This is a genomic window from Chryseobacterium sp. KMC2 (assembly GCF_016756935.1).
In the GTDB taxonomy this organism is placed as follows: domain Bacteria; phylum Bacteroidota; class Bacteroidia; order Flavobacteriales; family Weeksellaceae; genus Chryseobacterium; species Chryseobacterium rhizosphaerae.
The window spans coordinates 115,344-173,014 of the sequence record NZ_JAESIT010000006.1 but is presented as its reverse complement, the minus strand read 5'-3'; the positions used below and the strand labels follow the sequence as shown (position 1 = coordinate 173,014).

The 57,671-nt window shown below is 37.5% G+C and carries 47 protein-coding genes (2 of these 47 cut by a window edge); 9 read left to right on the top strand and 38 right to left on the bottom strand.

What is annotated here, in order from left to right; genetic code table 11:
* A protein-coding gene (locus JML65_RS09155) for a multidrug efflux SMR transporter (RefSeq protein WP_309882140.1) crosses the window boundary here: on the top strand, positions 1–117 show its 3' end. It extends 234 nt beyond the left edge of the window; only the last 117 of its 351 coding nucleotides appear in the window; its start codon lies off the left edge, out of view; it ends in the stop codon at positions 115–117.
* Positions 118–223: 106 nt separating this feature from the next.
* On the opposite strand, the gene JML65_RS09150 is transcribed toward JML65_RS09155, so the two are convergent.
* The 11 genes from JML65_RS09150 to JML65_RS09100 form a co-directional block, all read right to left on the bottom strand.
* Positions 224–652, bottom strand: coding sequence for a hypothetical protein (locus JML65_RS09150; RefSeq protein WP_047496441.1), 429 nt, complete (start codon positions 650–652; stop codon positions 224–226).
* Positions 653–836: 184 nt separating this feature from the next.
* Entirely contained in the window at positions 837–2,276 is a 1,440-nt protein-coding gene (locus JML65_RS09145) for a SusD/RagB family nutrient-binding outer membrane lipoprotein (RefSeq protein ID WP_202270608.1), read from the bottom strand.
* An 11-nt stretch (positions 2,277–2,287) separates the two neighbouring features.
* Entirely contained in the window at positions 2,288–5,311 is a 3,024-nt protein-coding gene (locus JML65_RS09140) for a SusC/RagA family TonB-linked outer membrane protein (protein WP_115917810.1), read from the bottom strand.
* 200 nt (positions 5,312–5,511) lie between these two features.
* Positions 5,512–6,213 carry a LytR/AlgR family response regulator transcription factor gene (locus JML65_RS09135; RefSeq protein ID WP_179140020.1) on the bottom strand — a complete coding sequence of 234 codons (702 nt, stop codon included), beginning with the start codon at positions 6,211–6,213 and terminating at the stop codon, positions 5,512–5,514.
* Positions 6,194–7,267, bottom strand: coding sequence for a sensor histidine kinase (locus JML65_RS09130; protein ID WP_047496454.1), 1,074 nt, complete (start codon positions 7,265–7,267; stop codon positions 6,194–6,196). The genes JML65_RS09135 and JML65_RS09130 overlap by 20 nt, the downstream gene beginning before the upstream one ends.
* Before the next feature lie 119 nt (positions 7,268–7,386).
* Complete coding sequence (locus JML65_RS09125; RefSeq protein WP_115917814.1) at positions 7,387–7,770, bottom strand: DoxX family protein; 384 nt, start codon at positions 7,768–7,770, stop codon at positions 7,387–7,389.
* 129 nt (positions 7,771–7,899) lie between these two features.
* Positions 7,900–8,403 carry a TlpA family protein disulfide reductase gene (locus tag JML65_RS09120; RefSeq protein ID WP_237390819.1) on the bottom strand — a complete coding sequence of 168 codons (504 nt, stop codon included), beginning with the start codon at positions 8,401–8,403 and terminating at the stop codon, positions 7,900–7,902.
* 1 nt (position 8,404) lies between these two features.
* On the bottom strand, positions 8,405–8,833 hold the full coding sequence (locus JML65_RS09115; RefSeq protein ID WP_202270606.1) for a rhodanese-like domain-containing protein: 429 nt from the start codon (positions 8,831–8,833) through the stop codon (positions 8,405–8,407).
* Positions 8,834–8,927: 94 nt separating this feature from the next.
* Positions 8,928–9,191 (bottom strand): hypothetical protein, encoded by a 264-nt coding sequence (locus tag JML65_RS09110; protein WP_202270605.1) that lies wholly within the window; start codon positions 9,189–9,191, stop codon positions 8,928–8,930.
* Positions 9,192–9,270: 79 nt separating this feature from the next.
* Entirely contained in the window at positions 9,271–10,644 is a 1,374-nt protein-coding gene (locus JML65_RS09105) for an aldehyde dehydrogenase family protein (RefSeq protein WP_202270604.1), read from the bottom strand.
* Positions 10,645–10,674: 30 nt separating this feature from the next.
* A complete protein-coding gene (locus JML65_RS09100; RefSeq protein WP_115917821.1) occupies positions 10,675–11,430 on the bottom strand; it encodes a type 1 glutamine amidotransferase domain-containing protein in 756 nt (251 codons plus the stop codon).
* Positions 11,431–11,696: 266 nt separating this feature from the next.
* Here JML65_RS09100 and JML65_RS09095 point away from each other — a divergent pair, with 266 nt between their 5' ends.
* Both JML65_RS09095 and JML65_RS09090 read left to right on the top strand, forming a co-directional pair.
* Positions 11,697–13,358, top strand: a complete 1,662-nt coding sequence (locus JML65_RS09095) for an FAD-binding dehydrogenase (protein ID WP_202270603.1) — start codon at positions 11,697–11,699, stop codon at positions 13,356–13,358.
* A gap of 23 nt (positions 13,359–13,381) precedes the next feature.
* On the top strand, positions 13,382–14,185 hold the full coding sequence (locus JML65_RS09090; protein ID WP_047496587.1) for an SDR family oxidoreductase: 804 nt from the start codon (positions 13,382–13,384) through the stop codon (positions 14,183–14,185).
* Between the two features lie 78 nt (positions 14,186–14,263).
* On the opposite strand, the gene JML65_RS09085 is transcribed toward JML65_RS09090, so the two are convergent.
* Positions 14,264–15,865 carry a T9SS type A sorting domain-containing protein gene (locus tag JML65_RS09085; protein ID WP_202270602.1) on the bottom strand — a complete coding sequence of 534 codons (1,602 nt, stop codon included), beginning with the start codon at positions 15,863–15,865 and terminating at the stop codon, positions 14,264–14,266.
* A gap of 289 nt (positions 15,866–16,154) precedes the next feature.
* Between JML65_RS09085 and JML65_RS09080 the strand changes: the two genes are divergently transcribed.
* On the top strand, positions 16,155–17,078 hold the full coding sequence (locus JML65_RS09080; RefSeq protein WP_202270601.1) for an alpha/beta hydrolase: 924 nt from the start codon (positions 16,155–16,157) through the stop codon (positions 17,076–17,078).
* Positions 17,079–17,168: 90 nt separating this feature from the next.
* Here JML65_RS09080 and JML65_RS09075 read toward each other — a convergent pair whose 3' ends face one another.
* The 5 genes from JML65_RS09075 to JML65_RS09055 all read right to left on the bottom strand — a co-directional run bounded on the left by JML65_RS09075 (position 17,169) and on the right by JML65_RS09055 (position 23,737).
* Positions 17,169–17,978 carry a phosphatase PAP2 family protein gene (locus JML65_RS09075; protein ID WP_202270600.1) on the bottom strand — a complete coding sequence of 270 codons (810 nt, stop codon included), beginning with the start codon at positions 17,976–17,978 and terminating at the stop codon, positions 17,169–17,171.
* A gap of 32 nt (positions 17,979–18,010) precedes the next feature.
* Positions 18,011–20,431, bottom strand: coding sequence for a TonB-dependent receptor domain-containing protein (locus JML65_RS09070; RefSeq protein WP_317194048.1), 2,421 nt, complete (start codon positions 20,429–20,431; stop codon positions 18,011–18,013).
* Positions 20,432–20,482: 51 nt separating this feature from the next.
* Positions 20,483–21,235, bottom strand: a complete 753-nt coding sequence (locus JML65_RS09065) for a hypothetical protein (RefSeq protein ID WP_202270599.1) — start codon at positions 21,233–21,235, stop codon at positions 20,483–20,485.
* A 334-nt stretch (positions 21,236–21,569) separates the two neighbouring features.
* On the bottom strand, positions 21,570–22,856 hold the full coding sequence (locus tag JML65_RS09060) for a sensor histidine kinase (RefSeq protein WP_115917833.1): 1,287 nt from the start codon (positions 22,854–22,856) through the stop codon (positions 21,570–21,572).
* A gap of 206 nt (positions 22,857–23,062) precedes the next feature.
* Positions 23,063–23,737: a response regulator transcription factor gene (locus JML65_RS09055; protein ID WP_047496485.1), complete on the bottom strand. Its 675-nt coding sequence runs from the start codon at positions 23,735–23,737 to the stop codon at positions 23,063–23,065.
* Between the two features lie 179 nt (positions 23,738–23,916).
* On the opposite strand from JML65_RS09055, the gene JML65_RS09050 reads away from it, so the two are divergent.
* Positions 23,917–25,764, top strand: a complete 1,848-nt coding sequence (locus JML65_RS09050; protein ID WP_084084228.1) for a chloride channel protein — start codon at positions 23,917–23,919, stop codon at positions 25,762–25,764.
* A 209-nt stretch (positions 25,765–25,973) separates the two neighbouring features.
* On the opposite strand, the gene JML65_RS09045 is transcribed toward JML65_RS09050, so the two are convergent.
* From JML65_RS09045 to JML65_RS08990, 12 genes are all read right to left on the bottom strand, one after another.
* Entirely contained in the window at positions 25,974–26,918 is a 945-nt protein-coding gene (locus JML65_RS09045; RefSeq protein WP_047496490.1) for an aldo/keto reductase, read from the bottom strand.
* A gap of 209 nt (positions 26,919–27,127) precedes the next feature.
* Entirely contained in the window at positions 27,128–28,936 is a 1,809-nt protein-coding gene (locus tag JML65_RS09040; RefSeq protein ID WP_202270598.1) for a hypothetical protein, read from the bottom strand.
* Between the two features lie 306 nt (positions 28,937–29,242).
* Positions 29,243–30,394 (bottom strand): efflux RND transporter periplasmic adaptor subunit, encoded by a 1,152-nt coding sequence (locus JML65_RS09035; RefSeq protein WP_084084231.1) that lies wholly within the window; start codon positions 30,392–30,394, stop codon positions 29,243–29,245.
* A gap of 7 nt (positions 30,395–30,401) precedes the next feature.
* Positions 30,402–34,739, bottom strand: coding sequence for a CusA/CzcA family heavy metal efflux RND transporter (locus JML65_RS09030; protein WP_202270597.1), 4,338 nt, complete (start codon positions 34,737–34,739; stop codon positions 30,402–30,404).
* 218 nt (positions 34,740–34,957) lie between these two features.
* Positions 34,958–35,320 (bottom strand): hypothetical protein, encoded by a 363-nt coding sequence (locus tag JML65_RS09025; RefSeq protein WP_052188815.1) that lies wholly within the window; start codon positions 35,318–35,320, stop codon positions 34,958–34,960.
* 63 nt (positions 35,321–35,383) lie between these two features.
* Complete coding sequence (locus JML65_RS09020) at positions 35,384–36,070, bottom strand: hypothetical protein (RefSeq protein WP_202270596.1); 687 nt, start codon at positions 36,068–36,070, stop codon at positions 35,384–35,386.
* Between the two features lie 77 nt (positions 36,071–36,147).
* Positions 36,148–36,717: a Crp/Fnr family transcriptional regulator gene (locus JML65_RS09015; protein ID WP_047496502.1), complete on the bottom strand. Its 570-nt coding sequence runs from the start codon at positions 36,715–36,717 to the stop codon at positions 36,148–36,150.
* 66 nt (positions 36,718–36,783) lie between these two features.
* Complete coding sequence (locus JML65_RS09010; protein WP_202270595.1) at positions 36,784–37,542, bottom strand: siderophore-interacting protein; 759 nt, start codon at positions 37,540–37,542, stop codon at positions 36,784–36,786.
* 11 nt (positions 37,543–37,553) lie between these two features.
* Positions 37,554–38,729 carry an MFS transporter gene (locus JML65_RS09005; protein ID WP_202270594.1) on the bottom strand — a complete coding sequence of 392 codons (1,176 nt, stop codon included), beginning with the start codon at positions 38,727–38,729 and terminating at the stop codon, positions 37,554–37,556.
* A gap of 91 nt (positions 38,730–38,820) precedes the next feature.
* Positions 38,821–40,425 carry a Na+/H+ antiporter gene (locus tag JML65_RS09000; RefSeq protein ID WP_202270593.1) on the bottom strand — a complete coding sequence of 535 codons (1,605 nt, stop codon included), beginning with the start codon at positions 40,423–40,425 and terminating at the stop codon, positions 38,821–38,823.
* A gap of 77 nt (positions 40,426–40,502) precedes the next feature.
* Positions 40,503–41,111 carry a hypothetical protein gene (locus JML65_RS08995; protein ID WP_202270592.1) on the bottom strand — a complete coding sequence of 203 codons (609 nt, stop codon included), beginning with the start codon at positions 41,109–41,111 and terminating at the stop codon, positions 40,503–40,505.
* Between the two features lie 600 nt (positions 41,112–41,711).
* Positions 41,712–42,494 carry a helix-turn-helix domain-containing protein gene (locus JML65_RS08990; protein ID WP_047496510.1) on the bottom strand — a complete coding sequence of 261 codons (783 nt, stop codon included), beginning with the start codon at positions 42,492–42,494 and terminating at the stop codon, positions 41,712–41,714.
* Positions 42,495–42,565: 71 nt separating this feature from the next.
* On the opposite strand from JML65_RS08990, the gene JML65_RS08985 reads away from it, so the two are divergent.
* Positions 42,566–43,771: a CynX/NimT family MFS transporter gene (locus tag JML65_RS08985; RefSeq protein WP_237390818.1), complete on the top strand. Its 1,206-nt coding sequence runs from the start codon at positions 42,566–42,568 to the stop codon at positions 43,769–43,771.
* 21 nt (positions 43,772–43,792) lie between these two features.
* Here the strand turns inward: JML65_RS08985 and JML65_RS08980 are convergent, their stop codons facing one another.
* Positions 43,793–44,500: a DUF421 domain-containing protein gene (locus JML65_RS08980; RefSeq protein ID WP_202270591.1), complete on the bottom strand. Its 708-nt coding sequence runs from the start codon at positions 44,498–44,500 to the stop codon at positions 43,793–43,795.
* Positions 44,501–44,553: 53 nt separating this feature from the next.
* Positions 44,554–45,327, bottom strand: a complete 774-nt coding sequence (locus JML65_RS08975; RefSeq protein WP_202270590.1) for an MBL fold metallo-hydrolase — start codon at positions 45,325–45,327, stop codon at positions 44,554–44,556.
* A gap of 93 nt (positions 45,328–45,420) precedes the next feature.
* Here JML65_RS08975 and JML65_RS08970 point away from each other — a divergent pair, with 93 nt between their 5' ends.
* Together JML65_RS08970 and JML65_RS08965 are read left to right on the top strand one after the other, a co-directional pair.
* Positions 45,421–45,738 (top strand): winged helix-turn-helix transcriptional regulator, encoded by a 318-nt coding sequence (locus JML65_RS08970; RefSeq protein WP_115917853.1) that lies wholly within the window; start codon positions 45,421–45,423, stop codon positions 45,736–45,738.
* A 216-nt stretch (positions 45,739–45,954) separates the two neighbouring features.
* A complete protein-coding gene (locus tag JML65_RS08965; RefSeq protein WP_202270589.1) occupies positions 45,955–47,406 on the top strand; it encodes a T9SS type A sorting domain-containing protein in 1,452 nt (483 codons plus the stop codon).
* Positions 47,407–47,525: 119 nt separating this feature from the next.
* Here the strand turns inward: JML65_RS08965 and bioA are convergent, their stop codons facing one another.
* The 5 genes from bioA to JML65_RS08940 form a co-directional block, all read right to left on the bottom strand.
* Positions 47,526–48,815: an adenosylmethionine--8-amino-7-oxononanoate transaminase gene (bioA, locus tag JML65_RS08960; protein WP_202270588.1), complete on the bottom strand. Its 1,290-nt coding sequence runs from the start codon at positions 48,813–48,815 to the stop codon at positions 47,526–47,528.
* A 275-nt stretch (positions 48,816–49,090) separates the two neighbouring features.
* A complete protein-coding gene (gene bioB, locus JML65_RS08955; RefSeq protein WP_047496526.1) occupies positions 49,091–50,080 on the bottom strand; it encodes a biotin synthase BioB in 990 nt (329 codons plus the stop codon).
* A 2-nt stretch (positions 50,081–50,082) separates the two neighbouring features.
* Positions 50,083–50,694, bottom strand: a complete 612-nt coding sequence (gene bioD, locus JML65_RS08950; RefSeq protein ID WP_202270587.1) for a dethiobiotin synthase — start codon at positions 50,692–50,694, stop codon at positions 50,083–50,085.
* A gap of 118 nt (positions 50,695–50,812) precedes the next feature.
* The gene (locus JML65_RS08945) at positions 50,813–51,922 is read right to left on the bottom strand and encodes an aminotransferase class I/II-fold pyridoxal phosphate-dependent enzyme (protein WP_202270586.1); all 1,110 of its coding nucleotides are present in this window, start codon (positions 51,920–51,922) and stop codon (positions 50,813–50,815) included.
* Entirely contained in the window at positions 51,915–52,538 is a 624-nt protein-coding gene (locus JML65_RS08940) for a hypothetical protein (protein WP_202270585.1), read from the bottom strand. Before JML65_RS08940 ends, JML65_RS08945 begins: the two co-directional genes overlap by 8 nt.
* A gap of 66 nt (positions 52,539–52,604) precedes the next feature.
* Between JML65_RS08940 and JML65_RS08935 the strand changes: the two genes are divergently transcribed.
* Positions 52,605–54,092 carry a PLP-dependent aminotransferase family protein gene (locus tag JML65_RS08935; RefSeq protein ID WP_202270584.1) on the top strand — a complete coding sequence of 496 codons (1,488 nt, stop codon included), beginning with the start codon at positions 52,605–52,607 and terminating at the stop codon, positions 54,090–54,092.
* A gap of 680 nt (positions 54,093–54,772) precedes the next feature.
* On the opposite strand, the gene JML65_RS08930 is transcribed toward JML65_RS08935, so the two are convergent.
* Both JML65_RS08930 and JML65_RS08925 read right to left on the bottom strand, forming a co-directional pair.
* Positions 54,773–55,960 carry a PepSY-associated TM helix domain-containing protein gene (locus tag JML65_RS08930; RefSeq protein ID WP_202270583.1) on the bottom strand — a complete coding sequence of 396 codons (1,188 nt, stop codon included), beginning with the start codon at positions 55,958–55,960 and terminating at the stop codon, positions 54,773–54,775.
* A gap of 2 nt (positions 55,961–55,962) precedes the next feature.
* Positions 55,963–57,671: the 3' portion of a TonB-dependent receptor gene (locus JML65_RS08925; protein ID WP_202270582.1), read on the bottom strand. Its footprint extends 736 nt past the window's final position; the window shows 1,709 of its 2,445 coding nt (coding positions 737–2,445); the start codon falls outside the window, past its right edge; it ends in the stop codon at positions 55,963–55,965.

Genomic DNA, 57,671 nt, shown 5'->3' with positions numbered 1-57,671 from the left:
GGTGCAGTAGGAACCTTATTAGTGGGCGTTCTGTTTTTTCAGGATTCTGCCAATATTTTCAGATTATTGTCTGCCCTACTAATTGTAGTCGGAATCGTTGGTCTCAAGCTATTTTAATAAAAAAATAAGGCTGAACATAAAAATTGGCTTAAGATTATTGCTAATCATTAAGCCAAAACATTATTCAATACTTGAATAATAAACCAACCACATTATATTTTTATTATTGCTTAGTGCCTTCGAAATAAAATATTTTATCATTTTCAGAAGTCTTTTTGGTACTTATCTGCATTGCTTTTGTTGAAATAAGATAATTTATAGTTCCTTCGTTATCCACACCGCCAACACCTACTCCTACAGGATTTTGCACACTGATTACCTTTGGGGTAATAAATGAATAGTTCTCTCCTGCTTTAGCCTGTACTTTAATATGGGAATCATCTATTTTTGAGGCATTAATAATCACATTATAATAATCCTGACCACCACTGCTCATGGTACCCTTAAATGTTCCTGTTGCCGGATCTATGCTATGACCGGAGGAAGGAGTGGGATCGTCACCATCATTGCTCTTACAGCTCAGAAAAATGCTTCCTGCTAGCAGTATTAATAAAAATCTACCCATCATTTTTTGGGGTTTATTTACTTTCATAATTCAAATGTTTATTATTTACATGTCAAAATTGATTAAATTCAAAAGGAACATGAAAAAATATCTACAAATTGAAAATTCCTATCTATCAACATCTTTTGGGGCGAACTAAAAAGCCTGTATAAAACATACAGGCTTCAAAAGGTTTACAAAATAAATGATATGAAAAAATAAGAAACTCTATTTAATGAATATCCCAGAAAACTTTTGTGGTCAGTTTATCTCCACCTATGGCAGCAGCAGCTTTTGCATAATTGGTACCATTGGTAGTTGCTTCTAAAGTTGGGTACTGTAACCTTACCGGAACTTTTCCTTCTGCATTGGCAATAGCCGTTGGAGGAGCCTGTAAAGCAGGATAATCTAATCTCCTGTAAAAATTCCAGGAAACTACCGGATGATTATACATGGCAACCCATGCCTGTTCTCCAATAGATTTTTTCCAGTTGGACGCATTGTACGGATGGTCTGAGAGATAATTCTGTGCCTCCTGGGAAGAAAGCTTCCATTCCTGGAATGAAGCCTGAACGGCTGTATTATAAAGCGCCTCCGGGCTGCCGCCAATTCCAAATCGGGCAGCAGCTTCAGCCCTGTAAAAAGCAACTTCGGTATGAGTGATCAGATTTCCGGGTGTTACAGGAATATAGGCAAAAATCCCTGGAGCAGAAAAGTCTGAAAAAACTCCCGGCAAACCAATTTCCTGTCCAATGTAAACACCGTCTACATCCTGAAAATATTTTGATATTCTTGGATCAGAGGTTGTAATAAGGAAATCTACAAAAGGTTTTCCTCCGAAAAAATCATCTCTCCCACTGTTGGCCAGATTTTCAAATAAAGGATTAAAATTGGGGGTTTCAGCCTGATATCTGAAAATAGCATTTTGTGATTCATCCATGATCACTCCACCGGAGATTGCTGTATTAATGCTGGATTGGGCAAGTGTGGGGTTGATGTCAGAAACGGCAATTCCCAGTTTTAAAAGAAGGGAGTTGCCAAACTTTTTCCACTTTCCTATATCTCCTCCATAAAGGATATCCCCTGCCCCAAATGTTCCTTCTCCTTCCTCAAGGTTATTGATATCTGTTTTTAAACGAATGATAAGTTTTTCATAAATCTGTGTATCATCATCATAGGCAGGAAGCGGAAATTTATCATTATTAAGAGCCTGGCTGTAAGGAATATCCCCAAATATATCAGTCAGAGTCTGAAAGGTATAGACGGAAAGGATATCAATAATCGCTAATTGATTCTTCTTTTTTGCAGGCCACGAGTTCACTTCTGAAGCAGCCGGCTGATACTGTTCTAGAAGTTCTTTTGCTTTATTCAGGTTATTAAGGACATTTACATAATTATCACCCCAGATGTTATTAGAAACATTTCTTGCCGTAAAATTGTAGTTGCTTTCACTTACATATGTAGCCTCCTGCCAGTACTGCATGGTAAGCCTGAAGTTATTTTCATTGACACTGGGTGTATTCATATAATCGCTGAGCTCCTTTTCTGCATAAGTAATCAGAGGTTCAGGTGACATATTGTAAGCTACATTAGGATCATTATTAACATCCTCTGAGGTACAGCCTGTCAACAATACAGCCAGAAAAGATATAAGTATAATAGTATTTTTCATTGTAATAGTTTTTAAAAATTGACTTTCAGATTGAATGAGAAGTTCCTGGTGGAAGGCATTACCCCGGACTGATATCCTTGAATACTTCCTGAAGAAAGCCCAGCTTCCGGATCTGCATAAGGAAGGTTTTTATGGATGATCCAAAGGTTGCTTCCTGTAAACCCAAGTGTAAGGGCTTGAATTCCTGCGTTTTTTAAGAAGGTATTATTGAAGGTGTAAGAAATGGATACCTGACGAAGCTTTATAAAACTGGCATCATAAACAAAAGCTGCCACAGGTGGATCTGTTTCTAAATTCTGGCTGGAGATGGAACGGTCAAGGCGTATTGTATTGGGAATATAATGCCCCGGATTATTAGGATCCTGCATCACTCCCGGTAGAATAAGTCCCCCGCCGTTTGCTAAAGTATTTCTGACAGGATTTCCCAGGTCATTCAGGCCTACAGAATCAGGATAAAGCCCTGTTCCATATCCATAATACTGATCCAGAGAAAATATCTTACCCCCTTTTTTCCAGTCGATCTGGAAACTAAGATTGAAATTTTTATAAGTAAATGAGTTATTTAATCCTGCGATAAAATCCGACTGAAAGCTTCCTAAGTTGTGATTGCTGTCATCTGTATGGAGATAAGCTCCGTTGGTTCCTATAATTTTATTTCCATTGGGATCATACACGAAATCTGAGCCCCAGATGCTTCCATATTCTCCGTTAAGAGGTGCATTAATGCTAATTCCTCCCTGCAGCGTACCAATTGTGATGTTTTCAATACCTTCCCTTAAAGCAGTAACTTTGGTCTTAGGATTAGACCAGTTGATCATCATATCCCATGTGAAATTATTGATCTTCAGAGGGGTAATATTTAGCGAAACTTCGAGTCCTTTTGTCGTAAGTTCTCCTGTGTTCTGAATTTTAGCACCACTTCCTGTTGCCAGAGAAATAGGAAGCGGGAGTATCTGATCAAATGCTTTATTCCTGAACCACGCCAAATCAAATCCTATTCTGTTTTTAAAGAACTGCATATTGGTTCCTATCTCAATATTTTTCAGTTTTTGGGGAAGAAGATCTGCATTTCTTAACGTTGTATTGTAGGAATAAACGGGATTATTTCCAAAAGAAGCCTGAGCAATATATCTGTTTCTCAATTGATCGGCATTAGTATCCGAACCTACCTCTGCATAGGCTGCTCTTAGCTTTCCGAAACTTAACCAGTCTTGTTTCAGGAGGTTGGAGAAAACCAAACTTGCTGAGACCGAAGGATAATAGTAAGCTCCTTTTCCTTTAGGTAGAGCAGTCGATTGATCTCTTCTGAATGTTCCTTCCAGGTAATAGGTGTTTTTATATCCTAACGATGCCTGAACAAAAGCCCCGTAAATATATTTGGAATTATCTGTAATAATGGGCTTTGCAGGAGTAGCTGCTGAGTTGGAAATGGTGTAGAGATCCGGAATATATAATCCCCCTGAGGTAGTCTGTGCATTAGAATAATTGGTCTGAACATTGACGTTTCCTCCCACTAATGCCTGAATACTCAAATTTTCTGTAATATTCTTTTTATAAGTGGCTATCAGGTCATAATTGGTTTCTGTAAAACGAAGATTGGTCACGGCATACCCTGAAGGCTGTTCAATGGTATTAAAACTGAAAAATGCCGGAATAGAACCCACCGCTCGTCTTTCTTCAGTAATCATACTGTATCCGTCGATCCCTACTCTTCCCAGGATATTGATGCTTTTTGACAGGTCGTAACTCAGGCTGAAGTTTCCTGCAAAGCGTTCTCTTTTGTCATTCTGGTAGTTCTTATATCGGGTAAAATAGGGATTATCCCAATAAGCCGGCGACAGATTAACAGGAGATTTAATATTCCAGGTATAGTTTTTATCAAAAGTATCAAAAAGATATTTCTGGTACTGAATATCCACATTCGTGGGCCACCACTGTCGGAAATTACCCATAATATTATCGGTATATCCTGTAGAATTCCTTCCTTTTGTATTTTGTGTAATATAATTGGCAAAAATAGTAGCGGTAAGGTTATCTGTAATTTTATAAGAAGCATTTCCGCCAAAATTATTCTTCATTAAAGAAGAATTCGGCATGATATCCGTAGCGTTGGTATTGGAATAGCTTAACCTGAATGTAGCCCTGTCATTTCCGCCACTCAGGGCAATATTATTGGTTTGATTAATGGCTTTATCAAAAAAAGTAATAGGACCGTTTTTAGCCATAGTCCAGGGTGTTTTCTTTCCGAAATTTTGTGATTCGGGAATAAATGCGTCATATTGCCATACCATCAGATTAGGGTCATACGGTGCTCCATAGGAAGCGTCATGCCAGAAGATGGCCATGGGGCTATTTTGGTAGTTCGCAAAAACATTACCGAAATAGCCCTGTCCATATTGCGTCTGATATTCGGGAAAAGTAGATTTATCAACAGTGGAAACAGAAATACTTCCGCTATACTCCAGTCCAATTCCCTGAGTGTTTTTCTTTCCTTTTTTCGTAGTGATGATAATGGCTCCATTTTGAGCTCTAGACCCGTACAAAGCGGTTGCGGCAGCTCCTTTTAATACATTTATGGTTTCAATATCATTGGGATTGATGTCTGAAACAGGACTTCCATAATCATAACCTCCGCCTCCATTTTGCTGACCTGTAGAATTGATATTTCTGTTGATAATCGGAACACCGTCTACTACAAAAAGAGCCTGGTTATCTCCTAAAATAGATTTGTATCCCCTGGAAACAGCATCTATGGAACCTCCGAAATTGGTAGATTGCCTGATCTCAAGACCAGCGACTTTTCCGGAAAGATTATTCAGAAAATTGGTCGTTGGATTTCTGTTGATATCTTCACCTTTTACCTCTTGTGTAGAATATCCCAGGGATTTTTTTTCCCTTTTTATTCCCAATGCAGTAACAACAATCCCTTCTATATTCTGGGATTTTAGGCTATCCTGTTTTTCCTGGCTGAAGTATGTTCCACCTCCCATGAAAAAAACAACGCCGGCACTTAAAAGCTTTAACTGATATTTCATAACTATTGATTTTTATAACATGATTGTTAGTCAAAATTCAATAATTGGTGAAAATTATGATCAAGTTTATATATCAACAGCCTATTATCGTCTACTAAAAATAAATACGTATAAGATTGAGAATGTAATCCACGATAATCTTCTGCGATGCTAATGTATGATTATTACAGAATGATAAAATAATGGTTTGACGGGTATTTTTAAAATCCTGCCAGGGGTTTATAAGTCCTCCCCACCGGTAGTTTTTTTCCGTTAATCTGAATAACGTTTGCAGATTTTACTTCCACTTTTGAGAGGGATATAATATAAGATTTATGGATTCTGAGGAACATTTTCGGGTTCAGGCTTTCTTCAATCTTACTGATGGGCATTTTGAAAGTGAAGGTTTCTGCCTTTGTATGAATATTGATGTATTCCCTTAAACTTTCGATATAAAAAATATCCTGTAGTATAATTTTAATCTGCTTCTTTCCACTGCTGATAAAAATATAGTCGCGTTCAGCCAATTCCAGTAAAGCATCTTCTGCCTGCATCAGATGTTTGAATTTTTCAACGGCTGTAAGAAACCGGTCATAAGGGATAGGCTTCATCAGATAATCAGCAATGTCCAGTTCATAGCCTTCCACGGCATATTGATGGTAAGCAGTGGTAACAATGACAACAGGAGGGTTCTTTAATTTTCTTAAGAAATCAAAACCTTTTACTACGGGAAGGTGAAGGTCCAAAAACATCAGATCCACCTCATGAATACTCAAAAGATTACTCGCATAAACCGCATCGGCACATTTACCTACAAGGTTCAGCTCTTCATCCCGGGAAACAAAATTTTCCAGAATTTCTGCGGCTATAGGCTCGTCTTCTACAATAATGCAGTTGTATTTTTTAGAGGCTGGATGTATCATTGAAATTGATGGTTAATTGTACAATATATCGGTCAGTTTTATCTTCTACAGAAAGTATATGCTTAGGATAAAGCAACTCCAGCTGTCTGCGGATATTTTTCAGCCCCAGTTTGGTAGAATGTTCGTGAGATCTGTCTTCTTTCGAGTTTTCAATACAATACCTAAGAATTCCATCTTTCAATTGAATGTCAATATGAATAAAAGCTTCTCCCAAGCTTTCGGAAACCCCATGTTTAAAAGCATTTTCAACAAACTGGATCAATATTAGCGGAGATATTTCCTGTGACGGATTATCAATGTTCTCGTTAAAATTAATGGTAAGATGGCGGTGTCTGATTTTCTGGATCTGTATAAAATCCTGGATGTTTTCAATATCCTTTTTTATAGAAATATTTTTCTCTGCGGCTTCATAAATATTATACCTCATTATTTTAGAAAGCTGCAGGATAACATCCGGAGTTTCATCTGCTTTTTTAAGAGCCATTCCATAAATATTATTGAGGGTATTAAACAGAAAGTGCGGATTGATCTGAGCTTTCAGCATCGTAAGTTCCTGATCCAGTTTTTCGGATTTCAACTGGGAAAACTGGTCTTTCAATACATTTTTCTGTCTGGTGATTTCCACCCCAAAGACCAGCCCAACCATAAAAATGAGATCCATAAAAGAATTAAAGGCTACCAGTCCGTTGATGTACCCTGAAAGCTCTTTACCATCCTGTGTTTCTTCCACACCATAGATATAGGGGTACATTATATAATGGGTGAAAAACCGATGTCCCAACACCGCTATTACCACAATACCAATATAAAGAGCATATTTGAAAACAGTCTTGATATGTACCTTTTCATATACATATAACAAGGAATAGGCAAGCGGGATTTTGACCAAAAGATACCCCAGCTCCAGCATAAAAGTATTCTGAAGTCTTATTTGCCATTTGAAATCCGGGAACTGATATTTTGACCAATAAAAATCAAGATAAACTTCCAGGATATAATAGAGTATCCAAAAGAGCAAATGAATACGGAGCTTAGATTTTCCGATGGGTTTCAAAATTATTATAATTTAAATGTACAAAGTAATATTGTTCAGTCAAATATAAAAATATAAAGTCTACCAAAGTATGGTATTCATCTATAAACGACTTGTTTTTTTATGCTGATAAACAATAATTACGATGTCTTTTTAAAACGGATTTCTGGGAACATGAGATTGAGAAAGGAAAAAATCAACAGGAAATTAAACTCAACACCATTGGTGCCACCCCCCACAACAAACCAGCCGTTCTGCCAGTGAACATAATAAATTCCAAAGACAAAAATCAGGATATTACAGATGGCTACAGGCTTAATATACCGGTCAATCCAGATGAGTGGGACTGAAAACAAATGGATCAGTTTAACAGCCCAGGCAATATAAAGCCCTACAGGACTGAATCCTATGGCATCCAGATAATGGATTCCAAAATTATTGACATCGCCACTGAATATAGAAATCAGGCTATGCATTAACAAAATCACTGAGAGTGCAATACGGAGGAAGAAGCTTTTTTTCATAGAACTAAAGTAGGAAGCTCTAAGAAAATGTATTCTCAATTGTATATCAACAGCCTTTAAAAACAGATGAAAGTATTTTCCGGTTTATGCATACAAAAAAAGCAGTCATTGATTGACTGCTTTTTTATTTTAATGCTGACTTAGATTTTTCTTTAAAAAATCTTCCAGATCTTTTCCGTGAAGATTTTTAGCAATGATCATACCCTCTCCGTCTATGATGACATTGAAAGGAAGTTCATCTACTTCATACAATTTGGCAACCGGACTTTTCCAGAACTTTAAATCACTGATCTGAATCCAGTTAATACCAAACCGCTCTATTGCTTTTTGCCAGCTTTCTTTATTTTTATCTAAAGAAACGCCAAGAATTTCAAATTTGTTGTTATTCTCCTGCCCTGAATAGGTAGTATACAGAGCTTTCAGTTCCGGCTGTTCTTCTACACAGGGGGCACACCAGGTTGCCCAGAAATCAATTAACACCATTTTACCTTGTAAAGATGAAAGCATAAATGTACTTCCGTCTGCTTTAGTCATGGTGATTTCCGGAGCCTTCTTTCCTATTTCAATGTTGTGGTTTTGAGCCATCATCAATCCTGAGAAAACAGCACAAAATAATACAGTATAGATCTTCATCTTAATCATTTGTAGGATAATCTTTATCTAACCAATCTGTTTTAATATTTTTCGGAAGGTTCAGAAGCTTTGCATTTTTAAAGCCCATTTCCATCAGCAGGTTAAATGCCGGACGGATATTGGGACATTTTACAAAAGGACAGCATCCACAATAGATTACAATTTCTTTGTTTTTGGGAATATCCTTAAGGTAGTTTCTCAATTTTTCCAGATTCTCCGATTCGTGAGTTGGGCCTATGTCTACAGAACCTTTAATAATGGCTTCAGGTCCTACAGAAATAATGACAATGTCCTTAGTCTTATTCTTTACAATTCGGGAAGCCAACAATGCCGGGTCCATCAGCTGACTATCTTTCCATGGATCCTGTTTTTGCTGTGCCTGGCTCAGCATTGAGCAGACAAAACAAACCATGACAAACAAATACTTCATAGATTTCTATTTTTCACAAAGATAAATAAGAAGTTGACTATGGAAAGAGGAATATATCCGGAATACCGATTTATCTTTCAATTTTCTCTTAACATCAAAGTTTTTTGGGAGTGATATGAAGGACGTTTGCAGCTCCCGGTTCTATGATCAGCTGGGTTCCTGAACCTGTCTCATGCTCCCTTCCCTGAATAGCCGACCCTGTTGTCAACGTAAGCTTTCCCTGAAAAACGGGATGAGGAGGAGTAAGAGCTATTTCAATGTCCTCTTCTCCAAGTTGTATAAGGATTGTTTCTGCCTCGATCAGCTGCCGTGTACCATCTTTTGAGACCGCAAATGCCTGATATGAATTATTTTCCATTTATTAATATTTTCACAAAGATAGAAAAAGCCCCATCCTGCATTGGGATCGGGCTTGAAATAATTGAAAAATTTTATAATCAGCTGAATACACTTAAATTTTTAGCTATATCTTTTCCTGCATAAGGAGGAAATACATCAAGTTCCAGATCCGGATTTCCAATCAGCATAGCTTTAGTATTGCTTAAAGCATCAAATCCTGCTTTACCATAATATTTACCCATTCCGGCATATCCTACTCCACCGAAAGGTAAACTGTCTATCCAGCAGTGTAAATTCGTTTGGTTAATACAACCACCGCCAAAGGAAACCGAATGAAGAAAATAATCGATATGATCCTGGTTTTTACTGAAAATATAGGCAGCCAACGATTTAGGCTTACGTTTAATAATTTGGGTAATCTCTTTTAAATCTGAATAAACCATTACAGGTAAAACCGGTCCGAACACTTCCTGCTGCAATGCAGGGTCTTCCCAGGTACTCGGATAAAGAACAGTAGGTTCTACATACCGCTGAGCAACATTGAAGCGTCCTCCGATAACTACCTTTTCAGGAATGATATAGGAAGCCACCCGCTCTGCATCATGTTCACTGATCATTCTGGCGAGATCCGGGCTCTGCTGAGGATCATCACCATACATTTTCCGGATGGAAGCCTTTAGTTTGTCAATAAATTCTTCAGCAATACTTTCGTGTACATATACATACCCCGGGGCAATACACCACTGTCCTGAAATGGCATTATGTCCCCAGGCTATTCTGTCTACAGCAATATCAAGATTTGCCGTTTCATCAACAATAGTAGGGTTTTGTCCACCCAGTTCTAAAATGACCGGTGTCAGATTTTCTGCTGCAGCACGCATGACGACTTTTCCAACATTGGAACTTCCTGTAAAGAAAATAAAATCAAAAGGTAGTTGTAATAATTCTGTAATTTCTTCCCTGCCCCCTGTCACAGCCGTTACAGCTTCCGGTTCAAAATATTTAGGAATAAGCTCAGCAAATAACCGGGCCACGGTAGGAGTTGTGTTAGCCGGCTTTAGAATGACTGTATTTCCTGCTGCCAATGCTGCAATGGCAGGATCAAGTAATAACAATACCGGTGCATTGAATGGACCAATGACTAAAGTTACCCCATAAGGTTCTTTATAAATAATTCCACTGTTTCCGGTTGCCTCCAGACCTTTTGGAATATCAACCTTTTGAGGAGCCATAAGCTCTCTGAGATTTTCTTTATAATATTTTATTACCCCTAATGGTACTGTAATTTCAAATAACTGTTCAAAAGGAGGCTTACGGAAGTCCTGCTCGAGGGCTTTGCAAAAAACGTCTTGATTTTCTGTGAGGAATTTTTCCATCCTGTTGAGCTGATCCATACGCCATTCGTATGTTTTGGTAGCATCACTAAAGAAAAATTCTCTTTGTGTATCGAAAATATTCTGGTATTTGTTCATACGTATTGTGTGTTTTATATTATTAATAGGCTATTCTGATAAAGCTTCAATTACCAGTTGTGATGCAAGAAAACTACTGTGCTGCTGTTGTGCAGTAATGAGTCTTCCATCTCTCACAGCAAATGGTTCCAAAGGCCCGGCAACTTCAAATTTGGTATTTGGGTTTTTTCTGGCTTCTGTTTCAATAGTATAATCATTTACGGTCATTCCAAACATTTTATTAATAATATCCTCTTCACTGTCTGCAAATCCTGTCCATGTTTTACCATCTGCCAAAAGTTTTCCATTACTGAGTTTAACCCATAAAAGTAAAGATGTTCCATGACAGATAAGACAGGTAATTTTTCCTGCCTCATAAAAGTCTGCAATAAGCTTGTGAAGTTTTTCATCATCTTTAAAAGTGAGTAAGGGAGCTCCTCCCCCTGCAACACAAACAGCATCATAATTATTAATATCTATTTCCTCAATCGTTTTTGAATTTTGCAATAATTTTCCAAAAACATTATGATGGCGAAAACCGATACTAATCAAATCATTAGGATACGCGCCGTCCGGATTTTCAGGATCCGAGTGGGCGTCAAATTTCACTTCCCCTCCTTTTGGGGAACATAGATCGACATCATAACCAGCCTGTATAAAATCAAAAAAAGGACGTGTCATTTCTTCTGCAAAAAAACCGACACTGATGCCATGAAGAAGGGAGGCATTAGAAACTAAGCACAAAACTCTTTTTTTAGGATACATGTGTTTGGGTTGTCTTCTGATTATATTCTCATGTTCATTCATATTATATTTTTTTTGGATTGTTGAAGAGTTTCGTTTGTGTTTTCTTAAACAAAGTTATATAAATGAATAACTTATATACGGTGATCTTTTCGGAACTTTAGAAAATTCAATTATTTTTCCCGTTAATAAGAATTATAATACCCCATCTAGAAAAATTAAACATCTGAAAGTTGAAAACCATTCCTTTACAATAATTTTATCGGGCTAAGCGTAAATATTTTATACATTTATATAAAGTATTGTTCAATAAAAAATATTCCAGTAAAATGACAGATAAATTCCAACCTGATGCCATTATCATAGGAACCGGACTGGCCGGTCTTACAGCTGCTATGGAAATAACGGATGCCGGAAAGAAAGTCCTCTTACTGGATCAGGAGACTGAAGAAAATATAGGTGGACAGGCATTCTGGTCTTTCGGAGGCCTTTTCCTTATCAATTCACCCCAACAGCGGAGAATGGGAATTAAAGATTCTTATGAACTGGCTTTACAGGACTGGAAAGGGACGGCAGGTTTCGACCGGAAAGAGGATTACTGGCCCCGTCAATGGGCAGAAGCCTATTTGAAATTTGCAGCAGGTGAAAAATACAAATATATTTCCAGGCTGGGGATCAAATTGATGTTTATGGTAGGCTGGGCAGAGCGTGGTGACGGATCTGCCACAGGACACGGAAATTCAGTACCCCGTTTCCATGTCAGCTGGGGAACGGGCACAGGTGTGATAAAGCCCTTTGTAGAAAAAGCATACCAGGCCAAAGAGAAAGGTTTGTTACAAATGAAATTCAGACACAGAGTGACTGAGTTGATTCTGGAAAATGGAAAAATAAAAGGACTTAAAGGAGACGTCCTGGAAAACGACTCTCAGGAAAGGGGAATTGCTACGAATAGAAATGTAATTTCTCGATTTGAATACACGGCTCCTCATATTATTATTGCTTCAGGAGGAATAGGTGCCAATCACGAGCTGGTAAGAAAGAACTGGCCTGAGAGATTAGGACCTGCTCCTGAAAATATGGTATGTGGAGTTCCTTCCTATGTAGACGGAAAAATGATTGGTATTGCAGAAAATATAGGAGCTGATATTATCAATCGGGATAGAATGTGGCATTATACCGAAGGAATCCAAAACTGGAATCCTATCTGGCCTAACCACGGGATAAGAATATTGCCCGGGCCCTCCTCATTGTGGTTTGATGCTAAGGGAAAGCGTCTTCCAGCTCCTTTCCTACCCGGATTTGATACATTGGGGACTTTAAAATACATCCAGGATACAGGATTTTCTTATTCATGGTTTATTCTGACTCAAAAAATTATAAAGAAAGAATTTGCACTTTCCGGCTCGGAACAGAATCCGGATATTACAAATAAAGACTACTCTCTCTTTTTGAGCCGGATTTTTGGCAAAAAAGCTCCTGGACCTGTAGAAGCATTCAAAGAGCATGGAAAAGATTTTATCGTATCTGATCATTTGGAAGATCTTGTTTCTAAAATGAACCAGCTCGCCGGAAATCATCTTTTAAAGTATGAAAAAATAAAAGAGCAGATTGAAGCCCGGGACAGAGAACTGGATAATAAATTTTCAAAAGATACACAGGTCAATTATATCCGGAATACCCGCAGCTACCTGGGCGATAAGCTAGGCCGTGTGGCAGCTCCACATAAAATATTGTCTCCTGAAAATGGACCTTTAATTGCAGTACGCCTTAATATTCTTACCCGTAAAACACTGGGTGGTATTAAAACGAACCTTAACGGACAGGTTTTAAAGGCGGATGAAAGTATTATTGAAGGACTTTATGCTGCCGGAGAAGTAGCCGGTTTTGGAGGCGGCGGAATGCACGGTTATCGTGCTTTGGAAGGAACATTCCTTGGAGGATGTATTTTTTCGGGAATGAAAGCCGGGAAATATATCGCCGGATTAAAATAAGAACATTTGAACAGGGAACAATTATGAGTAGTTATTTTGACAATAAGGTTATTTGGATCACGGGAGCATCATCAGGAATTGGAGAAGCACTGGTTAAAGAGCTTACCGTGAATACTAATGCAAAGATTATCCTTTCTTCCAGGAAGGAGGAGCAATTATATGCTGTAGCAGAAAATACAGGGCTTACCCACTCCAGATATGCCGTGCTTCCTCTGGATCTGGCCCATTATAAAAGCATGCCTGATATGGCAGGAAAAGCAATAGAAAAATTTGGAAAGATTGATATTCTTATTAATAATGCCGGGCTTTCTCAGCGTTCTTTGGCCATGGAAACCGATATCGAAATTGATAAACACTTAATGGAAGTTGATTATCTCGGAACCGTTGCCCTTACCAAGGCGGTTGTTCCTTATATGATCAGAAACGGCGGAGGGCAGATTGCTGTAGTTTCCAGTCTCATGGGCATATTCGGAGCTCCGATGAGAAGTGGATATGCTGCTGCCAAACATGCGTTACACGGTTTTTTTGATGCCCTCCGTGCAGAATTATATAATCAAAACATCCTTGTTACAATTATCTGTCCCGGATTTATACAAACCAATATTTCAATACATGCGCTTACCGGTGACGGCTCGCTGCAGGGAACCATGGATGATGCCACTGAGAAAGGAATGCCCGCTGATGTTTTTGCAAAAAAAATGCTCTATGCTATAGAAAAAAAGAAAAATCAAAAAGCTATTGGCGGCAAAGAAGTCATGGGCGTTTATTTGAAAAGATTCTTTCCTGCTCTGCTGGCAAAAGTAATTCGAAAAGCTAAAGTAGTCTGAAGAAATTATAACTCCATATAATATAAAAAAACCACACAAAAAGTGTGGTTTTAATCGAGTATTACTATTTTTAGTATATTATTCTATAATGAATTTTTTGGTCGTTTTTTGTGTACCACCTAGTACGTTCAAGAAATAAACTCCTTTTTCAAGATGACTTGTGTTGATCTTGGTTTTTAATCCTTCTAATTTTTGTTGATGAACTGTTTTTCCTAACATATCCGTAATGGTAGCCTCCATAGAAGGTGTAAAATAATCAAGCTTTAAAGTAACATAATCTTTTGCCGGATTAGGAAAAATTGTAGCTGTAACGCTAGCCTCTTTCGCAATCTCGCTAGTAGCCAGATGCTCTGGTGCAAGCTTTACAACCCAAGCATCATAATCTCCATGATTTCCCGTCACATCGCCATTGTTGGACTTAGAACTTCCTGCAATCACATAGCCACCATCTGCAGTTTGAATGACAGAGGAAGCCTCATCACTTTCTGATCCTCCTATGCACTTTTGCCATTGAATATTTCCTATTGCGCTTAGCTTTACAGCCCAATAATCAAAAGAAGGAGGCAGTTCTCCAGGGCCTGGATTTATAGGAGCATGATATCCTGCTACCTGACCGTCAGTTGAAATGGTATTTCCTACGACCAGATATCCACCATCAGAAGATTGGATAATAGAATATGCTCGATCTAATTTCGTTCCTCCCAACGCTTTTTGCCATTGCAAATTTCCCGCCTCGTCTATTTTTACAATCCAATAATCAGTCCCCCCGTGATTTCCTGTTACATCTCCATCGGTAGAAAAAGACTGACCAGCCATAATAAATCCACCATCCGAAGTTTTTACCATAGACAATGCTTGATCCGGATATAATCCTCCAAAAGATTTTTTCCAAAAAACAACACCTCCATCAGCGTTTAATCTTAAGATCCAAAAATCCGTGTTGCCATGATTTCCTGTTATATCACCGGTGTTTCCTTCGGCATATCCGGAAACTACATATCCACCATCATTCATTTGAACAATGGAGTTGGCCTGGTCATCTCCTGTTCCACCAAAAGATTTTTTCCACTGAATATTCCCGTCAGAGTTTATTTTTACGATCCAGTAATCTACATAACCGTTATTTCCTGCTACATCACCGTTATTAGACATAGAACTTCCTGTGAATATATATCCGCCATCTGTCGTTGGGATTATTTTACTAATAGCATCAGTATTTGATCCACCGAAAGTTTTTTTCCAATGAATAACTCCTGCATCAGAATTTAATTTTAAAACCCATCCATCTTCGAGTCCATGATTTCCTGTTACATCACCATTATTTGAATTGGTAGTTCCGGCAACTACATATCCGCCATCAGCAGTCTGAATAATGGAGTTTGCTTGGTCATTTTCTGTTCCTCCCAAAGATTTTTGCCATTGAAGATTTCCTGTTGAATTTAATTTTGCGAGCCAGTAATCTTGTTTTCCGTGATTTCCTGTTACATTCCCGTTGTTTGAATTAGAATTTCCTGCCATCATATACCCGCCATCAGCGGTTTGAATGATGGAATTTGCATAGTCTTTTCCTGATCCTCCTAAAGATTTTTGCCATTCTATAGCTGGAGCTTGTGCCATACTAGAGCCTGAAAAAAAGATACCTGCCAATACAGGGATCGTTTTTTTGTAATTGAATTTCATGGTTTTTAGTTTTTTAAATTTTGAAGCGCAAATGTATCATTAATAAAAGAATAAACCTCTATGTTGTACAGGTTTTTACTCCTGTTGCTATATATAGCAGGTTTTATTTATGAAGAGTAGACTGGAAGGCTGTTTTTAATATGAAGAAATCTATTTTTGCAGATATAAATATTCTTCAATCAGTAAAATGTATCCGTTTTCAGGTAAAATGTCTACCTGTTTTGAAAATAGCTGACTGTACATTTGTATCATAAAATAATCAAAGTGTTAATCACTAAAAACAAGTATTATGATTCAGTCAGTTACATTTAAAAATCTTAACCGGAACGTAGCAGCAGATGTGTACTTCCCACCTCATTTTGATGACAATAAAAAATATGCAGCGATTATCAGTGCACATCCAATAGGAAGCTGTAAAGAGCAGACCTCAGGAAATATCTACGGACAGGCATTGGCCGATGCAGGATTTGTAGTATTGACATTTGATGCTTCATTTCAGGGAGCCAGCGATGGAGAACCCCGTTTTATTGAAGATCCTACATTAAGAGTAGAAGACTTCCGTTGTGCCTGTGATTATCTCGTAACCCTGCCCTATGTAGATGAGAAACGTATCGGAGTATTAGGAATCTGTGGCGGTGGCGGTTATGCTATTAATACAGCGATGACAGAGCGTAGAATTAAAGCAGTAGGAAGCGTTACAGGAGTTAATTATGGAAGACTTTGGAGAGAAGCATTCGGAAACTGGAATCCTATTGATGCTTTGGAAAAGATTGCAGAACAGCGTACAGCGGAAGTAAGAGGTGCAGAACTTCGTGTAGGTCAGTTTTTACCACCTTCTGTAGAAGCTGGAAAAGCTGCCGGAATTAAAGATATTGATGTATTGGAAGCTACGGACTATTATAAAACGTCAAGAGGAGAAAAGCCACATGGAGCAACCAGTTACCTGTATTCCCGAAGCAGTGCTGCTGTAGGCTGGGATGCTTTTTATCTGGCAGAAGTTTTATTGACACAGCCATTAATGGTAGTTATTGGAGACAAACCAGGAGGATTCGGAGCTTACAGAGACGGATTGGAAATCATGAGAAGAGCCAGATCAGAGAAAAAAGAACTGGTAATCGCGGAAGGATGGTCTCATTATGATTTGTATGACCAACCGGAGCCTGTAAAAATAGCCCTGGACCGACTGATTCCTTTTTATCAGGAGAATTTATAAAAAAACAAAGCGTCATTCCCATGGAGTGACGCTTTATTTTTTAAGACAATTATTCAACAGGGTTAAACATTAGTGGGTAAAAACATTCACCTAAAAGGTTTTTATCAGTCCTATTCCTACTGCATTGTTCTGATAAAACGGCATCACCATTGTAGATGATAATGCTGTGTTTTTAGTTTTATTTTTTCCGCGGAGTAAATGATCAATTCTTGGATATAGCCAATACGCCAATTCTGTTGAAAGGATTCCAAATCCAGTTCCTGCAACGACGTCTCCCAGCCAGTGTTTATCATTCAGCATCCGGTATACTCCGGTGAAGATGGCAAAGGGATATCCGGAGAGACTTAACAAAAAATTGGTGTCTTTATATTCCCTGAACATAAACTGTGCATTGGAAAATGCTGTTGCAGCATGTCCTGAAGGGAAAGACATCGTATTGGAACGGTCAGGCCTCTCTTCTTTGACCATATATTTTAAAGGAAGGGTAAAAGCGGCAGCAATCAGCTGTGACGAAGCATAAATAATGGTGCGGTCTCTTAAGTTATGCTTTCCCTTTACACCTGCCAGATTGAGTCCGTACACGATAAGTCCCGGAGCATACTGTGTATAATCATCAAATTTTATCCGGGTAGGTTTGTGTTCATCGATTTCAATTTTAGTATCTAAATTGATTTCTCTTAGTCCTCTTACTGTTAAGCCTGCTACCCCATACCCAATAAAGGCTGCCGGAATAATCAGGCTTTTATAATTCAGTTTGCTTTTTTGAACAGCAGTTGTGATACTATCATGTATTGGTTTCTGAACTATAATCGTGTCATTATTGTTTTGTGCACTGATTGTACTGATAGCTGACATTAAAACAATGAAATAGATCAGCATTTTTTGACGTTGTTTTTTCATCCTGGATTACATTTGCAATTTTTACTTCTTTATTAAAATTTATAACTATACCCCAATCTTACGACCTGAGTTTCATAATAATCGTTGCTGGTATACGCGAATCCCATTCCTTGGATTTTTTTCTTCATCACCATTGTATTGAGTATATCAGAAGCATTCAAAACTATTTCTCCTTTTCCTTTCTGAATGGCTTTTTTTATACCTAAATCCATAGAAAACCTGGACCTGATTCGTCCCTGGGGAATAATATCAGGAGCAAGGTAAACCGCTGTAAGCTGGGCATCCAATCCTTTGGTAAAATGAAAAACATTATTCATCTTGATATTTCCTGAAATGGCAGATTGTTGGTCTGCTGAAAAAGTATTGGGTTCAGGATAGAGGTTTACTACTGAAAATGCATTAATCTGATTATGGTATATATTTCCATTGATATTAAAAGAATAGACATCTGATACCTTTTGGTTCCATATTGCTTCTAAACCTGTATTATAGCTTCTTCCCGCATTTTGGAACAGGGCATAAATCAGCGTGCTGTTGGGTACAATACTTGAAATTCTGGTAATGGTTCCATTGGCAAAACGATGGTATAGTGCAGAATATAAATATCCGTTATCCCAATTGTATTTATATCCCAGTTCCAGAGAGTTGGTAAATTGGGGTCTTAATGCGGGATTTCCTACTTTAATAATCTCTGCGTCATCATATTTAGGAAAAATCCGGATATCCACTTCGTTAGGGCGGTCTACCCTTCTGTTATAAAAAACAGAAACCTTATTATGTTCGTTGAGTTTATAGGCTAATCTAAAGTTTGGAAACGGCTGTGTATAATTATACCCATCACTTGTATAAGTGGGATGATTGGGATTAACATCATATTGAATTTTCACATATTCAAGTCTGATACCCAGCTCAGCCTCCCATTTCTCATTTTCAAAAATATAATTCCCATAGACTGCCGGGATAAATTCTTTGTAATCGGCTTTCCCTCCTGCAGAAACATCCAACACAGAATTTGTTCCGGGAATAAAATTCATATTAGTTGGGATACTTCTGTTTCTCATTTTAATTCCTGTTTCAATCCTGCCATATTTTAAAGGTTTTACATAATCTACATTGAAATCATATACCTGTTCATCCGATAATAATTTGAAAGCATCTGTTCCGGTAGATGTAGACAAATAGTTATCATAGAAATATTTTTCGTCTTCTCTATGGAAAGTATAATTGAATCCTACATTTAATACATGACCGGCTTCTTTGAATTTATGCTGATAAGAAGCTGTTCCCATTACAGTAGTTTTTAATTCATCTTCCAAAAACTGCCATAGACGAAGGCGTTGAGATACATCTCCGTTAAAAAATGGCTGATCTCCACGATCTATAATTTTCTCACTTCCATACATCCCTGAAATAGTTAATGTATTTTGTGCGTTAATATTCCAGTCTATCCCGGCCTTAGTGGTAAAAAAATTGGTATTTCTGTTTCTTTTAAGCTGTGAATTAATGACTGTTCCATCGTCGTAAGTACGCGTTACAAATTCATTTTTATTAAGAGTTTGGGTATATAAATTATCAGCCTGTAGAAAAACATTTACTTTATCTTTTCTGTAATTAAGAGACAGTGAAGGATTGATCTTTGGCGTTAATGTATACTGTGGCCTTATAGTTGGTAGATTTTCTTGTCTTACCCAAAGGGAACCTAATCCTGTTGTAAATCCTACCTTACCATTCCATCCGTTCTTTTTATTTTTTTTCATGATAATATTGATAATACCAGCATTTCCATTGGCATCATACTTTGAAGAAGGATTGTTGATGATTTCAATTTTTTCAATGGCAGAAGCAGGTATGTTATCCAGCCCCGACTGGCTTCCAAAACCTGTAAGGGCTGTTTGTTTACCGTCAATAAGCACTGTTACTTTATCATTACCCCTTAGCTGTACTTTGCCATCCTGAACCGTTATTCCCGGTAGATTTTGCATACTTTGTAATACAGATCCACCGCTTTGGCTGATATTGTCTGCAACAGCATATGTTTTCTTATCCAGACGGTTGTCTATTTCATTCTTTTTGGAAGCTGTAAGGGTAACTTCTTCAATCCTTGTTTCCTTTCCCTCTTTTGAGATCAGTTCAATCATGGGGATTTCCAGGAACTCAGAAAGACTTCCTATAAAGACAGGCTGTCTCTGGGTATCGTAGTCCGTCATAGAAGTTTCCAGAATATAATGATCAGGTTTTATACCCGTCATAGAAAATCTTCCCTCCTCATTGGTAATGGTTCCGGCTACAAAAGCACTGTCATTTTCCTTTTTTAAAATAATATGGGCATAGGCCAATCCTTTTTTGTCTTTATCGGTTATTCTTCCGGATACCGTTACAGAAGTCGTTTGTGCAAAGACTATAGTAGAAATAATGCATGTTGGAAAAAGGAGCAGTTTCTTTCTGTTCATCATAAATATTGATTTTTTTAAGAATATTTTTCTTTTATCAGCTAAAAAAGGATGTTATCCTTGAAATGGCGATTTTCTAATTTGTTTTCTTTGTGAAATAATAACCATGATAACCATTAAAGAGAGTGAGACCAGCGAAGCATTCAATGTTCCAAGATCAAGGCCCCCTTTTCCGACTGGTTTGGTCAAAAGATCCCCGAATATAGCACCGAATGGTCTGGTAAAAACAAAAGCAATCCAAAACAATACAACATGGTTGATCTTAGTAAAATAGTGAAGCAAAACAACGGTAAGGATGATCAATCCTGTAATACAAGCTCCGGTTAGGTAGCTCAGTCCCATGTTGTCACTTAGAAAGTCTCCGAATGCCGTTCCCAGGCTGTTGGAGAATAGTATGGCAGTCCAGTAATAAAGCTCTTTATTTCTTTCAAAAATGGGATAGACTTCAAGATCATTGTATTTTTTATACCATAAAAAAAGTGAAGCCAGAAGCCCGGAAAGAAGAATTAAACTCCCCAATAAGTATCCGGCTTTTAATGTTCTGTCTATAAAGTCGGAAATCTCTGTACCTAAGGTTGTTGTCCCTATAATCACCATCCAGTATACAGCCGGCACATATTTTTTTATGTTGAGTTGTATGGATAACAGAATGGCAAAAAATGATAAGGTAACAACAATTCCCATCGTATAGCCTAGATTAAGAGTCATAGAAATAAAGTCTCCCAGGGTTTCTCCAAGCGTGGTAGCTACGATTTTCATTAACCAGAACAGCAGAGTGACTGCTGCTACTTTGTTCGCTGTTCTCATCTTGTTTTATTTTTAAAGGCAAAAAGTTGTGGAAGATTGATCATCAAAAATGAACCATAAAAAAAAATTTCGGTTGATCTCTCACTTAAATACAGGAAAGCAGGAAGCAAAACTACCATCAGAGAGAAAGGCAGATATGAGATCATAATCAATATAAGATTTACCTTACCGCCATACATAGCGCTAAGCAAGAATACAGGGATTATTTCCGGAAACAAAAGGGCAATTTTTACAATCATTTCTAATAAAATCTACACGTAAGTATATTTTCTATACAAAAGTGCAATCAGATTTAGAAGAAATTTTGAATTGTCCGGGTTGGGATATTTTTTAACTATAAATTAACGGAAAAGACATGATGGTTATTCTCAAATCTGTAGCTGACCGTCCAATGATGAAATTTGCAGATCTCCTGGATAATAGACAGTCCTAGCCCACTTCCATGATGGTCTGCTGACAGTTTTGAAAATCTTTTGAACAATAAATCAGTATTCAGTTTTTCCACTCCTGAATTGGAAATTTCAAAAACAGAATCTCTTAATTTTATAGCAATAGACCCATCGGGCAAAGTATGTCGGATGGCATTGACAATCAGATTATTAATCATAATCTCTGTTAGGCTGCTATTTCCGTTTAAGCGGACGTTAGATTCAATATATTCTTGTACGTCAATGTTTTTTTGTTCGAAATGTTCTTTGAGAATATCAATACTTTGGCGAAGGAGCTGATCAAAAGAGAAATTTTCAGAATTATCAAACTGGTTATTGTCTATTTTAGCCAATAACAACAGGTTTTTATTAATGCGGGAACTTCTGGTAAGCGCCCTGTTCATATCTTCAACAATTCGGTATTGTTTTTCTGTCAGATCCTGATCCTGTAACAGGAGATCCAGTTTATTTTTGATAATGGCAAGTGGTGTTTGCAGCTCATGAGAAGCATTTTCAGTAAACTCTTTTTGAGTTTTATACACTGAAATATTGTGCTCGATCAGCTTATAAAGAGATTGGTTGAGTTCTTCAAACTCTACGGTATCAGAAGCTGGGAATTCAATTTTATTCTGGCTATTGAGTTTAAAGGTTTTCAATCGGTCCAGGGTCTCCCGGAATGGTCTCCATATTGACGCCGAAAGTCTTCTATTCATATATAAAAGCCCCACCACTATCATCACAAAGAAAAAGACCGTGATCATGGCTATCACTGCTATTGTTTCGTGGGTTTCTTCAATATTGGTTTGTATGGTAAAAAGATAGGGTCTATTTTGGATGTAAACCACCTTCTCCAGGCATCTGTATCTTTCCTTTTTGTGTTCAGATATAAATGGAAGATGTCTTTCATTAGTATAAACGCTATCACCCTTTATACGATTTGCAGAAATTTTTTCAATATTGGTTTCAGGCTGAATATTATTCCATAATTTCAGACTTTTTCCTAGCTGATCTTCGGATAGTTTCAACTGATTGAACTCATACGCCGTTTTCTCTACAATAATCTGGTTATGCTCATCAAGTTCACTTTTCCAGATGGTATCCACCACAAAGTAATACACAGGAATACTTATCGTCAACACAATAAGTACATAAATAAGAAATGGCTTTGTCGTTTTACTTAATAGAGGCTTCAAAGTAATGATGAGTTATAAGTTTTGAGTTTTTGAATGTTGTAAGATCAGTACCTAAGATTCTTTTTTATCTGCAATCTAATATTAATTGGATATAAGTTTCGTTTAGTATTTTAAAAGTAAAACGATATTTTGTTATTCCAAAGAATATGATGAATTATTTCAATATATGCTTTCATGATAAAGCAAGTTTAAGAAATAGAATTAGCTCATGTTTCCCACTTATAACCTGTTCCATATACGGTTTTGAGGTAATGGCTGCACCCCGCATCGTATAATTTTTTCTTTAGATTTTTTACATGAGCATAAACAAAATCATGATTGTCCAGCATATCTGCAAAATCACCTGAAAGATGTTCTGCCAAGGTACTTTTGGAGATTACTTTATTTTTGTTTCCTATAAAATAGATCAAAAGGTCAAATTCTTTTTTGGTTAAGGAAATGATATCATCATTGACAGACACTGTTTTGGCGAGTAAGTCAATTTGAAGTTCATTCTGTTTGATTACATTGGAACTGCTGAATTGCTTCCTACGGATAATGGAATATACTCTTGCCATAAGCTCAGAAAGATGGAAAGGTTTGGTAAGATAATCATCAGCCCCCAGCTTCAAGCCTTCAATTTTGTCATCCAGTGCATTTTTGGCAGAAATGATAATTACCCCATCCTGTTTGTTCTGTTTTTTTAATTCCTCTAAGATTTTCAGCCCATTGCCGTCAGGAAGCATAATATCCAATAAAATACAATCATAGTGAAATGTTTCAATTTTATTCATGGCTTCACCAAATGTGGAAGCAGATTCACACAGGTAATTTTCTTCAGAAAGATATTCCGAAATACTCTTAGCAAGCTCTGTTTCGTCTTCAACAATTAGAATTTTCATGCGATAAATCTATCATTAAATTTTGAAGAAATTTTGAATTTTTTATTTTTCATTGACTATTAATGGGTTCTCTGTGAATTGCATTATTTAAAAGGGGATCAGTTTAGTAGTTTTTGTAAGATATTTCATAAATTTACAATTCTGTATCAAATTGATAGCAGTATTAAAATTCTTCCCAGGTGAAAATTCACAACAAAAAAAAGTACTTAAGCTTCCTTAAATTTAAAAGAGATTTCCAAAAATACGGATTAGAAAAAGCGCGCAGTTATGAGCTTATCCTGCATTGGCTGAACAATAGATTAAGCAGAAACCAGTTTCTTGTACTCTCCGGAATTCTTGTGGGATGTACGGCAGGACTTGCAGGAGTAATCCTGAAAACTTTAGTCCACTATATTCATAATTTCATTACCAATAAAGTTCATTTTGAATACCAGATATTATTTTATATCGTCTTTCCTTTTTTAGGAATTGTATTGACAACAATGATCGTTATCACCTTATTTAAAGGTCAGGACCGGAAAGGAATTGGTGCTATCCTCTATGAAATTGCCCAAAATTCCAGTATTGTGGCTTCTGTAAAAATGTATTCACAGGTGATACAAAGTGCTATTACCGTTGGTCTGGGAGGTTCTGCAGGACTGGAAAGCCCTATCGCTGTTACCGGTGCTGCTATCGGTTCCAACTATGCCCAAACCTACAGACTCAGCTATAAAGAGCGTACTTTATTACTGGCTGCCGGAGCTACGGCAGGGATTGCCTCTGCATTCAATGCTCCCATTGCCGGGATTATGTTTGCCTTTGAAATTCTCCTGACCGGGGTTGTTTTTACAGACTTTATCCCTCTGGTTGTAGCCGCAGTCTGCGGAAGCCTTTTGTCAAGGATTTTGCTTCAGGAAGATGTTCTTTTCAGATTTTATACCAGAGATCCTTTCAACTATAAGAATGTTCCCTATTACCTTATTTTGGGAATTGTAACCGGATTATATGCCCGGTATTTTGTAATTATTTCTCAAAAAGTAGAACACTTTATAAAGGGGCTTCAGCTTTCAAGAATGCGTAAAGCCATGTTTGGAGGAGCTGTTCTTTCCCTGCTTTGTGTCTTATTTCCTCCTTTATTTGGAGAGGGATACGAAACCGTAAAAGCATTCACCAATGGAAATACATATTCTATTATTGAAAACAGTTTTTTCAGATATTTTGAAATTGGCGACTGGACGATTATTATATTTTTGGTTCTGGTATTGCTTTTAAAGGCTTTTGCAACTTCTTTTACCATATTCAGTGGTGGAAACGGTGGAAATTTTGCTCCATCCCTTTTTGCGGGTGGTACCTTGGGCTATTTGTTTGCTTTGGTCTGCCAACATCTTGGATTTTCGGACGTACCGGTAACCAATCTTGTTCTTGTGGGAATGGCAGGAGCAATGAGTGGTGTATTATATGCCCCTCTTACTGCTATATTTCTGATTGCAGAATCCAGTTTTGGATATGATCTGTTTATTCCATTGATGATTGCTTCTGTGATATCTTATCTTATCGCCAAATGGTTCTCTCCTATTTCACCGGAATTAAAATCTCTTGCCGATGAAGGGAAAATATTCACAAATAAGCATGATAAAAACCTTCTTTTTGCCTTAAGAACGGATGATTTCATTGATAAATACTCACAGACCATCAATGAAAATGCTTCTATTACAGATCTTTTTGAACTGGTGAAAAACGGAGATAAAAATATCTTTGCCGTAGTGGATGATCAGCGAAAACTGAAGGGAATCCTTACATTAGATGATATAAGACCATATCTTTTTAACAAAGAAATTGATCCTTCTCAACTGATCGTTCAGGTGATGAAAGCACCACCGGCTATACTCCACCGTGAAAATAAGCCATTGGAAATTCTTCAGACCTTTGATGACACAGGAGTCTGGAGCCTTCCGGTAGTGAGTGAGAATAATGATTTCATTGGCTTTATCTCAAAATCTTCTATTCTCATGAGCTACAGACAATTATTAAAAGAATACTCTGATTAACAGATACTATTTGACACTACAAATTTCAGCTGCTTATACTATCTGCTGATATTACAATTGATAGGCTGAAAATTCCCCTCCTCTGGAGGGGTGGCAAATCAAAGATTTGACGGGGTGGTTATAAAAAGAACTTACATGTATAAAAAAGTAATCCGTTCAGTATTGAACGGATTACTTTAATTTTAATCTATAATGAAGGGTCGTTACAACTAATTACTAGCCTTGTTAAGCAGATTTATATCTTCCTGATCTAAAACAAGTTTTGGAGCATTAAACAGCGTTTCAAGCTGTGACGGACTGGTCGCACTAACGATAGGGGCCGTAATCAGCGGATTGGCTAATAACCAGGCCAGAGCTACCGTACTTTGAGGGGCGTGATGTTTCTCACCTACCTGATCCAATGCTTTTAAAACATCAAGACCTTTGGCGTTCATATATTTTCTTACCCCTTCTCCTCTTGCACTTTTTGCAAAATCTGCTTCCTCACGGTATTTTCCGGTTAAAAAACCTGCAGCCAGAGACCAGTATGGAAATACACTCAGGTCAAACTCTTCTACCAAAGGTGCGTAATTTTTTTCAAAACCTTCTCTTTCTACCAAATTGTAATGAGGCTGTAGCGCAACATATTTGGGAAGATTGTTTTTTTCAGCCGCTTCAAAAGAAGCTTTTAAACGTTCCGGGGAAAGATTGGAAGCTGCAATATAACGTACTTTTCCTGCCTTGATTATCTCATCATACGCTGAAAGAGTTTCCTCTACCGGAGTGACGTTATCGTCGAAATGTGTATAATAAATGTCTATATGATCAGTCTGAAGTCTTTGCAGGGATTCATCCACTGATTGTAAAATATGCTTTTTACTGATATCATAACCGTGTTCTTTTGTTTCAGAGCCTACTTTTGTAGCCAGTACAATATCTTTACGGTTAGAACGGCTTTTCATCCATTTTCCGATAATCTCTTCCGACTGTCCTCCTCTGCCGTTTACCCACCACGAATAAGTGTCTGCCGTATCTACAAAATTGAATCCTGCTTCCGTAAAACGGTCTAATATATCAAAAGATTGTTGTTCGTCCAGTGTCCATCCAAAAACATTCCCACCAAAATTGATAGGTGCTACTGTTAGATCGGTATTTTTGATCTTTCTTTTTTCCATAAAATGATTTGTTATTACAACGTATTATATAACCTCTAAGGTAAGGAATCCTGAAGAGGATAAGGATTCAAAATAGCCATTCCTGTGATAGTTATTATAAATGAAAATACTCATGCCTATTCATATCTTTTATTTCGGAATTATATGGGTTCAATAAAAAACAGCCTCCGGATGAAGGCTGTTTTAATCTATCAATTAAAAAAATACTGCTACTTCTCAACCTGAGGAACTTCAATGGCTGCAAGCATCAGTTTATATTCCTGCAGTTGCAGGATTATGTTTTCCAATCCGTTTTTAAAGAAGGATGATTCTTTAAACAGATGATGATAATATTCAATCCCTTCAAATATATTTTTTTTGAACGTATTCCATTTTTTAGATTGGGAATGCGTGATTTGGACTGATGATTCTGTAATTTCTTTTTTCAGATAATCCACATACATTTTTAATTCATTGATGAACATATTCGGACGTTGATTATCAGGAAGAATATTGGTGTTTCCATAGATATGCTTTACCATTTCAGAAAGAGAAACCTCCTTGTCAAAAAAAGCGATATTCGGTCCCGGGCATATGACAACGCCTTGTTTTTCACCTCTAATTTCCATATTATGTTCCATATAAGCAGCATTTACAAGACCTACACAAAGACAGGCTTTATCTGTAATCTCCGACTTTCTTCGGTTAAATTCTTCAGCCGTACATGTTTCCCGGCTGGTATACAATTCTTTCAGTTTAATATCCTGATACTTCCTGGAAGCTGTACATGTTCCTTGAGAAGAAAACTCTTTGCTTAAAGCCAGTAGTTTTTTCGGACATGAACTTCCATATTTCCCATGAGATTCCTTTTGCTGTCTTAGTTGATCGTTGGATGTTCCTCTTACTGTATTAAAAGGGACTCCCAATGGTGAAAGATTACTCAGATAAAAATCCTTTTCTTTAGACTGTAGAAGCAAATTTCTGGTTTCTGTATCTACAGAAGTCGCTTCCGGAACCAATAAAAACGGAGACCCCCATCCTACACTGTCTACATCATAATTGTCAAGCAGAAAATCATGTTCTTCAGATGTTCCTACTCCGCCCTGAACGGTAATTTTCATTTCTAAGGGCTGGGCAATACCCGGTTTTCCTTTCTGTTCTAAAGCAGAGACCATTAAGGCATGGGCCGACTGGATCAGATCATTTTTTTTCTGTTTAAATTCTTCCATAATAGGCCCAAGGAGCAGTCCGTCTGTAGCAAATGCATGCCCTCCACAATTCAACCCCGACTCTATTCTGTATTCTGAAACCCAAAGCCCTTTTTTGGCCAGGAAATTCCCCTGAATCATTGCCGATCGGAAATCACTTACTTTAAGAATAATCTTCTTTTTTAAAACGCCTTTCTGATCCGGAAAAAAATCTTCAAATTCCTCAATATAACTGTACAAACGAGGATTCATTCCCGCAGAAAGAACCATCGAAGAAGACAGTTTGCTTTTTGCAAATCCACGTAAAGACGCATGCGCATCATTATAGATCACAGAAAGCTGTTCACCTTTTTTATAGTTGTCTTTATCAACTTTTGTCATGATGTTGACATCAATGCTTCCCGGCTTTAAGTTAGACTCAATGAAGTTTCTAATAGCTGACCCCCAATTATCCTTTTGATTAATAAGGTTTTGAAGACCATCTTTCAGCTCTGATGTATTAGGTAACATCGTCATGAAATCTTTTAAAGCCTCTCTGTTTTTGCTGATTTCCTGTTTGAAAGATTCAAATTTTTCATTCACGATATCATCTACCATATCCAGATAAGCGGTAATTCTCTTTGCTCTGTAATCTTCTGTTTTGGATGAAATTTTTAAATAATCCAGATTAAATTTCTGATTATAAAAGTTTTTCATTTTTTCCAAAATTTCGTCATCGATAATGGAAATGACGGAAGAAATTCCATATTGGGCAACACGAATCGGACTGTCTATAGTATAGGCCAGCCCCATTACCGGAATATGAAAATTGTGTAACGGTTTAGTTGTCATTATATTTCAATAAAAGTTATCTTATGAATGCAACTAAAAATTCTAAAAAACTAATTCACTGCTTAAATATATCATTTTAAAATTAGCTATGCATTAAATAATACTTATAATATGGGAAATATGCTAAATATCATCTTATACTGCGAATGCTGCTCTGCATTACTGCATGAATGACTGGCCGTCATCATTCCTTTATGATATGTAATGAGAGCTAAGGGTTGGTTACTAAATAAAAAAGGTTTCATTTACCCGTTAGTTACAGTAAACAAAACCTTTGATTAAAAAATATTGATAGGTTCGGAAGTATTATTCTGCCTTATTTTTCAGCATCATCAGCAAACTGTAAGCACCTTTCTGTACAATTTTCTTATTTTTTAAAAAGTCAGCTTTCAAAATCTCTGTAAACTGATCATCTGCAATTCCCGTTATTACAGGGATCATCTTATAGTTTGATTTTCCAAGATCTTCAAAAACATAATTTTTATTCTCATAGGAAACTACCGCTTCATTGGGAAGTCCCTGCGTATTCCGGCTGCTGATATTAACCTCTGCATTGATATACATTCCTTTTACAAATTCAGGGTTTACAGAAGATAATTTGGCTACAGCCGTGGCAGAACCTCCGTTTTCAATACTGGGAACTACACTTACAATTTTAGCATTGGATTTTACATCAGGTTTCTGATTGTTGTACACCAGAATTTCCTGTCCCGTTTTTACGTCATTTACGTCATTTTCAAACACTTTTAATTCTAAAAGTAATCCGGCAGGATTAATCAGTTCAAATAAAGTATCTGCAGGGTTGATATACTGCCCGTTATTCACCGAAATTCTGCTTACAAAACCGCTAAACGGAGCATAAATATTAATTCGGCTTCTGATATTGCCAGTATGTAATCCTTGGGCACTGATTCCAATGATTCTGAGTTTTTCCTCCAGACCTTTTAAAGTAGCCTGTAAAGTGGAATAATCAGCCTGTGCAGTTTGCATGGTTTTATCACTGCTTGCCTTGCTTGTATTAAGGTCTTTTTGGCGGTTAAAGTTCAGTCTTGCTGCTTCCAGCTGGGCTTTTGTTACCAGATAGTCCTGCTGAAGCTGTATGAATTGTGGATCTTCCACCACAGCCAGTACCTGTCCTTTACTGAAATGACTGCCATTTATTACATTGATAGATTTGATATGCCCACCCATAATACTGGAAACAGAACTGATATGGGAAGGAGCAATCTCTACTTTTCCGTTCAGTCTTACCAATTTTTCCATATTTCTATCCTGAATGGATGTAGTACTTACTCCTACAGACTGAATCTGTTTTTCTGTAAGATGAACTGTATTTTCATTGCCTTTAGTAAATTTCGTGTTTTCGTAAACCGTTTTTTCCTCTTCTTTTTTTCCTGAACAAGAAGATAAAATAAGTACTGAAGCAAAGTAGTATATTGATATTTTTTTGAAATGCATGACGCTGTTATTTTGAGATTAAGAAATTAAGTTCCGCTCCAATTTGGTTGAGTCTTTCCAGTTGATCGATGTAATCTGCTTTTGTTTTCACAGCCTGATTAACTAATATTACCCAGTTCAGATAATCAATTTCCCCAACTTCCATTTGTTTCTGTGCTGTTTTTAGGATGATTTCAGACTTGGGAAGCTGTTTCTGTTCATAATTTTCAATGATTTTTTGTTGATTTATATAGTTGCTCAGTTGTTGTCTCAGCCTGTTTTTAAGCTCAATTTCTTTTCTGTGAAACTGATTTTCAGAAATTTCTATTTTTGCCTGTGCAGCCTTTGCCAATGCTCTCTGCCCTTTAGTAAATAATGGAATTCCCACACCCACCTGAACAGAATTGAACCGGTTGTTGTTGATGTTTTTCATACTTTGGTTGGTATATCCAATAAGAAGTTCTGGAAGCAGTTTACTTTTTTCAAGCTGTACCTCGGCCTCTCCTACTTTGATCTGCTGCTGCAGAGCCTGAAGTTCAGGATGTTGTTTTACGGCTTCTTCTGAAGACTGAAGGCTAATATCCATTACAGGACGGTCTGCAACAGGCTGATAGGGATTCTCAGACTGAAGAAGTAACTGAAGCTGAAGTTTGGTCATATTCAGATCATTATCAAGTGTATTCAGCTGTATATTCATTTGCTCGTTCTGAATTTCAGCGGTGGATTCCTCTAAAATATTAGCCTCCCCTTTTTTCAGCCTTAGCCCTGCCTTCTCCGCAAAATTGTGATACAGCTGACTGATGTACAGCAATACCTTTTTCTTTTCCTGAAGAACTAAAACTCTATAAAAAACGTCCGCAACTTCTTTGGTAAGCTGTGCTTTGGTCAGGTTTTGATTGATTACACTTGCTCCCCATTCTGCATCCAGCATCTGTTTCCTTTTAGAATAAACTGTTGGAAAACTGAATCTCTGAGATATTCCAAACGAATTATCGGTTTCTTCACCCTGAATCTGACCAAAACCTCCTGTAATTTCCAGCTGTGGGATATCCAGATAGCTCGCTTTTAATTTCTCCTGGTATTCTGATATTAATTTTGAATTTTTGAGGGTTCCGTTCTGTTGGAAAGCTTTTTCCAAGGCCTGATCGTAAGTAATATTTTCCTGAGCCTGAAAGCTTCCGAAAGATATCAGGATTAACAAAACGGACAGTTTTTTAGAATTTATTTTTTTAGAAAATTTCATAGTATGGGTATTAATAGTTTCGAATAAGACATAGAGTATTGGAAGGACAAATAAGGTCAAAAGAGTGGCAAGCATCAGTCCTCCGATAACCACAGTGGCCAAAGGTCTCTGTACTTCAGCTCCTGCTCCGTTGCTTAATGCCATCGGTAAGAACCCTAAAGAAGCTACAAAAGCAGTCATTAAAACCGGACGAAGTCTAATTCTTGTCCCTGTTAAAACTACTCTGCTCATACTATCCATTCCTTTGTTTTTCAATCTGTTAAATTCAGAAATTAAAACAATTCCATTAAGTACGGCTACTCCAAACAAAGCAATAAATCCTACTCCTGCACTGATGCTGAATGGCATCCCTCTCATTGCAAGAAAATATACACCGCCAATTGCTGATAAAGGGATGGCGGTATAGATGAGTAAACTATGCTTTACAGAACCAAAAGCAAAGAACAGTAACAGGAAAATCATTACTAGGGAAATAGGAACAGCAATGCCTAATCTTGCCTTGGCTTCATTTAAATTTTCAAAAGTCCCTCCATAAGAAACACTGTATCCCGGTGAAAATTTGAGATCTTTCCCAGTTTTCTGCTGAAGTTCTTCCACAATAGTCTGCACATCCCTTCCTCTTACATTGAAACCAACAATGATTCTTCTTTTCGTATCTTCCCTCTGGATCTGGTTGGGGCTGTTTTTAAGTTCTACCTTTGCAAACTGAGATAATGGAACCTGCTCTCCGGATGGTGTTGGCACCAATAAATTTTGAATGCTTGTCAAATCTTTTTTATGCTGATTATCCATTCGGACAACAATATCAAACTTTTTCTCTCCTTCATATAATGCTCCTGCGGTCTGTCCTGCAAATGCCATATTGATAACTCTGTTGACATCCGCAACGGAAATATTGTAACGCGAGAGTTCCGATCTGTTGTAATCAATAACAACCTGCGGGGCACCTACAACCGGTTCAATATAAAGATCCTGTGCTCCTTTTACCGTATTGATAATGCTTCCCAATTTTTTGCCATACAGGGTAAGACTGTCCAGGTCTTCTCCATAAATTTTGCAGACTACATCCTGTCTGGCCCCGGTCATCAGCTCATTGAAACGCATCTGCACAGGAAACTGAAAACTCGTGGTAAGTCCCGGAATAACGCTTAAAGCTTTACTCATTTTATCAGAAAGTTCCGGAAACGACGTTGCAGAGGTCCATTCTTTTTTAGGCTTCAGAACAATAATCATATCTCCTGCGTCCATCGGCATGGGTTCTGTAGGAATTTCTGCACTCCCGATCTTGGCAACGACCTTTTGAACCTCAGGAAACTGTTTTAAAAGAATATTACCTGCCTGTGTAGTTACCTTCTTGGTTTCATTAATATTACTCCCCTGAAGAATTCTCATCTCAACGGCAAAGTCCCCTTCTTCCAGAGACGGAATAAATTCTCCACCCATCTTGGATAAAATGAAAACAGCCCCTGCAAAAAGAATAAATACACTCATAAGAATTGTCTTCCTGTATTTAAGGGCTTTCATCAGAAGTTTCTGGTGGCCTGCCTCCACTTTAGCCATAATCCTGTCTGAAATATTGTCTTTTTCCTTTTTCTTTCTGCTCAATACTAAAGAACTCATCATAGGGATATATGTCAAAGACAGGATAAACGCCCCTACTAATGCAAATGCAACCGTTTGCGCCATAGGCTTGAACATCTTCCCTTCAATTCCCTGAAGTGTAAAAATCGGAAGATAAACAATGAGGATAATAATTTGTCCAAAAACAGCACTGCTGACCATTTTCGTAGCAGAATCCGAAACCTGCTCATCCATTTCTTTTTTACTGAGCATATTGTCTTTGCCAAAGTATTTTTTGTGGGCCAGTTGATGCAGAACAGCTTCCACTATAATAACGGCACCGTCTACAATAAGGCCAAAGTCTAAGGCACCAAGGCTCATCAGGTTTCCTCCAACACCAAATATATTCATCATAATGATGGCAAAAAGCATGGCTAAAGGAATCACAGAGGCCACTAATAATCCTGCTCTGAAGTTTCCTAAAAATAATACCAGAATAAAAACAACAATCAGTGCTCCTTCCATCAGGTTGGTTTTTACTGTACTGATCGTATTATTTACCATTTTAGCACGGTCGAGAAACGGTTCAATAACCACTCCTTCAGGTAAAGACTCCTGAATCTTTTCCAGTCTTTGTTTAATATTGCCAATCACGACATTAGCATTCTCTCCTTTAAGCATTAATACAATGGCTCCGGATACTTCGCCGGTATCATTATACGTCATTGCTCCATACCGGGTAGCATAACCGATCTTAACGGATGCCACATCTTTGATATGCACAGGAATTCCTTCTTTGGTTTCCGCAACCTGAATGCTTCCGATATCTTCCGTACTTCCCAAAAGACCTTCACTCCTGATAAAAAGAACCGTTTCTTTCTTCTCTATATAAGCTCCTCCGGTATTCTGGTTGTTTTTTTCCAAAGCCGTGAAAACATCATTGATATTGATGTTGAATGCCTGAAGCTTATTAGGATTAATCGCAATTTCATATTGTTTCAACTTTCCTCCGAAACTGCTGACATCGGCCACTCCCTTAGTTCCCAGCAGCTGGCGCCTCACTACCCAGTCCTGAATGGTTCTGAGTTCAGTTTCATCATACACATTTTCATAGCCTTTTTTGGCTCTTACCACATACTGAAAGATCTCTCCCAGTCCGGTAGAAATAGGTCCCAGCTCAGGTTTTCCAATACCCTGAGGAATATTATCCTGAACAAGCTGCAAACGCTCCTGAACCTGTTGGCGGGCCCAATATACATCGGTATTGTCATCAAAAACTACAGTTACCAGAGAAAGTCCGAATCTTGAAAGGCTACGCAGTTCAGTAATTCCACTGATATTGCTGGTAGACTGTTCTATAGGAAAGGTAACGAGCCTTTCTATATCTGCTGCACCATAAGAGGGAGCGCTGGTAATGATCTGAACCTGATTATTGGTGATGTCAGGCTGCGCATCAATAGGAAGTTTAGTGGTTTCATAGACACCAAAAAGAATGAGCCCCACTGTAAACAGAGCAATGATGAGTTTATTCTTTACAGAAAACTCAATAATTTTATTTAACATAAAAAATTATTAATTGATAACTCGTCGTGTTGTAGAAAGCTGCTAAACTTCAACCCCAAACCACATAATTTCTTACGTAAAGGTTAAAAACCTTTTAAATAAAAGTCTTTGTAGTTAAGATATGAACACAGCTACAGTGCACAGAGAGTTAATTGATAGGTAATAACTTGACAGCCTTAAGTAAAAACTTAAAGCATTGATCTTTAATATGAAATTAATTAAGAAAGCCGTGGAGGCTGGAAAATTCTGGAAAGATATAGGTTTGAGAAATCCTTTTCCTGATAGATGCTATTCTTCTGTGGAATCGTAATTTCTACAGGTTTTTTTATTTCAAAACTAAGCTCGGGCAGCTGAGCATAGACTGTTAATACGATAGGTGGATTGATAAAGGGTAATTTTTGGTCGAGATCCCAGTCGGAATCTTTTTTATGATTGTCATAGTGCTCCAAAACAAATTCTGAAAGATTACCATGATACTCCATATAATGTTCAACAAACATAGGTACTTTGAGCACTTCCCCCGCATTGGTGGTAGCCATCACATACATCATCGAGCATAATATGGAAATCCATTTTAACATTGTCCTGCAAATATAAGGCTTAAATTTTTTTTAGAAATCAATTCGTATTAATTTTTTAAGAATTTATCCGTAGCAGAAGCCGTTTAAGTAAATCGTACGGATGTCAAAAAGAGGATTATTTTTCAAATAACTGCAAATGACAGAGCCTATTAAAGGATCACCAAAGAGGTACACGATGGTATCTTGGGAATCATTGGGAAAATATTCCTGAATTTTTTCCTGGAGGCTTACAGCATGGATAGGATTTATAATACAGGTTTTTAAAGGGAAACTATGATCAAGATCAGGAAATACTTCTTCTTCATGTTCTGTATAGATTAGGCTGCTTATTTTCTTACTTACCGGTAATGCCCTGTTCATCTCATATAAATGGGATAATGCTTTTATATCACCGATAAGAAAATAATGATCTCCGGTATGGTCCGGTACTAATTGTTCAGAAGCTTGTCTAAAAAACAGACTATCCCCTTCCTGGACTTCTTTTATCCATTCTTTATCCCGAATGCTAATAGCAAAATCAGCAATATGATGAATAGGGTCATAATCCCAGAAGGCATATGGCTGAACTTCACTTTTAGTAGTATAATAAGGGTTGGAAAGATAAAACTCAATCATCAACCCCGGTGAATATTGAATTCTTGAAAAATCCTGACTTTGGATTCTTATATGATAGGTATGGGCCGCTATTTTGTTTTTCAGCAGAATAATACCTGTGAAAATATGTATAGCCTGGGTTGGAAGACTGGTCATTGTTCAAAAAATTAGTACTACAAATTTGAAGATCGCAGACTTTTAAAACATTGACCTGAGTCAAAAAAAGAGAAAAATTAAAGCTTAGATTTCAGCCTGCTTAACGTTTCCTGGGATATATTGAGATAAGAAGCCACCATTTTGTTGGAAAGCCTGCGGACAATAATGGGATTTTCATCCAACAATTGGCGGTATTTTTCAAGAGCATCCTGAACCAGAAAAGACATTAATCTCTTGGTGTTGGTAACATAAGCAATTTCAAGATAGATCCTGTAAAATTTTTCCCATTGAGGGATGATTTCCAACAGATGATAGAAGTTTTTGTGTGTAATATAATAGACTTCAGAATCTTCAACAGCCTGAATGAACTCTTCTGATGGTTCTGAAGTAATAAAGCTTACCAATGCTGTAGCAAACTGATTTTCAAAAGCAAAATACCTCGTAGAGTCCTGTCCTTCCTCATTAATAAAGAAAATTCTGAGACAGCCGCTGACCACAAAAAAGGTTCTCTGGCTAGATTGCCCGTTGGTAAGGAGCAGTTCATTTTTCTTCAGTTTGATCGGTTTAAAATAAGACAGGATGACCTCCATTTCCTCATCGGTTACCGATATTTTGCTTTTAATATATGAAACTAATAGTTCTTCCATTTATTTAAATCAGTCATTGGCAAATGTAGCAATAAATGCTTTATATGCCGATGTTTTCACAGGTTTTTATCCTTTTTCAGAAAGTTTGTCTTCCGATTGACCCGCTTTCCAGTATGAGCAGGCGTACATCCCATGTGGATCCCAGCTGAGCTTTGTTTTGAAGTAGGTACGAAGTTCGTGCACGGTAGTATATTCAGCTGCGATATAAATATATTTTTTCAGTAATCCTGAAGGAAATTCTGAAGATATGGAAAGATCTGCAAGCCGGCTTCCATTTTCCGGGTGAGGATTATGAAGCCATTCAACAGATACATCTGCCGCAGAGCATAAAATAAATTCATCCTCTTTTCCGTGAACTTCCAACAGTACTTTTGCAGATGTATAGGAAGGGAGCTGTTCTACGATCGCACAGATGACGGGTAATGCTGTTGCATCTCCAACAAGAAGGTAGAAGTCCGCTTCCGGGACTAAAGGTCTTGTACTCTCTTTCATTCCAATTTCCAGTGTGTCTCCCGGATTTGTTTTCAGGGCCCAGGCGGATGCCGGTCCTTCCTCTCCATGAGCGACAAAGTCAATGCTTAATTCAAGGTTTTCCAGGTCGACTTTCCTATTGGTATAGGTTCTCACCAACGGCTCACTCTCCTTTTCTGCTGAGGATGGAATAAAGATTTTATTATTGGAGCCGGATTGCACGTGAGCCAATAATCCAGCCTGATTTTCATCAATTTCAAATACCACGCGGATAAGATGTGGGGTGAGAAACTTTTTATTTTTCACCGTAAATACGGAACGTATTTTTTTTGTTTTCATTGGACTTGTTATCATAATGTATGATTTTATTTTTTATTAAACAGTAGAATAATCATCGAAAGAATACAGCTGATTCCTCCAAATAAATAGACCGCCTGATAGTTGAGCCAACCGGCAATCAATCCGGCAAGAGGTCCCGCTAACCCTAATGAAAGGTCAACAAATGCTACATATGCTCCTAAGGCAGTGCCTCTCATCTGAGGTTTTACTTTTTGAATGGCTAAAACACCCAGAGCTGGAAAAACCAATGAGAATCCAACCCCTGTTAATCCACATCCGATGATGGCAACTGTTTTGGAAACAGATGTCCAGATAAGCATCTGCCCTATGACTTCGATGATTAAAGAGATAAAAGCAATGGTAAAACCTCCGTATTTATCGGGAAAGGAAGCAAAGAAAACTCTTGTCAGCACATAACATACCCCAAAGGTCATAAATGCCAGTGAAGCGTCGCCCCAATTTTTCTCTGCGAAAAACAACGCAATAAAAGAAGCAATACACCCGAATGCCATTGATGAAAATGCCAGACTCAGACCCTGTCCGGAAATAGCGCCTATAACTTTATAAAATGGGGTTCTGATGTGGTTTTTATCTACCGGAATAGAAGGAAGCTTAGCTGTAGATATCCAGCTTACAAACGGAAGAAGAGCTATAAGAATAAAGGCAGGCAGTATGCTGTATTCTTTACTCAGCCAGATACTCATAGGGGCTCCAATAGCAATCCCTGCATACATGGCAATGCCGTTCCATGTCATTACTTTCCCTGAATTTGTGTGGCCTGCAAGACCAATTCCCCAGGTTAACGCTCCTGTGACCAGAAAGCTTTCACCTATCCCATGAATAATCCTTGCAAGCAGTAAACAGCCAAGGGCCCAAAATTTATCCGCCTGAAACAATACTGCCAAAACATACATGGCTCCGGCAACAACAGTGAGTATAACCCCTGACATTTTACTGCTTTTTGCACCTTTGGTATCCGTTATTTTACCGGAATAAGCCCGGGTTAAAAGTGTTGATAAAGACTGAAGGCCAATCACCAGCCCTATAATGATACTGTCAAATCCTAAATTGTTCTGAACAAACTTCGGAAGGACTCCCAACGCAATTCCTATCGTGAGATATACTCCAAATACTGAAATAATAATGGGCGTAATTACTTTGTAGAAATTAATATGCTGCCCCTTTTCTAATGTTGTACTCATAAATTTTATTTAAAATATTCGGGTGCAAATGTCTTTGTACAGCCAATACCAAACTTTGACTTAGATCAAAAAAGGAAAATCCTGTGTCCCCTTATCCAGAATAATGATCAATAGCTGCTATTTCATGATGAATAGTACTTGTCCAAAAATCCAGTTCCTCTTCTTTTTTACGGATGATATCAAGGGTAAAATCCCCTGTGTGGTAGCCTTTTACCAATGCTCTTCTTTGGCATTCTGCAAGCTGTAGTTCCAGAGTAAAATAGGTTTTTTTCCATTCATTATGCCGGGAAAATATGGTTTCTTCGCTACTGTTCATCAATTGATATTTTTCCCTTTCAAGCTTTTCGGTCATACTTTTCAATGCCGCCTGAACCTTGTCATCATTTGATATAAAATCATTTAAAAATGAAACAGATTTTTCCAGAAGAAGTATATTGAGGTCTTTTTCTTCCTGTTTATCGGGAGACGAAGGCTTTATCATGCTGATCAACCTGGGTAATGTCATTCCCTGGATCAGTAATGTAAAAACAATAACGATGAAGCATATAAATAATACAGTATCCCTCTGCTCTATAACAGTTCCCTGATGATCTTTAAAGGGCAATGCAAGGGCTGCAGCCAGTGAAACAACGCCACGCATCCCTGACCATGATAAAATAATATATTCTTTCTTTGATGGAGTGAGAAAACCGCCTTCTTTTTCGGACCTGCTGTTCGAAAAAAGAGGAAATAAGGAGAGTACGGCCAAGCGGATAACTACCAGGACAATAAACAATAAGAAGCCATAAAAAACCAGGACAGGAAGATCACTATCCTGTATATTTGAGATGATTGCCGGGAGCTGCATGCCAAGAATAAGAAATATCAACCCATTCAGAATAAAGATAATAACTTCCCAAAAATGACTCATCTGCAACCTGCTTTCGGCACTGAATAATGAAATTGAATTCCAGGAAAGAAACATTCCTAATAACACAACAGCCAATACTCCGGAATATCCCAGATGCTCTGCCAGACTGTATGCCGCAAAAGGAAGCAGAATCACAGCAAATGTTTCAGCACTGCTGTTTCCGTTAAAATATTTGTGGAGCTTTAAAAATATAAAACCTATCACAAGGCCAATAACCAATCCTCCAAGACTGATGCTTATAAACTGGAGCCCTGCGTCCCAAAATGAGAAAACACCACTGGTAACAGCGATAACAGCACATTTATAAGCAATTAAAGCCGAAGCATCATTCAGTAAACTTTCCCCTTCAAGGATCGTTGTCAGTTTCTGTGGCAGCGGAAGAGATTTTGTAATGCTTGTTGCCGCTACGGCATCGGGTGGTGAAATGATAGCGCCCATTACAAAGGCAAGCGGCCAGCTGAATCCGGGAATTAAGGTGTGAACAAGTAAAGCAATAACAGTAGTGGTTAAAAAGACCAGTCCAATGGCCAGTACAGAAATTTTTGAAAATTCTTTTTTAAAATCGGGAATTGATGTATTCCAGGCTGCATCAAATAATATAGGAGGAAGTACTATGTAAAAAATCATTTCCGGGCTCATGTCTATAGATGGCACAAGTTGAGTGACACTTAGAATCAATCCGGCTGTTACAAGCAAGATAGGAAGTGCAAGCTTTAATTTTTCTTTTACCGAAATAATAATGATTAAAATGATTGAGATCCAAATAATTTTTTGAAGTTCTTCCATAGCTTTGTATTAAGCCGCAAAATTAAAAAGCTGGCAGCGGAAGAACTTTGACTTAGATCAAAAAGGGATAGGCATTTCTATTCAAAGTCCAGAAAACCATCTGTAAGCTGCTGCCACTGGATTTTGGCGATTCCAATCATTCCTCCGGCAGCAACCATCATATTTCTAATGATATCAAAGAGCCTTGCATTGAAATTAGGAGATTCATTTCTCCCATATACTGCCGTTTTTATGTGAGTTGAATCTCTCTGAATCATAAATGTAGAAGTGGCTTTTGAGCTATAAAAGTGGGCAATATGGGCGTTGTTTTTATTCTTAGGATCCTGTGACGGTCTGCAGGTAATCATGATGCTTTCGGAGATTGTATCTTCATAATAACAGATCTCTGTTATTTCCACCCAATCATAACCTTTTGCTTCAGTTTCTCCCGGCCCGGGGATATTGATTCTGATAAAATCGCCTTTTAGAGGTTCTCTTTCGGCAGGGATAGCATTGGAATCATACAGCTTAAATGCTGCAAAAGCTTCTCCACAATAGCTTTTCCATTTGTTGATGGAGAAAAATCTTTTTTTTACTATTTCAAATTTCAACGGAATCAGTGGCGCTGCAAACTGTTTTCTGCTTTCCGTGTCATGAAATCCTCCGGATTTTTGCTGAGGAACCCCTTTTATTTGCTTTGGTTTCATAGCGTCTGTTTTAAAGCAAGTTAATGAAAATGATACGCTTTATTTTATGAGTGTAGTCACAATCAAAAACACCAACAGCGATCATTCATTTTTAGGATGATGTACAATTACGGATTTGCATCATATACCCTATGATGTCATTAGAAATAGATATTTTAAAGAGGTACAATTATACACCCATAAAATTCCACAATGCTAAAGAAAACTTGCATCAGTTAAAGAATAGTTATTTTCTATCAAAATCAATAATTTTTAAAAAAAATGCATATATAATGTTTTGCATAATATTAATTTTACTTATATTTGTGGATCGAAATAATTTTTTTTCATCATTTGTGTTTTTTTAAGGTCTCCATTCGTGGGGACCTTTTTGCTTCCACTGATCCTATAATTGATTATTCACTGCTAATATGAAAATGCAATAAATGGTGAAATATTGTGCTTTTTAAAATCAATAAACACTTTAATATAGGGTGTCGTATACATTTACAATGAACAATAAATCCCTTTTTAATGTTTTATAGTAAGATCAACGGCATAAACATATTATTCAACATTTATGATACTTAGGATCAGAACTAAAAAATGATATTTTGCCTGCTATTTAATATTTTTCACAAAATCGGTAGGCCGGAACTGCATCACAGCCTGAAAGCTTCTTGTATAAGCCTGTACACTTTTGTACCCTACTTCATAGGCTGTTTCGGAAATGGTAAGATTTCCGGCACTCAAAAGCTCAAGACTTTTGATGATTCGCAGCATCTGCTGATATTTGCTGAGTGTAAGCCCAGTTTCTTTTTTGAAAATACGTTCTAAAGTACGGGTAGATAATAACGCCGTTTCTCCCAGATCTTCTATTCTAATTTCTTTATGATAATCATGATGCAGGTGTTCTATCACTTTTGTTAGGCGTTTGTCTTTAGGAAGACAGATATGGAGTTTCAGAGAATGTTCTACGAAATGAGGAAGCTCATTGAATAATGCTCTTAAAAATATGGTTTCATCGGCATCTTTTGAGAGTAGTTTAGACCATTTTTCCACATATTTTATCATTTCTTTTAAAACCGGAGGGACTGAAAATACGTTGACTTCATGGTAAAAAGAGTTTTTTCTGTCAACTTCAGCAAACATAATCATCAGATTGATTTTCTCAGAATGTGAATTGGTCTTATGAATGGTATTGGGAGGAATCCAAACAGCATGGTTTTGCGGAAGAAGATAAATCTTTTCTTCAATGGTAATATACTGAAACCCACTTTCTACATAGACCAGTTGCCCTTTTTGATGCTGGTGAAGCACATCATCATGAATCCAGTTTTCTTCAAACCAGACAAAATAAGGTTTATGCAGTTCATCTACTTCTATACTGTTATTCGCATTCATGTCGTTTTAAGTTAAAACTTTGGCAAAATTAAACAAAATTACTATGCTAATTTTGCACAAAAGTTTTTATTATGATGAAGAGTGAAATAAGAAAAAAAGCATCTTATGCTTTACTGATCATTAATGTTTTGGTGGTTATACTGATCTCAAGTAATCTTCGTTCGCCTATTGTTGCAGTATCTCCTGTGTTAAACGAGGTGAGAGAAGCTTTACAACTGGATAATTTTCAGGTGAGTTTGCTGACCTCCATTCCTCTGTTTATGTTTGCAGGCTGTTCGGTATTGGTGAGTAGATTTTCCAATACACTTGGAATCAGTAAGCTGTTGATGTATTCCTTACTTATTTTAAGTTTTGGGCTTTTTCTTCGTATTTCCGGATCACTGCCCATGTTGTTTCTGGGATCAATATTCATAGGGTTGGGAATTTGTATTGGTAATGTGGTAACCCCCGGATATGTTAAAAATAACTTCCCAAAACAGATTGGTCTTATGACCGGAATTTTTGCGGTTTCTATGAACCTTACTGCTGCACTGGCTTCAGGTTTTAGTGTAAGAATTGGAGAATGGACGGGCTTTGGATGGCGGGGTTCATTAGGGATCTGGCTGATTATTGCAGGATTGGGATTTCTTGTATTACTCCTTGAGCTTCTTTTCAACAAAAAAAATTCTGACCAACCCAAAGTGGCGCTGAGCACCTCTGGGGTTAATATGTTCAAATCTTCCCAGGCATGGAATATTAGCATTTTCATGGGACTTCAGTCTCTTTTTTATTACTGCATGGTTGCCTGGCTACCCTCCTTCCTCGCAGATTATAATATGCAGGGAGAAAGCTCCGGCTGGGTTCTTTTTGTCATTCAGATTACGATGATTCCAGTGACGTTTTGCTGCCCGATTATAGCCAGTAAAATGAAGGATCAAAGGATTATGATTCTTTTTATCTGCGCCTTAATGTTTACAAGTACCATGATGTTTGTACTGCTAAAATCCCAATGGATTTACGTAAATGCAGTTATCATAGGCCTATCCAATGGATTGTCTTTCAGTCTGTCTATCCTGTTTTTCTCCACAAGAACAAAAAGCAGTATCAATGCAGTGAAAATTTCAGGAATGGCACAATCCGTAGGATATCTTATCGCCGGATTTGGACCTCCTGTTTTTGGAAAACTCCATGATTGGGATATTTCATGGAATACATCCTTTTATTTCCTGAGCATTGCAGTACTCATCATGCTGTATTTTGGACTGAAAGCAGCAAGAAACAGATATGTAGAAGATTAAATAAAGTTGGCTGGTTTAACTTCAGGTGATGCGTTTCCTGTTACTGGACACCACCCATTCATCCTTTAAACAGCTAGGGCAATTTTCTGAATTGCCTGCTGTTTTATATTCCGTGTGACCACAGAATGTACAGGAATAATATCCTTCATCATGAATAGATTTTAATGGATTTTCCAGCGAATCTGGCATAATGGGAAGCCCATATTTCACATATTGGTCTTCATAGAAAAACACACTGATCTCTCCGGAGATTTCTTCAATTGCAATTTCGATCTGTCCAAGCTGCGAAACACCTTTTAATCTTAGCTCCGCAAAGAATTCATCACTTCCTAAATTTTCTTTTTGGAAGTTCTTAACGGAAAATTTACCATTTTCTATCAGACAGATGGATTTTCCCTCCACCAGCTTTTCGAAAGTCTTACTTTTTCCAATAAAGAATGTGACGATTGTATACAGGAGAATAATGACAATAAAAACAATAAGGGAAGAAATAATTCCGACATCTTTATTAAACATGGGATCTCCTGCTGCAGAACCTAATCCAATAATAACCACCAGTTCAAAGATAGAGAGCTGTTTAACCCCCCTTTTCCCTAAAATCCTCAACCCGATAATAATAGCCAGGAACATAATCATGGTACGAAGAATGATCTCTAAAAGAAAAGACCATTCTTCATGTCCCAATAATAATTCTTTCCAATCAAGATTTAATAGAAAAACTGAAAGCATAAAATTATTTATGAATGAGAGTCCAAAAAACAAGCCATCCCAAAGGGGTATTCCTAAGACTTGAACTCTAAGGGGATTTCTTCACCATCTTTTAGGATAAAACATTGATCAACTAACCCTTCTTTAACTATCTTTTCCTCAATATACTTTCTGTCTTCTTTGCAATGGCTCACCGCTTCCAGATGGGAAACCCATACCAATGCTTCAGGAGCATACCTGCAGACTTTTATAATATCTTCACTCGTCATAATAATAGGATCTCCCACCGAAAAAGTGGCAGCTCCGCCTGCCACAATAATGTGCTCTGGCTGATACCTGTCTATCTCCTCGGCAATATCATCATACCAGATACTGTCCCCAGCAATATAAACGGACTGGTTAGCCGTTTTAAAAACAAATCCGTTTACCACTCCCATTTTTTCTCCAATTTCTCCGGTTCCGTGCTGTCCTTTCGTGATAAATATATCCATAGCATTCCAATGGAGATGATCACTGATAGGAATCACATTTCTAAATCCTTGCTCCGCTATTTGTTCTGAAATGACGGAGGGACACAGAATAGGCATATTTTTATCGATGAGCTCTATTGCTTTTGAATCCCAATGGTCGGGATGCAGATGAGTAATAACTACAGCATCTACTTTTTCCAGTTTTTGCACCAATTCTTCATGACTGAACGGAAGATCAACCAATGGGTTCAGAAGTTCACTATCTGTCATGGGAAACTTTCCCAAAGATCCTTTATCTCCAAGCATAGGATCAATAAGGATATTCACGTCATTGTTATTTAACAGCAATGTTGCATTGCGCCATAATTGTAGTTTCATTTTGTTTAAATTTGCTGAACAAATCTATCGGTTAATGACCGCAAAATAATCGATGGTTACCAAAAGGTTAACCATATTTATACTAAGAAATTGATGAATTTTGAAGAATTTAAAACGTGTGGACTTCGACGGAGCCTGGATATCCTGTCCGGAAAATGGAAACCCCTGATCTTATCCTCTCTTTTTGAGGAGGAGCAGGTACGTTTTGTGGAGCTTTGGCGAAAAATGCCAAGAGTTTCCAAGAAAGTGTTAGCAGAACAGCTAAAACAGCTGGAGGAAAATGATATTATTCAACGTATTGAAGTATACAATTTCCCTCCGGAAGTATATTACAAACTTTCAGACAGAGCCAGAAAATTAGGTCCTATTCTTGATGCGCTGCATGAATGGGGTAACGAACTGAACCCATAATACCAATCTCCCGCAGGAATTTCTCAGCGCAACATTTACTCTTTCATTGGCTTTAGTTGATTTTTTTCTAGTAAAATATCTGTTAAAAGGCAAAATCCGGAGAGTTCTTTACTTTTCTAAAACTTTATCATATATTTGGAAACACAACCCAAAAATTATATGTTGATGTAGGTTACAAAATATAACCTCAAAATTTCCTATTAAAAAAAACAAACAATGAAAAAAAAATTATTATTTGTGTTTATTCTTATAACACAAACTTCCTTCGCGCAAATTATTTCCAAAGATCCTACGTTTGCTTCAAACGGGATTTATACTCTTCCGGCAGGAAACTCATATTTAGGAACGGGAAGCAGCTATGCAGGAGAATTAACTGCAGCAACAAGTTCAGTATTTTATAAATCCTATGACCCCAGTCTCAACCAATTAATTATTTCTAAAGCGACGGGTTACAGCGGCCCTTTAGATTTGACTTTTGGAACAAATGGTAAAATTGTACTGAACTACAACGACGGTTCTCTTGTTGGATGTATAAGACATACCGATGATAAATTAACTTTACTACTCAAACGATATGATTCTACAAACAATACGTATTATCTGGATGTAATCCGATTACTTTCGAATGGGCAATCAGACCCTTCTTTTGGAAATGGAGGAATAAAGGCATTAGCCAATTTATCAGTTTCTTTTGAATTAACTAATCTTATACAGCAGGGAAATAAAATTCTTGTTTCAGGAATTAGTATGGATTCTTTTGGACAAACTGATTCGAAAACTCATACGTTGAGATTAAATTCTGATGGCACATTAGACAACAGCTTTGGGAATAACGGAGAAATATTGACTTATCAACAGAATCCTTTGCAGAGTTCTTATCTTCCTCATATCATTTTAGATAACCAGTTTAATCTTCTTTTTTTCGGAAATGGTACCATAAGGAAATACACTGTTGACGGACAGCCTATGACTGGTTTTGGTAATAATGGAGAAGTTTTGTTTAGTGGAGAAGCAAGTATTGTAAAAGTAGATTCTGCTGATAAAATTGTGTATGCAAAAAATGACTTAATGTGGCAGACACCACCTACCTTAGGAAGGCTTAATGCTGATGGCTCACCAGATATGACATTCAATTATAATGGTATTGCCGGTCTGGAATTTCGGGATATCTATGAAAAAAATGGTTATTATTATCTTGCAGGCTATGCTGAACTCAATAATAATGGATATACTTATTATTATATCTCTAAGCTTAATCAAAATGGAACTGTTTATCCTTTATTTGGAGAATATATAGAAAATGATCCTAATTTACGATATCATAATATTAATGCAATAAAGGTTTTTGATAATAACATCATTGTGAGTACAGATGGAGAAACATTAAACATTGTTAAATATCTTGTAAACGATAATGCTACATTATCAACAAAAGAAACGGTAAAAAATAATGCTGAAATTACTTTTGAAAGCCCTGTAAAACAAGATTTAGTGTATCATTCAAAAGAAAAACTTAGCAGAATAGAAATCTATTCTATTGATGGAAAGCTATTAAAAACTGTAAAAGAGAATAATTCAGATGTTTCTGAACTTTCTAAAGGAGTTTATTTTGCGAAAATCATTTTTGAAAATGGAAAAGTTTCTACAAAAAAATTTAGTAAGAAGTAGAAAATGTACATCTTAAAAACTGTAATTAGATTCTGCACATGAAAAGAATCAAAAGGATTCCCTGAGGCTTGCCACGGGGAATTCTTTTGATTACAATACTCTATACCGGAAGAGATCATTTAGTCTTTAAACTGATCCAGGACTTCTATAATATTCTGATATACAAAATCCAATTCTTCGGAGGTAATACAATAGGGCGGAACCAGATATATTACATTTCCCAATGGCCTCATAATCATTCCCCTCTGTAAGAATTCATTATAAAGCTTCTTCCCTATTTCATTGAAATAAGAAGTACCATTCCCGGTTTTAAAATCAAAAGCTAAAATAGTTCCGATCTGACGTGCATTTTCAACTTGTGGATGCAAGGAAATCATTTTTATAAATTCCGAATGCTGCTGGGTAATACGTTTGATATTCATTTGGGTTTCTTCTTTAAGTAATAATTCCATACTGGCTAACGCTGCAGCACAGGCTAAAGGATTGGCCGTAAAAGAATGTCCGTGGAATAATGTCTTATGACGGTCATCAGATAAAAAAGCATTGTAAATTTCATGGGTGCAGGTTGTAATCCCCATAGGCATGGTACCCCCTGTAAGTCCTTTTGAAAAACACATGATGTCCGGTTTTTCTGTAAGGTAATCTGTTGCAAAAAGTTTTCCGGTCCTTCCGAAGCCTGTGAACACTTCATCCTGAATCATTAAAATTTCCTGCGTCCTGCAATACTGCATCAATTCATCAAGATTTTCTGCACTGTACATCAGCATTCCTGCTGCTCCCTGCACCAACGGTTCAAAAATAAAACAAGCTACTTCATCTGCTAACTGCCCAATCTGTATTTTTAAATCTTCCAGATTCTCCGCTGTAGGCGTATCGATAAAAACAACTTCAAATAACCTGCTTTCAAAAGGTTTGGTCCAAAAGCTTTTTCCACTTACAGCCATTGCTCCGAATGTATCTCCATGATAGGCATTTTTGAAAGCCAAAATTTTAGTTTTCTCCTTTCCCTGATTGTGGGCATACTGAATACACATCTTCAGCGCTACTTCTACCGCTGTGGAACCATTGTCAGAATAAAACACTTTATTCTGATTGTGAGGAAGAATATTCAATAAGTTTTCTGAAAGCTGTACAGCCGGTTCATGGGTAAATCCGGCAAAAATAACCTGTTCCAGGGTGTTAAGCTGTTCGAATACCCGCTGGGCAATATAAGAATGAGAATGTCCATGCAGAGTTACCCACCACGAAGAGACTACATCCAGATATTTTTTACCTTCATGATCATAAAGGTAAACCCCTTCCCCTTTAATAATCGGTATGGCATCAGCAGCTGTTTTCATCTGGGTATACGGATGCCAGTTGACTGCTTTATCTCTTTCCTGAAGACTAAGTTGTGTTATCGTATTCATATTTTGAGGTAAAATGTTTATAACATATTTTTAATTGGTCACAAAGTCCGCAAAAACTTCGTATTCCTGATTCATTAGTATAAGTTCGCAAAAGATGTTTGCTTGCACATAAGCCTCTTTCGAACTTTCACATTAAGATTTCCACTTCATTGGAATGCTGTCCGGATTCAACCTAACCCGGTAAAAAATCTGATAACAAAGTCTGAATACATTTCAGAATGTTTATAATTAAAATCCAAAATCCCATAAGTGATTATTTAGAGTTTGACATTGATCTAGCAACATTTAACTTCCTGATTAGATTTCATGGGTTTCAATCCCAGTGTTTCCAGCATCTGCATATCTTCAGATACTCCCGGATTAGGAGTCACCAATAAAGTTTCTCTTTCTCCCGTGAAAATAGAGTTTGCACCTGCCATAAAGCACCATGCCTGTTCAGTTTCTGTCATTTCAATACGTCCAGCACTCAATCGTACCATAGAAGCCGGCATCACAATCCTCGCGGTTGCAATCATTCTTACCATTTCCCAGGTATCTACTTTTTCGTTATTCTCCAGTGGTGTTCCTTCTACCCTTGCCAATGCATTAATGGGTACAGATTCCGGATGCTTAGGCATCGTTGCTAAGGTCAAAATCATTGAAATTCTGTCCCTATGTGTTTCTCCAAGACCGATAATTCCTCCTGAACATACTGTGATTCCAGCCTTCCTTACATTGTTGATCGTATTAATCCTGTTATCGAATGTTCTGGTAGAAATGATTTCTTCATAATACTGTTCAGAAGTATCCAGATTATGGTTATAGGCATACAAACCGGCTTCCTGAAGTCGTATTGCCTGCTCTTCGGTAAGCATTCCTAACGTACAGCATACTTCCAGTCCAAGTTCATTCACTCCCTTCACCATATCGATCACTCTGTCAAAATCACGGTTGTTACGAACTTCGCGCCATGCTGCAGCCATGCAGAAACGGGAGGAACCACTGTCCTTAGCTTTCTGTGCATGAGCTATTACCGTTTCCGTAGGCAATAAAGCCTGTACTTTGATATTGGTATGATAACGCGCGGCCTGTCCGCAATAGGAACAGTCTTCCGGGCATCCTCCGGTTTTGATTGACAATAATGTGGAGATCTGTACTTCAGAGGGATCATGCCGTTCTCTATGTACCGTGGCCGCTTTATAAATAAGCTCCATCAGGGGCAAATGATAAATTTCTTCAATTTCTTCTTTGGTCCAGTTGTGTCTAATTTCTGTTTTCTTATCCATTATCATAATTTTGTTATTGTTAATTGCTTTGCAGCCATTTTAATATGTTCTTTATCAGTATGGGTAATCTCCGGAATCCTGATAATTTTTGTATCACTTTCAATAAAGCTGCAGATGAGTCTTTCCGTATCCTGTGGAAAAACTCCATTAAGAATCAGGTATTCCAGCTTTATATTTCTTTGCTGTAATGCCATTATTGAAAGCAAGCTGTGATTGATACATCCTAAATAGTCTCTGACAACAAGCGCGGCAGGCAGATCCAGTATCTCTATCAGATCAATCATAAAAATATGATCTGAAAGCGGTACCATCAATCCTCCGGCTCCTTCTACAATCAATGAATTTTCAGTTTCCGGCAATTGAAAATCATCGAGTTGAATCTGTATGTTTTCTTCCCGTGCAGACTGATGAGGAGATGCAGCCAGTTGCAGGCGATGTGTTTCCGGATAGCAGGTGGTATGGTCTGTCCAGTCCTCAATTTTATGACTGTCTGTGTAATGGAGATCTCCGGACTGTACGGGTTTCCAGTAATCTGCTTTAAAATACTGAACCAAAATAGCTGAACAGATGGTTTTTCCTATTTCAGTCCCTATTCCTGTTATAAATAGTTTCATATGAGTTTTCGGGGTTCGTGATACGCGATACGTGATGTGAGGTTCGGGATGCGGGGTTTGGGTTGAAATTCACTTCCTTTTATTTTATAGGTCACTTCGTTTTTCTACCCTTTTGTTTTTAATTCAATTCTTTAATAATTCTTGTAAGTTTTAGTATTTCATCTTCCGTATTGAAGCTATGAAGGCATATTCTGATTCTCTCACTTCCTTCTTTTACCGTTGGACTGTATACGGCATAGGTTAAGAACCCTTCATCAGATAAAGTATTCTGTACCGTTTTCAGTTTTTGATTATCCGGAATTACAATAGCCTGAATGGGGCTGATTTCAGAAGAAGGTGTCTTCAGACCCTGATTTCTGAAAGTTCTGATGTTTTCGTGAAGCTTTTTTGACAGCTCCTGCTTCTTTTCTAAAAATTCATAACCAGTTTTGATACTCATCCATTGAAAATCCTGCGCAGAAGTGGTATAAATAAATGGAGATGCAAAATTGATAAGATAAGATTTCACGGTTTCATTACAGAGAATTGCGGCTCCGTGGGCTCCCAATGCTTTACCATATGTTACCACAGCTGCCAGCACCTGATTTTGTAACTGATACTTTTCAATCAATCCATTTCCAAAAACACCAAAAGCATGCGCTTCATCTACCAGTAAATCTGCATGATATTGCTTAGCAAGAGCGGCAATCTCCCGGATGGGAGCACAATCTCCTTCCATAGAATAAAGGCTTTCTATGGCGATATAACAATGCGTTTTCTGTTTCTTCAATAGGTTTTCCAAATCGTTCAGATCATTATGCCGGAATTTTGCTTTTCTGGCATTTGACATTCTGCAGGCATCGTGGACGGAACGATGGATCTGCTCATCTACAATCACCGTATCATGACGGCTGGGAAGTGTTGAGAACAGAGCAAGATTAGCATTATATCCGGATGGGAAAAGAAGTGCTGCAGGAAAATGATGATTTTCTGCAATACAACGTTCTACAGAAGTTGCCATACCGGTATTACCACTGATTAATCTGGAGCCGGTACTTCCTGAAAGCAGCTGAGGATTATCATTAATGCTTTGCAACAGGAGAGTTTGAAATTCTGTATTTCTTGCCAATCCCAGATAATCATTGGAATAAAAATCAATTCCTTCAGGCTGAAGCGTTAATCTTCTTAGTCTCCCTTCTTCATTTCTTGTATTGAGTGATTCCTGAAAACGATGAATACTGTTAAGCATAATTCAACTCTTCCACTTCTTTTGTAATCGCATTAATCCATTGATGATGCAGTTCTTTCTCAATGTTCAGTATATTTTCAGCATGTATTTTCCAGTCACCGGAAAATTCATTGAGCTGATTGATCATTTCTTCCAGATGTCCTTCTTCTTCGAGAATAATAGATTTCACCATGATCCGGGAAGATTCCTGGGTAAGGATATCCTGATATACCGGGTACAATTCATCAGCCCGAACTTCAATAGCATAGGTTACAAAGAGGTAGGCTGCAAACTTGAGCTCTTCCTGGCTAAGCTGAAAAACATGCTGAAGATACCTGCAGGCCTTAATATCCAGCGCATGAAGGTAATGTCGGGTTGCAGTGGGAGCAAGAAGTTCTTTATTTTCGTAAGTTTTGCATAATTCGGGATCAATCTTTCCGATTTGCTTTTTGAGATAGTAAGCGTGACGGTGCTCTTCAGCGGCATGCTTAAGCTGAATCAGTGTTACTGAAACCGGATGTTCGCATTTTGATATTTTTCTGGCCCCTGCATTCTCCATAAAGGAAAGTGTGTTCAGCCATTTGGCGTGAGTGGTATTATCCTGTACCACCCTTTGTAATAAGTGCTGAAATTCCATTGATTTTTATTTTGATGTCAAAAGTAGTATATTGCCGGATGGTCATATGGTGCCAGTTTTTATATTATGGATAGTCCGGTTAGAATTCCTTATGAAAGTTTCATAAAAATTGACAGAAAATCAGAAACATCGATCTATTTACAGATTGCGAATCAGCTGATCAATGCTATACAAAGGGGATTTTTACCTTTTGGAACTAAACTTCCGGGAACAAGAACCTTCAGTGATATGCTCGACATCCACAGAAATACAGCTGTGGCCGTTTATGATGAATTGTCTGCTCAGGGCTGGACGGAAAGTTTTCCGAATAAAGGAACTTTTATTATTGGGAATGATCAGGAAAAACCGGTAAAAATGAATGATTTTAAATCCAATAATCTTCAAAACTATCCACAAACCACAGGTTTTTCCTTCAAAGCCTCCAATATTTTAGATAATCCTTTTGAACATTCAGATTGTGACTATGTTTTTAATGATGGAGTACCTGATATCAGGCTGACCCAGATTGGTCAGCATTCCCGGTTTTACAGCTCTATCCTCAAGCGTAAGACCAATCAGAAAATCCCGGGACATTATAACCAGGATGGAAGTGAATTTTTTAAAGAACACTTATCGCGTTATCTCAATCTATCCCGTGGACTGCCTATTTCTAAAAACAACCTCCTGATTACCCGCAGTACGGAAATGAGTATTTATATTGTTTCCGAGATTCTTCTTTCTGCCGGAGATGTAGTGTTAGTGGGCGCTTTAAGCTATTTTTCAGTCAATATGATCTTTATGAAAGCCGGAGTTCAAATGCTTTCTATCCCGATAGATGAAGAGGGCATCATTGTTGAAAGCGTCAGAGAGGCTTGTAAAAAGCAAAAGATAAGAATGCTCTATCTTACTCCACATCACCACTACCCTACAACAGTGGCATTAAGTGCCCAGCGAAGACTGGAACTTCTGGAGCTGGCCAATGAGTATGGTTTTATTATTCTTGAAGACGACTATGACTATGAATTCCATTATGATAAAAGCCCTATCCTTCCCTTAGCCAGTGCTGATACGAACGGAATGGTTATTTATATAGGTTCATTCGGAAAATCTTTGGCTCCGGGATTCAGAACCGGTTTTATTGTGGCTCCGGAAAATCTGATGATAGAAATGCGTAAATATCTCGGTATTATTGACCGTCAGGGTGATATTCTAATGGAAAGAGCTTTGGGAGAGATGATTGAAGAAGGGGAAATTAACCGGTATCTGAAAAAATCTTTGAAAGTCTATCAGGAAAGGCGGGATTATTTCAGTGTTTTATTGAAAGAGCATTTAAAAGAATATATCCATTTCCAAAAACCTTCGGGAGGGTTGGCTATCTGGCTGGAATGGAATATTCCTATAAACCTTATGCAGCTTAGCAGAAATTGTGCTCAGAATGATCTGTTTATTCCTAAAACATTACTATATCAGAATAAACATCTTACAGCGATGAGATTAGGTTTTGGAGACCTCAATGCCGAAGAAATGGAAAAAAGTGTTGAAATTTTTTCTAAAACAGTAAAACTATTGATCTGATGTAAGAAACTCACAAATTAAAGGGAATTGAAAATCTCAATCTGCGAGAGAAAAAAACATAGTATTCTTAATTTTCCGACACAAATAATGATTTCTGATTGGGTTTGTTTCAAGTAAGCAAAGTAGTGACCAACAGATTGATTTGGTTAAGGTTTCGTGTAATTCATCCTGTTGTTTTTAATTAAAATATCTCGCAGATTAAGCGGATTGAGCAGATTAAAAGAGCACTAAAAAATCTGCGTGATCTGATTAATCTGCGAGAGAAAAAAACATAGTATTCTTATTTTTCCGACACAAAGAATGATTTCTGATTGGGTTTGTTTATAGTACTCAACAAATTGATTTGGTTAAGGTTTCGTGTAATTCATCCTGTTGTTTTTAATTAAAATATCTCGCGGATTGAGCAGATTAAAAGAGCATTAAAAAATCTGCGTGATCTGCTTAATCTGCGAGAGAAAAAAACATAGTATTCTTATTTTTCCGACACAAAGAATGATTTCTGATTGGGTTTGTTTCAAGTACGCAAAGTAGCAATTAACAGGTTGATCTGGTTAAGGTTCCGCGTGATTCATCCTGTTATTTTTAATTAAAATATTTCGCGGATTGAGTAGATGAAGAGGATTGAAAATCTATGAGAGAAAAAGCAAAAGCCCCTAAAATATAGAGGCTTTATTGAAAATTTAGTGATGGGATGGAAATACCACTTTATTTTTTTTATGCTTTGGTTTTTTCTTCTTCCTGTTTAAATAGATGATAAAACCTGTAATAGGAAGTGATGCAGCAATGATCCCTGCTAAAAAATAAATAATTCTGCTGGTCATTCCAAAGATACTTCCAGTATGCAGGTCGTAATTTCTTTCTCTTAATGCAGTTCCATATCCTATATTTTTGTCTTTATACGATTGCTGTTTCACTATCTCACCCGAGTACTGGTCAAAATTATATTGATCATTCCGGTACAGTCTGTTATCATAGGTAAGTTCAGCATAATAGGTCCCTTCTTCCGTTCTTGGAAAATTAATAAGGGCTGATTCTTTATCGGTAAGACCTTTTTCCATTTTGTTTCCAATCATATCCAAAATGTTTTTTTGATCCGAAAATTCTTCTGCGGGTATTTTACTTTTGGCTTTCTGTTCCGTAGGTGCACTTCCATTTAATGTCTTTTTCACCCATTTATCTACGTCCTCAAAACTCCAGATCATTGCAGAATAAGAAATGATTAATAGAGGAATCACAGCATAAAATCCCAGTACATTATGAACGTCATAATTGATTCTTTTCCAGTTGGCAGAAATTTTAATAAAGAACATTCCTTTCAACATGCTCTTGCTCATCTTTCTCGGGTACCATATCACTAATCCCGAGAATAAAATGATCGTCATGATAAGAGTGGAATATCCTGTGATGGTTTTTCCTATCTTCTCGCCCAACAAAAGCCTTCTGTGAAGGTCCAGCACAATTTCAAAAAAATCTTTTTTGGCATCTTCTACGGCCTGTACTTTTCCTGTGTAAGGATCCATATAAACCCTATAATAGTAAAGATAAGTTCCCCAATACGTTAGAGCATCATTATCCATTTTTAAGGTACGGAAAACATAAGTCTGTGAAGGGTCAGAAGACATGACCACTCTTTTAATTTTCAATCCTTCCGGAAGGGCCCTTTCAGCTTTTGAGGAAAGCTCGGATAGAGGCAGCTTTTTCTTTCCTATAACCTCAACAAAATATCTTTCCGGGTGTATCCATTGTTTTAATTCTTTTTCGAAGACAAGAATACATCCTGTAGCCGCCATTATTACAACTATAAGCCCGGACGTTAGTCCGAGCCATAGATGTAACTGATATGCTATTTTTCTAAATTTAAGCTTCATTATTAAAATTTAAGGCTTACCTCAGCTACAAAGTTACGGGGCATTTGAGCGACTACCACTCCCTGCCCTGCAAAATATTGCGCATTGCCTAAATTATTCATTTTAAAACCTACTCTGTATTTTTCTTTTTCCAGGGAAATAGAAGCATTAATCAGCGTATATGCTGGGAATGCAAACTGTCCGGTAGTGGTTTTATTTCCGGTAATCTGTTTACCTACACGGTTGACCCCAAAACCTACTCCCAGTCCCTGAAGTCCTTTAATAGGAAGGACATAACTGATCCAGGAATTAAATACATTAGCAGGGCCTGCAGATTCCGGACGACGTCCTTCTACTGCAGCATCCGCTTTTTCCATTCTACTGTGGTTGTATGAATATCCTGCAATAATATTCAATCCCTGAACAGGATTCATAACAGTTTCTATTTCAATTCCCTTACTTCTTTGCTGTCCATCCTGAACAACAATAGCATATTCTTTTCCATCACGGATTACCCCGGTGCCCCGCTGTATATTGTCAACCAATATATCATAATATCCCACGGTAAAGTTGAATTTGTTTCTCCAAAGATTTCCTTTTACTCCCACTTCCCACTGATTTGCAGTTTGTGGTTTCATATCTCCGCTATAGTCCTGTAATTGCTGTACGACTGGTGCTGTATAACTAAAACCATTCATATAGTTGGCATAAGCTGATAAACGGTCTTTGACCACCTGATAGACTAATCCTACTTTTGGAGACCACGCCGTTTGTTTGAATTCACCGGCACGCACATTAGTGTTCAGGTTAAGCTGTCCTTTGCTTTCATAATGGTCCAAACGTAAGCTTAGTAAAGTAATCAAACGGTCGGTAATATAAGTAACATTGGAAATATAGGCTCCATAAAGATTGGCTGAAGAGGTATTCCGTACCAAAGGTGCTTTTTTAGCATCAATAGCGGTTTGGGTAGCGGCCTGTATTTTCTGCAGAGCGAGATCTTTGGAAATATTTCCGTAACCACTTGTTAAGTTTTGTCCGTCTACATAATCAAATACCACAATCGGAGAATGGTTGTTATTGATAGACTGATTGAAATAATCTAATCCGATCAATACTTTATTTTTGATTTTTCCGATATTGAATTCTCCGTTAAAGTTTTGCTGAACACTGGTGGAAGAAGCTTCGGAGTTCTGCCATTGTACATTACGCTCCAGCATAGCATCGCTGGTATTTCCTCTGATAAACTGGTACTGATAGAGTCCTTCCGTTTTTCTGAAGTTACGGGAAAGTGACGTTTGTGAGCTCCAGTTATTTGATATTTTATAATTAGCCTCCGCTTTTACATTAATTGACGGAGCTTTCAGGGTCATATCATTGTTGGAGTACGATCTTTTCCAGTCGAATCCTAATTCATCAGGTGTATGGGCAAAAAATGCTCTCGTTCTGGGAAGAAAGATAATAGGGGTATTAGTTCCCTCATAATTATAAATCTGAGCTCCTAAGCTGAACTTCAGCCTGTCATTAACCTGATAGCTTAAGGTAGGGGCAACAAAAAATGATTTTCTGAATTCAGAATCTCTAAAACCATTCTGATACTGATAGGCCGCATTCAAACGGAATAATGTTTTTCTGGACTCAGTAATGGGACCATACACATCAGCCGTTACACGGTTCAGATTATAGCTTCCCATAAGGTAGGATACCTCCCCACCAAAGTAATCTTTAGGTTTTT

Coding starts and splice junctions, on each gene's coding strand:
- JML65_RS09150 (WP_047496441.1), bottom strand. CDS start 652: ATGAAAGTAAATAAACCCCAAAAAATGATGGGTAGATTTTTATTAATA.
- JML65_RS09145 (WP_202270608.1), bottom strand. CDS start 2,276: ATGAAAAATACTATTATACTTATATCTTTTCTGGCTGTATTGTTGACA.
- JML65_RS09140 (WP_115917810.1), bottom strand. CDS start 5,311: ATGAAATATCAGTTAAAGCTTTTAAGTGCCGGCGTTGTTTTTTTCATG.
- JML65_RS09135 (WP_179140020.1), bottom strand. CDS start 6,213: ATGATACATCCAGCCTCTAAAAAATACAACTGCATTATTGTAGAAGAC.
- JML65_RS09125 (WP_115917814.1), bottom strand. CDS start 7,770: ATGAAAAAAAGCTTCTTCCTCCGTATTGCACTCTCAGTGATTTTGTTA.
- JML65_RS09120 (WP_237390819.1), bottom strand. CDS start 8,403: ATGAAGATCTATACTGTATTATTTTGTGCTGTTTTCTCAGGATTGATG.
- JML65_RS09115 (WP_202270606.1), bottom strand. CDS start 8,833: ATGAAGTATTTGTTTGTCATGGTTTGTTTTGTCTGCTCAATGCTGAGC.
- JML65_RS09110 (WP_202270605.1), bottom strand. CDS start 9,191: ATGGAAAATAATTCATATCAGGCATTTGCGGTCTCAAAAGATGGTACA.
- JML65_RS09105 (WP_202270604.1), bottom strand. CDS start 10,644: ATGAACAAATACCAGAATATTTTCGATACACAAAGAGAATTTTTCTTT.
- JML65_RS09100 (WP_115917821.1), bottom strand. CDS start 11,430: ATGAATGAACATGAGAATATAATCAGAAGACAACCCAAACACATGTAT.
- JML65_RS09095 (WP_202270603.1), top strand. CDS start 11,697: ATGACAGATAAATTCCAACCTGATGCCATTATCATAGGAACCGGACTG.
- JML65_RS09090 (WP_047496587.1), top strand. CDS start 13,382: ATGAGTAGTTATTTTGACAATAAGGTTATTTGGATCACGGGAGCATCA.
- JML65_RS09085 (WP_202270602.1), bottom strand. CDS start 15,865: ATGAAATTCAATTACAAAAAAACGATCCCTGTATTGGCAGGTATCTTT.
- JML65_RS09080 (WP_202270601.1), top strand. CDS start 16,155: ATGATTCAGTCAGTTACATTTAAAAATCTTAACCGGAACGTAGCAGCA.
- JML65_RS09075 (WP_202270600.1), bottom strand. CDS start 17,978: ATGAAAAAACAACGTCAAAAAATGCTGATCTATTTCATTGTTTTAATG.
- JML65_RS09070 (WP_317194048.1), bottom strand. CDS start 20,431: ATGATGAACAGAAAGAAACTGCTCCTTTTTCCAACATGCATTATTTCT.
- JML65_RS09065 (WP_202270599.1), bottom strand. CDS start 21,235: ATGAGAACAGCGAACAAAGTAGCAGCAGTCACTCTGCTGTTCTGGTTA.
- JML65_RS09055 (WP_047496485.1), bottom strand. CDS start 23,737: ATGAAAATTCTAATTGTTGAAGACGAAACAGAGCTTGCTAAGAGTATT.
- JML65_RS09045 (WP_047496490.1), bottom strand. CDS start 26,918: ATGGAAAAAAGAAAGATCAAAAATACCGATCTAACAGTAGCACCTATC.
- JML65_RS09040 (WP_202270598.1), bottom strand. CDS start 28,936: ATGACAACTAAACCGTTACACAATTTTCATATTCCGGTAATGGGGCTG.
- JML65_RS09035 (WP_084084231.1), bottom strand. CDS start 30,394: ATGCATTTCAAAAAAATATCAATATACTACTTTGCTTCAGTACTTATT.
- JML65_RS09030 (WP_202270597.1), bottom strand. CDS start 34,739: ATGTTAAATAAAATTATTGAGTTTTCTGTAAAGAATAAACTCATCATT.
- JML65_RS09025 (WP_052188815.1), bottom strand. CDS start 35,320: ATGTTAAAATGGATTTCCATATTATGCTCGATGATGTATGTGATGGCT.
- JML65_RS09020 (WP_202270596.1), bottom strand. CDS start 36,070: ATGACCAGTCTTCCAACCCAGGCTATACATATTTTCACAGGTATTATT.
- JML65_RS09015 (WP_047496502.1), bottom strand. CDS start 36,717: ATGGAAGAACTATTAGTTTCATATATTAAAAGCAAAATATCGGTAACC.
- JML65_RS09010 (WP_202270595.1), bottom strand. CDS start 37,542: ATGATAACAAGTCCAATGAAAACAAAAAAAATACGTTCCGTATTTACG.
- JML65_RS09005 (WP_202270594.1), bottom strand. CDS start 38,729: ATGAGTACAACATTAGAAAAGGGGCAGCATATTAATTTCTACAAAGTA.
- JML65_RS09000 (WP_202270593.1), bottom strand. CDS start 40,425: ATGGAAGAACTTCAAAAAATTATTTGGATCTCAATCATTTTAATCATT.
- JML65_RS08995 (WP_202270592.1), bottom strand. CDS start 41,111: ATGAAACCAAAGCAAATAAAAGGGGTTCCTCAGCAAAAATCCGGAGGA.
- JML65_RS08990 (WP_047496510.1), bottom strand. CDS start 42,494: ATGAATGCGAATAACAGTATAGAAGTAGATGAACTGCATAAACCTTAT.
- JML65_RS08985 (WP_237390818.1), top strand. CDS start 42,566: ATGATGAAGAGTGAAATAAGAAAAAAAGCATCTTATGCTTTACTGATC.
- JML65_RS08980 (WP_202270591.1), bottom strand. CDS start 44,500: ATGCTTTCAGTTTTTCTATTAAATCTTGATTGGAAAGAATTATTATTG.
- JML65_RS08975 (WP_202270590.1), bottom strand. CDS start 45,327: ATGAAACTACAATTATGGCGCAATGCAACATTGCTGTTAAATAACAAT.
- JML65_RS08970 (WP_115917853.1), top strand. CDS start 45,421: ATGAATTTTGAAGAATTTAAAACGTGTGGACTTCGACGGAGCCTGGAT.
- JML65_RS08965 (WP_202270589.1), top strand. CDS start 45,955: ATGAAAAAAAAATTATTATTTGTGTTTATTCTTATAACACAAACTTCC.
- bioA (WP_202270588.1), bottom strand. CDS start 48,815: ATGAATACGATAACACAACTTAGTCTTCAGGAAAGAGATAAAGCAGTC.
- bioB (WP_047496526.1), bottom strand. CDS start 50,080: ATGGATAAGAAAACAGAAATTAGACACAACTGGACCAAAGAAGAAATT.
- bioD (WP_202270587.1), bottom strand. CDS start 50,694: ATGAAACTATTTATAACAGGAATAGGGACTGAAATAGGAAAAACCATC.
- JML65_RS08945 (WP_202270586.1), bottom strand. CDS start 51,922: ATGCTTAACAGTATTCATCGTTTTCAGGAATCACTCAATACAAGAAAT.
- JML65_RS08940 (WP_202270585.1), bottom strand. CDS start 52,538: ATGGAATTTCAGCACTTATTACAAAGGGTGGTACAGGATAATACCACT.
- JML65_RS08935 (WP_202270584.1), top strand. CDS start 52,605: ATGGATAGTCCGGTTAGAATTCCTTATGAAAGTTTCATAAAAATTGAC.
- JML65_RS08930 (WP_202270583.1), bottom strand. CDS start 55,960: ATGAAGCTTAAATTTAGAAAAATAGCATATCAGTTACATCTATGGCTC.